Raw genomic sequence first — 56,683 nt, 5'->3', positions numbered from 1 at the left:
GCCCTTCGGGTTGTGGCTAAAAATTCACCACTCCACGTTGCTCGTCGTTCATTTGGAGTGACCAAACCTCTCTCCTCACGCCTTGATTGGTAAATTTTTAGTCACAACAGGCTGCATATAATTAGTGTGAACAGGCCCTAGCGATTCTCGCGAGATAAGCCTCTTCAAAGCGCCAGAGGGTTCGTATAACTCCAAGCTTTGGCGCTCTTGATCATCTCTGACGAACACACCTAAAAGTGGCGCCCACACCAAAAAACCTGAGCCCCCCTGACGAGCTCATCCCACTTTACGATTTCCCCAGCAAACGGCCCTCAGGCGCCACTAATACGGCGCTCGGCGCTTTTTAACGTCACTGAAAGTGGCATGCGTCACAGTTTTGCCGCGCAAACAGACACTCATGCCACCTTGAGCCGCCCGACAAAATGGGACGACAGCGCCCTTTGCCCAGCGGAGAATCGGCGCACTGCTCAATCCGTGTACAGTTCTTAAGCCCGTGCGCAGTGCGAGCACTCATAACCATAACAAACCCGCTTTTCGGCCAGAGCGTCAGGCGCCGGAGAGCCTCTCGACAATAATAACGAGGTCATAATGAAAAAGAATGCCTGTTTACCCTTTGTGCTGAGCGCCCTCACGCTCACACTGGCGGCCTGTGGGGGCTCGGGGGGCGGTGATACCAACAGCAGCTCATCCGTAGCCAGCAGCAGTAGCAGCGCCGTTGGCGATGGCAGCTCCTCCAGTGTTGACGTCTCCTCGGAGTCTTCTTCCAGCGTATCGAGCTCATCCGTGTCTTCCAGCTCCATCAGCTCGAGCTCAGTGAGCTCCAGCTCGTCAATTGAGAGCAGCTCTAGCCTGTCGAGCTCCAGCAGCTCGGTCGCGTCGAGCAGCTCTGTTGTAAGCAGCTCGGAATCGAGCTCATCCTCCAGTTCTTCATCGAGCAGTTCCTCGAGTAGCTCATCCGTGCGCTCATCCAGCAGCAGCTCTTCCAGTTCGAGCGAAGCGCCCTCCTGGGAGCTGGTGTGGAATGATGAGTTTGACGGTGCCAGTATTGACGGCACAAAGTGGGAACACGAGGTCAACTGCTGGGGCGGCGGCAACAACGAGCTGCAGTGCTATACCGACCGCAGCGACAACAGCTATCTGGAAGACGGCAAGCTGTTTATCGTCGCCCGCCAGGAATCGTTCAGCGGTCCCGCCGTTAACCAGGAAGATCCCACCTACAACCCGGCCGACACGTCCAAGACCTTACCTTACACCTCAGCGCGCCTGCGCACCCGCGGCAAGGCCGACTGGACCTACGGGCGTATGGAAATCCGCGCCAAACTGCCCGAGGGTCAGGGACTCTGGCCCGCCATCTGGATGCTGCCAACCGACGCCAAGTACGGCGGCTGGCCCCTGAGCGGCGAAATTGACATCATGGAGGCCGTCAACCCGAACGGCACAGGCGAAAACGAAGTACACGGCACCTTGCACTACGGCCGCGTCTGGCCCGGCAACCTCAATAGCGGTGCGAAATACACCCCCACAAAGAACGTGTGGGAAGATTTCCACACCTACGCCATTGAGTGGGAAAAAGGCGAGATTCGCTGGTTTGTCGATGACGTGCACTTTGCCACACAAACCCAGGAAGGTTGGTTCACCTACTACTGGGACGACGAGGAAGGCTCCACCAAGCCACTGCTAAAAGCCGGCACGGCGACAGCGGCGGAAAAAGGCTTTCAACTCGGCAGTGCAGACGCCCCTTTTGATCAGCCCTTCCACATGCTTCTGAACGTTGCGGTAGGTGGCAACTGGCCGGGTGCGCCCAACAGTGCCACCAGCTTCCCACAAGCCATGGAAGTCGATTATGTGCGCGTCTACCAGTGCTCTGAGGATGACGGTACTGGCGCCGGTTGCGGCACCTCCCAACCGGGGGCGATTCAGGTCTCAGGCTACGACTCACCAACAACCGAGTCCTTCGACCTGTACAACGATGGCCCAGCCAGCTTCATTTTTGATACGCCTGATGGCGAGGTCACCAACACACTGGTGCCGGGCTTTTACGACGGCGGCAGTGGCAATGTGATCAGCGATCCCGCAGCTACCGACGGTGAAAATACAGTCTGGGACATTACGTTTAACGGGCCGGGTAATGCGTTCCTGTCGACGGCCAACATGTCTGCTTACCCCGAAGTGAATGATGGGCTCAAGTTCACCAATATGGCTGACTACGGGCAAATTCGCTTCAAACTGCGTATCGAGTCTATTGATCCGGCGACTGAGCTGGCCATCAAACTCGACAGTGGCTGGCCCAACGTCAGCTATGCGGTCATCGATAATCCGCCGGTTGGCGAGTGGACCGAAATGGCCGTTGCCATCAACCAGCTGCTGCCCAACAACATCGAAACCGGGCAGGCAAATCTGGGGCAGTTGATCAACGCCTTTGTGATTGAGTCATCCGGCATGGCACAGGTGCAGTTGGCCGACATTGCCGTCGACTGTATGGCTCCGTGTGACATAGATCCGGTACTGGCCGCAGTAAAAGATACTTTGACAGATAGCTTTGTGGTCTTTGACGAAGGCGAGCCCGGCCCCAACTGGGATTTCGGTGTAGGCACCTGGGGCAGCGCCGGTGACCACGTGACCGCGAATGTTGTCGAGGATATCGACCGCGGTGAGGTGCTCAACATCACCTTTAGCGACAGCGAGGCCAACGGCCTGGCGTTTGTGCAATCCACCACCAGCAAGAACGCACGCGCCTTTGCCGAAAACGGCCAGCTGACCTTTGATATTAAGGTGCTCGATTACGGCAGCAATGAAACGGGTCTGGTAGTGAAAGCCGAAAGTGGCCCGGGCACAGGTACCGGCGACTACGTGATTAACCCAGCTGAAGGCGCGTGGACAAGCGTCACGGTGAACATTGCCGACATGATCAGTGCGCCGAACAATACCGGCTTTAACATCGACGCCATGAACACGCCCTTTGTAATTTTGCCCGTCTGGGGCGACCAGGCTGGCGTGCATATTCAGGTGGACAATGTGCACTGGGTCGGCGGTTCTGGCTCAACTGAGCCGACCATAACCGCACTCACCGAGACCTTTGATGTGCTGGTGGACGGCGTCGCCGGCCCCGAGTGGGACTTTGGCGTCGGCTCCTGGGACAATGGTACCGGCCACATCACCATCAGTACCTTCAACGATACTGAGCGCGGCGATGTTATGCAGCTGGATTTCAGTACCAGCGCCAACAACGGCTTGGTGTTTATCCAGTCCACCGAGGGCAAGGACTTGAGCGCCTTTGCCAGCGAGGGCCAACTGCAGTTTGACATTAAAGTGTTGAGCTTCGGCGACAACGAAAACGGCCTGGTAGTGAAAATGGAAAGTGGTCCGGCCACCGGCACGGGCGACTATGTCATTGCCGATCCAATAGAGGGCGTCTGGACAACCTACACCATCGACATTGCCGATATGATTGCCCACAGCGGCACCAACGGTGCTTTTAACATTGCCAACATGAACACGCCGTTTGTCTTCCTGCCCGCATGGGGCGATCAGGCGGGCGTCAGCGTGCAGTTGGATAACATCCGCTGGCTGCTCGACAGTGGCTCGTCCAGCAGCGCCAGCAGCAGCTCATCGAGCTCTTCCAGCTCGTCAAGCTCCTCGAGCTCTGACTCAAGCACCAGCAGCTCCTCCAGTTCAAGCGGCGGTTCAGGCGTTGTGTCTCACGAACCGAGCAGCATTCTCGGCATTGATGAAAGCGGCTCTGCGCCAACGACTCTGGATAATGGTTGGGAGCTGGTCTGGAACGATGAGTTCAACGGCACCAGCATCAACCCCGACCGCTGGGAGCATGAGGTCAACTGCTGGGGCGGCGGTAACAACGAAGCCCAGTGCTACACCGACAGCGCCGACAACAGCTACGTTGAAGACAGCTTGCTGCATATCACCTCCATTTATGAAGGTGCTGGCCAGGTGTGCGGCCCCTCGTTGAATCAAGAAGACCCAGGCTACCCAGGAGCGGATGCCTGTAAAGCCTATTCCTCAGCCCGCTTGCGCACCCGCGATAGAGCTGACTGGAAATATGGCCGCATGGAAATCCGTGCCCGCGTTCCGCAAGGTGTGGGCGTCTGGCCGGCCATCTGGATGCTGCCGACCGACACCGCCTATGGCGGCTGGCCCCACAGTGGCGAACTGGATATCTTTGAGGCTTTCCAGCCCGGTGTAGCAGGCCCGCAACCGACAGGCGCCGCCAATGAAATGCACGGCACCCTGCACTACGGCTACTCCTGGCCCTGGAACCAATACAGTGGCGCGCCCTACGAACCTCCGACGAACATCTGGGACGACTTCTATACCTACACCGTCGAATGGGAAGAAGGTGAAATCCGCTGGTATGTGGATGACGTGCTCTTCGCCCGCAACAGCGGCAACTGGTTTATCTACTACTGGGGTGGTCAGGAAGTCGGTTATCAGGTAGGCACGGGCGCTCAGCCGTTTGATCAACCCTTCCATATGATTCTGAACGTTGCTCTGGGTAACGGCACTTATATTGATCTGCCAACCTTCACCGACAGCAGAACCATGGAAGTAGACTACGTCCGCGTGTACGAGTGCTCCAACGACCCGGCGACCGGCAAAGGCTGTGAAACGCCAACGGCCGATGCGGGTACCACGCCCACGGAAATCGTTGGCCACGTACCCCCACCGGATACCCGTGATGAAGTATGGCTGTACCGTGGTTCAGAAGGTGGCGTGCAAACCTTAAGCTTCGATGTCAACAGCACCGAGGTGAACAACACCCTGCAGCATCAAATGTACAACCCCGATGGCTCCCTGATCTCGGATCCGGGTGCGGCGCCAATCGACAATGGTTCGGGCGGTACGGTTGTCTGGGACCTGCAGTTTAATAACACCAACCCAGGTGTTGCCTGGCTGCGCTCCGGCGATATGAGCAGCTATCCAGAGGTGCAAGATGGCTTTAACTTCGGTAGCGACCCCTTGCACAACCGCCCACGCAACCTTGGCGAGTTCAAGTTTGATATCTGGGTTGAAGAGGCCGAGGCGGGCTCAAAACTGCAAGTGAAACTTAACTCGACCTACCCGGACCTGAGCGTCGGTGAGGTTGAGCTAACACCGGAGATGGTCGGGAAATGGACACCTGTGTCTGTGCGCTTCTACAGCCTGCGTCCCAACCCGAATGAAGCCTGGGGCCCAACAGTCGACTACTCATCGGTCATGCACCCCTTCGAGGTGGAACTCACCGGTGGCGCCTCACACGTGCAGCTGGACAACGTCCGTATCGCGTGCCTGGAGAACTGCGACATCAAGCCCAAGCTGGCACCCGTGACCATCACCGAGGACATGGATATTTTTGTCAACGGTTTGTCGCCTGACTGGGGCAACCCCGGATTTGGCGTCTGGCAGGACGGTGGTCAAGTCATCACCATTGACGCCACCGTCGAAGATGCTGAAAAAGGCACCGTGGTCCAGGTGGAATTCACCAATACCGGTATGGGGACTTTCTATATTCAGGACGCGCCCAAGGATCTCAGCGCGTTTGCAGCCGGCAGTCTGGTGTTTGACCTGAAGGTAGTGAGCAACAATGGCAATACCAGCGGCTTCCTGGTGAAGGCGGACTGTGTCTACCCGTGCGTGGGAGCCGAAGTGCCGGTCCCTCTGCCGGCCGACAACGACTGGCACACCGTGACTGTGCCGATTGCCGACATCAACCAGGGCGGCTTTGATATCGAAAAAGTGAACACGCCCTTCTCACTCTGGCCGGTATTCGGCCAGCAGGATGTGACCTTCCAGGTAGGCAATATCCGCTGGGTTCTGCCTGACTAAACATCCAGCATCTGCATATAACAGGGACGTTGATTCACAAAAGGCCTGGAGGATCAGCGTTCAGGCCTTTTCCAGTCGGCTCCGGTAAGCCCCTCACAGTAATGTGGAGGTGCTCGGAGTAGAGACCTTTCAATAGCTGACGGGTATAACCCACCCTCTTGGGCCTGCTCACGCAAGTGAGCAGGCCCTTTTTTATGACGAGCCGCATTTTCGGTCACTTAAGCCAGCTGGCTGACGACACCCACGCGGTTAAAGCCCGACTCACGACCAGCGCTGCAGAGCGTTCCCTGCGCCTGTGCCAGGTGGGCGCCATCGCGCAGACTGCTGACGCTACAGGAAAATATCGCCAAGCCGTCTTCCCGTGAGAGGATCTGCGCGTCTAAGCGCACGGGGCCACCCTGCCAGGGCTCGCCGTAGCCGACTTCCAGCTCGGTAATACCACTGTCGCCCAGGGGGTCATGACTGGCCAACTGCACCACACAGTCGATAAGACACCCAAGGGCACCGCGAAAGCCCGGCGCGCCAATGGACAGCTTCTGTTCCAGCTCCGCCTCCACCAGCGCACAGTCGTTCTCAACGCGGTATTTGCAAAAGCGGAAGAGCATTCCGGCAGGATGATTTTTTATCAGTCTGCTCGCAGACTGAACAGGCAGTGGGGCATCAATGCCTATGCTTGCCCCAGTCGTTATTGTTATGGCCATGCTGTGCCTCTGTTTTCCAGTTGAACGGGGTAGGAGCCCAAAGCCTAGGTAAAACAGCGCTTTAGCAGTAATGAAATTGGAAAAAACTGTACAAGGCGGACAAAAGTTGAAGGTTTTTTGCGGAAAATGAAAGTGCCAAAATCAAAAACCTATCTTTTCATTTGCTCTGATAGATATTCTTAAACACCTTGGGCGTGCACCCGTACTCGTCCTTAAACAGCTTGTTAAAGTAGGACACGTTGCGGTAGCCCACAGAATAGGCAATTTCAGCAATGCTCGACTCGCCACCGGAAGACAATAATCGGGCCGCTTCCGTCAAACGCACCTTGTTCAGATAACTGGTAAAGGTAAACCCCAGCTCGGCTTTGAGTATGTCGTTGATTTTGGTTCGACTGACACCGATGTCCTTGACCATGGTGTCCAGATTCAGCTCGCTATTGGCGTACTCTGTGGCCAGGTAGCGCAACAGGGCATCCTTTTCCCGATCTCGGGTGGGCTCGATAGACAACTGCTGGTAGGCCACCAGAGGCCTGTCTTTTTGCAGTTTGATTTTCAAAGCGCGCGTCAGTGCCAGGGTATGCTCGCGCCACAACCAGACAATTGCGCCCAACCAACCCGCCAGCAAGAGCGCCGCCAACAGATACAGATAGCGCCAGTCGCGCCCCTGCAGAGTGAGATTGTTAATCTGCACCCGGGAAGCGACGCCCATCGGGCTTTGATAGCTAGAGCCGAATACCAGTTTAACCACCTCATCCAACTGGTATTCCGTCATGGACAATTTTAAACCCTGGGCTTCCAGCCACCACTGAGGCGTCTCCAGGCGGGTCAGGTCAATGGTTACCGACGACCACTGGTCGTCGCAGGCAAAATAGCTGGCGGGAGAGCGATAGGTCAGGGGCTCGCCCACTTTACTGATACCCGCCTCAAGGGTTGACGCCGAAAAGCCCAACACATTGGCCGGGCTACACTTCACACTGAAAGACACTTTATTGTAAGGAGTCAAATCCACAGTACTTGTCTGACTGTCCGGATCGACAAAGTTCAGGGCAAGACCGGCATAGGGGTAAGGGGCCACATCAGACAACTGCAGTGCAAACTCCAGGCTGTAGTGGTCATCAACAATACGCACCGTCGACTCGCCGGCCTGAGACGCATCGTCCTCCAATACCGCCTGCCACAGATAGCCGCTTTGCGGCGCTGGCAGAAGCGCCTCAAAGGAAAAAGTTCGCTGGACAGTCCAGTAGGCGATCAGCCCACTCAACAGCAAAAGGACACAAAGAACCGCAAAGGCTTTCTTATAAAAATTCAGCATGTTACCGACACGGTCATTACCAGGCCCTATCCTAGCGGTATCCGGTGGGCGGGTACAGCTTAACGTTTTTCCAGAGCCTCCCCTTTAAATGCCACGCCGGCCCAACCGTGAGCGATAAAGTTGCGGATATTGCCGTGATCTGAACCCTCCGGATGCTGCAATACATCCTCGCGGTAATAGCGGCCAAAGCAGGCCAACGTCTGGGCTTCAGTCAGCCCATTTAACTGACCAAACGCCAGAATTTTGCACGAACCCTGGTTGTCCTTCTCGCCGTTATGCAGCTCACCATTGGTAAACGCGGTGGGGGTATGCCGGTAGTAGGCCTCAATAATGGCCATGGTTTCGTCAAACTCGACGTTCAGTGGCTCGGTGGTGAGTTTGGTCAGGAACATTTCCAGTGTCATAGCAAGTCTCGTATCTGTCAGTATGGGCGGCGGCCAAGGCCGCTCTAAAACACGGTCTGCCGTCCTGACGCAACAACAGGCTCGCTTACCGCACAGGCAATTGTAAGCGCCCTAGCGCATTCGACCAAACCCCAAGGGGACTGGCTGGCGCCATTTTCTACCAAAGAAAAATAGCACATGAAAAATTTGACAGACTTGTATACCAGTTATAGTATTTGTGACTAAATGCCTTGTATACAAGAGGCCCGGCACCCGACAATAAGGTTCGGTAATCGCACACAATAACTAGGCCGGAAGAATCCGTAGCTCCAGACACCGCCTTGATACCCTCTTCGGTTCCAGGCAGACATGAAAAAGACCGACACAAAAGAAATCAGGCTCAACGCCGCGCGGTGAACACCGAAGCGGGCGATCCACAGTGACAGAACGAGTGGGTTGAGGTTAATACAATATTGGCCCGCCTTTGTCCGTGCACCAAGACTTCGGTTTAAACGGTTGGCCGACAAGCCAGAGGCCCCCGAGAAATTTCGATGTACTCTCCTCGTACGTTAGAATCTTAACCCCGCCACTGCGGGGTTTTTTTTGTCTTAGGCGTCACAGACAAACCTCTAGAGGAAGTACTCGGGGTGCTCTTTGGGAATCACCTTGAGAACGTTGTACACATCTTTCATGTGTACACTCATGGCCTCCACGGCTTTCGCGGGAGAGCCAGACTTTAAGGCCTTGATAATGGCGCTGTGCTGCGACAAAACGCGCTTGTATTGGCCGCGCATGTGCAGGCTAAGATTACGCACCCGGTCCATATGGGCTTTTTCCGCTTCAATCAACAGTGCCACCCGGGGATAGCAGGTAAAGTCGGCCAGAGTTTGGTGGAAGCAATCGTCCAACTTCTGAAACGCCAGGGCGTCATCGTCGGCCGCGGCGAGTTTCTGCTCGGCAATAATGCGCTCACCCGCCTCGACGATTTCATCGGTAATATTCTCTGCGAGATAACTGACCACCGACAATTCCAACGCCTCGCGAATAAAGCGCGCCTCGAGAATTTTTTCCATACTGAAGCGTGACACGAAGGTGCCGCGCTGGGGCAAGACATCGACAAAACCGATGGCGGACAACTGGATCAGCGCCTCGCGCACAGGTGTGCGGCTGACGCCGAACTTGGCAGCCAGGGCGGTTTCGGAAATCATCTGCCCCGGCAGTAATTCCATACTCACAATGGCATCGCGGACAAAACCGTAAATCTGGCTGGCGGATGGGCGGTGATAGGAAATACCTTTGCCCCCATCGGCGGCGGCTTTATCAAAAAATCGAACGGGTGGCTTGGCCAAGAGTGTGTTTCCTCGCTCTGCTCGCGCGGCAGATTAGTCATCTTTCGCTACGATAGTAATCTTTCGCGCCTCGGCTTACCAGTTTGATAGTAAAAATACACTCACCCTGGCCCCGAGGTGCGCGTATTGCTGCGCCGACGCATCAGGCGTAAAATTCACGCCATCCTCGGGGTGGCTGGCGGCTGTTGCGGCCCAGGCCTGAGACGCATCGCATGCGGACCCGTTGAACCTGATCCGGTTAATGCCGGCGTAGGGATAGGACATTACGCGCACAGCGCCTCTCATATCCACGCTTATCCGCAGACCGGGTCTCCAATTGTTGTAACCGGAGACTCTATGAAACCCAGCAACTTTCGCCTCTGCGCACTGGCTCTGGCCATTAGCGCACCCGTATACGCTCAACAGACGATTGAAGAAATCCGCGTGACCGCGGACTTTCGTGCGGCCAACCTGAACGAGCTGGCCACCAGTGCCACAGTGATCGATGAGCGCACCATAAAGTCGCGCGGCGCCGAGCACCTGGCGCAAATTCTTAACATCGCGCCCAACGTTAATTTCTCGGCCGGCGCCTCGCGCGGACGCTTTTTCCAAATTCGCGGTATCGGTGAGCGCAGCCAGTTTGTCGAGCCGGTCAACCCATCGGTGGGTCTTTTGGTAGACGGCATCGACCTCACCGGCCTCGGCGGCGCCGCTACCACGCTGGACATCGCTCAGGTAGAAATATTGCGCGGCCCTCAGGGTACGCTCTTTGGGGCGAACGCCCTGGCCGGCCTGATCAACATGGTTTCTGGCACACCCACCGAAACCTTCAGCGGCGAAGTGGCCGCCACCCTGGGTGACTACAATACCCGCACCACCAGCGGCGTGCTGAGCGGCCCGCTGAGCGACACGGTCAGTGCGCGCCTGGCACTGGAGCAACACCGCTCGGACGGCTATCAAGACAACGCCTACCTGGACACCGACGACAACGCCCGTATTGACGAGCAAACCGCCCGCGCCAAACTGCGCTGGCAACCGGCCAGCGATATGACCCTCGATATCACCGGCCTCTACGTCAATGCCGACAACGGCTACGACGGTTTCTCGCTGGACAACACCCGCTCCACCCTGTCCGATCAGCCTGGGCACGACCGCATTGAAACCCTGGCAGGCTCCACGCGCCTGGAACTGGGACTCAACGATCGCCTCAAGATGGTGGGCCTTATCAGTCACGCCACCTCCGATACCGAATACGGCTATGACGAGGACTGGGCCTATCCCGGCCTGTGCGAGGATTTCAGCTGCGTTGTCAAAGACGAGCAAGGTCAGGAGGTGCAATACTACGGCTACAACTCCATCGATAATTACCAGCGCGATATCGACAACACCACTGTCGACTTACGCCTGGTCTCCAGCACTCAAGCAGGTTCCCTCGGCTGGGTAGCGGGGGTTTACTACCGCGATCAAGCCGAAGCGTTATACCGCCAGCAAACCTATCTGGCCGAAGACTTCACCAGCGAGTTCAGCGCTGAAAACACCGCCGTCTATGGCCAGCTGGATATTCCCCTGGCCGCAAAACTGACTCTGGTCACCGGCCTGCGCTATGAAGAGCGCTCGGCCAGTTACCGCGATAGCGACGGCGCCAATTTTGCGCCCGGTGACGACATGCTCGGCGGCAAAGTGTCCCTTGAGTATCAAGCCAGCGACAACTCCTTACTCTACGGCTTGATCTCACGCGGCTACAAAGCCGGCGGTTTTAACAGCGACAGCGCCATACCGTTTGACGACCGGGAGTACCAGCCGGAATTTCTCATGAACATCGAGTTGGGCACCAAGTTTGCCGCGCTGGACAACACCCTGACGGCCAGTCTTGCGCTGTTTTATCAAGACCGTGACGACATCCAGACCAAGCAGTCCTTTGTCACCACCATTGAGGGCGAGAACTGCCCTTGCGACTTTTCCGACTACACCACCAACGCCACCTCGGGCAGCGCCTACGGGCTCGAGACGGAACTGAACTGGCAAATCAGCGACGCCCTCGCCGTATTTTCCAGCCTTGGTCTGCTGCGTTCGGAGTTTGATGACTTTATCAGCTACGCCCATGCCCAAGCGGATCAAGACACCGGCGAGCCCTACGATTTGTCCGGCCACGATCTGCCCCATGCGCCCAGCTATCAGTTCACCTTGGGCGGGGAATACTATTTCACCGATCAATGGTTCGCCCGTATCGAACTTGAGGGCAAAGACAGCTTCTATTTTTCCAGCCGCCACGAGGCGCAATCGGACGCTTACGAGCTGATCAACGCCCGTATCGGCTACAACGCCGAGCACTGGCAGCTTGCCCTGTGGGCTCGCAACCTCACGGATGAAGACACTCAGGTGCGCGGCTTTGGCAGCTTTGGCAATGATCCGCGCAAGGGCTACGCGACCGAGCCCTACTACCAGTTTGGCGAGCCGCGCGTGGTCGGGCTCAGCGGCGAGTACCGCTTTTAATCATCCGGGAATTGACTGATATGAAACTCACAGCTGAAATCAGCATGTACCCCTTTAACGGCGACTATATTCCGCCCATTAAAGGCTTTATCGAGTGGCTCAACCAGCAAGAGGGTTTGTTGATCGCCACTAAGCCCACCTGCACCCTTGTCACCGGCGACTACGACCGGGTGATGGCCGTGCTGACGCATGGCATGCGCTACAGCGTTCAGACCTGGGGCAAAGCGGTGTTTGTCACCAAGTTTTTGCCCGGCTTTGAGGCCCTGCCCGAGGCAGGCGCGTGAGCGAAATAGGCGCGCAGATCACCGCCGCCTGGCTCGCCATGTCCCCCTGGGAGCTGGTGGCGGTGACGCTCGCCATCGCCTACCTGCTATTGGCGGTGCGCCAGAACAGCCTCTGCTGGTACTGCGCTTTTGCCAGCACCGCCATTTACACCGCGCTTTTTTGGAATGTGCAGCTGGTGATGGAGTCGGCTCTCAATGTCTACTATATGGCCATGGCCGGCTATGGCTGGTGGCAGTGGCGTCACGGTGGCAAAGACGACAGCGAATTACCCGTCAGGCGCTGGCGCTTTAAGCAGCATGCCCTTACACTGGCGGGCATTGCCGCTGTCACCGCTATTTCGGGCTCACTGCTGAGCCGTTACACGGAAGCGGCCTGGCCCTTTGTGGATTCGTTTACCACCTGGGCGAGCGTCATCACCACCTATATGGTGGCCCGTAAAATCCTGGAAAACTGGCTTTACTGGATGGTGATCAACAGCACGTCGATTTTTTTGTTTATCGATCGCGGCCTGTACCTGACAGCGCTGCTGCTGGTGTCTTATCTCATCATCTCGGTGTTCGGCCTGATCAACTGGCAAAAGGACTACCGCCAGCAATCGCCCAGCCGTGCCTGAGGCCAGTGTTCTGCAGGCCATACTCGCCGGCTGGCGCGACTGGCCGCTGCCCATCAGCGCGCCGCCCAAGTTGCTCGGCCCCATACCCGGCGGGCGCACCAACCGCAATTTCAAACTGCTCGCACCAGGCGTAAAGCAGCCGCTGATTCTACGCATCAACAACCCTAGGGCGCGCTATCTGGGGATAGATCGCAACGACGAAGCGCAAATCGTGCACACCGCCGCCCGCGCCGGCCTCACCCCCGAGCCCGTTTACCGCGACCCGGCCCACCGCTTTGCCCTGCTGCCGTTTATCGAGGCGCGCACCTGGCACAGCGCCGACTTTGCCAACCCGCTGCAGCGCAACCGGCTGTTGACCTTGCTTGAGCAAGTGCGCTGTCTCAACCCCGCCACCCACAGGCGCAGTTACCAGCGCTATCTGGAGCAATACTGGACGCTACTGAGCGCCGTCGGCGAACTTGAGGGTGAACTGACCGAGCGCTGGCAGGCCTTTTTACCGGAGCTTATCGCCTTTGATCGCGACAACTGGCCTGCCGAGCTAACGCATCACGACCTGATCCCCGAAAATGTGCTCGACACCGGCGGGCGCCTCTACCTCATCGACTGGGAATACGCCGCTCTGGGTCACGCCGACATCGACCTTTGGAGCATTCGCCCATCGCTGGCGCGCAACCCTTTTGTTCACGAGCTGGCCCGCTGGACCAACGAGCTCTGGGAGCGAGTGGTCCGCTCCCTCAAAGACCGGCAACTGCCACCGGCGTAAAAACGCTACACTCTGACACAGCGTCAATTTTTGTGAATCTTGGCCATAACCGCCACCACTTGTATACAAGTAATGATAAGATGGTCATTATGACCATAACAACCGGCAGGACAGGACAATGTTTCGTTACCTCGCACTCATCATCGCCTTGCTTTTCTCGACCATCACCAGCGCCGAAGACGGCTACCGCATGTGGCTGCGCTACGATCAGGTGGCCGACTCAGAGCGCCTCGCCCAGTACCGCAAGCACTTCACTCAGCTGGTGGTCGCCGGCGACTCCGCTACCCTTGAACTTGCCGCTGCTGAGCTGACCCGCGGTATTGAAGGGCTCACCGGTCGCCCCGTCGCACGCGCTGACAAGGCAAGCCGCGCCGGCGCACTGATCGTCGGCACACCCAACACCTCATCCACCATAGCCGCGCTCAAAATGTCCAAGCTCACCAGTCTGGGGCAAGAGGGCTACCTGATCAGCAGCCGCCGAGTGAACGGCAAGCCCGCCACCGTCATTGCCGCCAACACGGAGGTGGGCGCGCTCTACGGCGCCTTTGCTCTGCTCCGGCAGCTGCAAACCCACGCCGACATCAGCAACCTTGAACTGCACTCAGCGCCCAGCGTTAAACACCGGGTGGTCAATCACTGGGATAACCTCAACCGCCTGGTGGAGCGCGGTTACGCCGGTCTGTCCCTTTGGGACTGGGGCACTCTGCCCGCCTACAAAGACAACCCGCGCTATCACGACTATGCCCGCATCAACGCCTCGCTGGGCATCAACGGCACGGTGATCAATAATGTGAATGCCGACGCACGCATTCTTACCGATCAATTTCTGGAAAAAGCCGCCGCCTTGGCCGATGTGTTTCGCCCCTACGGCATCAAGCTGTACCTCTCGGTGAAATTCAACTCCCCCATGCTGTTAGACGGTTTCGAGACCGCCGACCCGCTGGACCCCGACGTGCAAAAATGGTGGCAAGAGCGGACGAAAAAAGTCTACGACTATATTCCCGATTTTGGCGGCTTTTTGGTCAAAGCCAACTCCGAGGGCCAGCCCGGCCCGCAGGACTTCGGCCGAAACCACGCCGAGGGCGCTAACATGCTGGCCGAGGCCCTGGAGCCTTTCGGCGGAGTAGTCTTCTGGCGCGCCTTCGTCTACGCCCCCGAGCAGGGCGACCGCTTCCGCGAGGCCTATGATGAATTTATGCCGCTCGATGGCCAGTTTAAAGACAACGTCATTGTCCAAATCAAAAACGGCCCCATCGACTTTCAACCGCGTGAGCCTTTTTCACCGTTGTTTGGCAGCCTGAAAAAAACCAATATTGCGCTCGAGCTGCAGGTGACTCAGGAGTACTTCGGTTTTTCCTACCACCTCGCTTATCAAGGGCCGCTGTTTGCCGAGGCGCTCAATGCCGATACCTACGCCAAGGGTGAGGGCAGCACCATCGGCAAGATTCTCGCTGGCGACATCTTTGAGTATCAGCAAACCGGCATGGCGGCAGTCATTAATCCAGGCACTGACCGCAACTGGACCGGCCACCCCTTTGTGCAATCGAGCTGGTACGCTTTTGGCCGCATGGCCTGGGACTATCGCCTGGGCTCAGAGACTATCGCCGATGAATGGCTGCGCATGACCTTCTCCAACGATCCGGCGCTGCTGCAACCGCTGCATGAGATCATGAGCATCTCCCGCGAAGCCGGGGTGAACTACCGCAGCCCGCTGGGCCTGACACACCTCTACGCCCAGGGACATCACTATGGCCCCGCCCCCTGGCACGACAAATCCGGCCGCCCGGACTGGACCGCTTACTACTACCATCAGGCGACAAAAGACGGCATCGGTTTTGATCGCACCCAAAGTGGTTCCAACGCCATAGAGCAGTATCACGAGCCGCTGACCCAGCGCTTTGCCAACCCGGACACTACGCCCGAAGATCTGCTGTTGTGGTTCCACCACCTGAGCTGGCGCTATGAAATGGACTCTGGCCGCAGTCTATGGCACGAGCTGGTGCACAAATACGACACCGGTGTCGCCCAGGTGCAACAGATGCAAAACCTGTGGGACAGCGCCAAAGACTACGTGGACACCGAACGCTTCGAACACGTAAAAGCACTGTTAAAGATCCAAGAGCGCGACGCCATTCACTGGCGCGACGCCTGCATCAGTTACTTTCAAAGTGTGAATGGCTTGTCGCTGCCCAAGGGATCGCCCAAACCAGCGCACGAGCTTGAGTACTACAAGCGCATGGAAAAAGAACTCTATATCCCCGATCCCTGGTACCCGGTGCCGGGCGGGCACTGATACCACTCAGCCAGATCGGGGACAGCCCCGGTTTGGCATCTCCAGCTCAGCTATCACAAGGGCGCCTCACTCTACCCCTGCACCTAAATAAAGATTGTATTGGCCGGCGGCATGCCCCACACTGGCTGACCTTTCTCCTATCAGAGTTTTTCATGAAAGCCATTTTATACGTCAGCCGGGCCACTGAGGCGTTTGGCGATGGCGCACTCGGCGATTTGTTGCAGCAGGCAGAGGCGCGCAACCTTGAGCTTGGGGTTACCGGCTATCTGTTCTATAAAGCGCCTTATTTTTTTCAATACATTGAAAGCGAGGGCGATGAAGTCACCGAGCTGATGCAGAGCATTACCCGCGACTCACGCCATGAGGTCATCAATCAGGTAGAGGATGAATTTACCGGGGCCCGACGTTTTCCGCGCTGGAGCATGCAGTTTGTTAACGACAAAGTGCTCAACCGAATCAGCCTGGAGCAGATCGTGATTGACGACTTGCTGTCCATGACCGATGTCTACCGCGATGAAGGGCGCTGGCGACAAACGCTCTTTCAACTGGTCGGCACCATCTCCCGTAACCAGCAGACGCTGGCCAGTCAGCCTCGCGGCTAAACGCTTCCAACAAGGCTCGGTTCAGGCTGAGCCTTGGCAACGCTTTGGTATACTGACCAACCATACAGCGGCCCCAACATCACATGGCTGACATGCGCCTTCTTTTGCAGCGCCTCGCCCGGCTAGCCGCCCGCTACCCCGGCCTGCTAGCGCTGGTGGGTTTTGTCAGCGGTGTAGCCAGCTTTTTTCTGGTCGAACGCGAACAGGATAGATTTGCTCAGGCAGTCGCCTTGCTCATGCTCGCGGCCTGGGTACTGCTGATGCTGGAGAATTTGCTCAAGCGCGGTATCAGCCGCTGGTTTGGCGCTGAGCTACCCGATCCGGTCGTGCGTTTTGTCACGCAACTGGTGCATCAGGAAAGCCTGTTTTTTGTTGTGCCCTTTTTTGTTGTCACCACCGCCTGGAACAGCGGACAAATGGTTTTTACCGGCGCCCTGATTCTGGCCGCGGTGATTTCCGTCATCGACCCTCTTTACTATCAGTGGCTCGCACCCAAACGCTGGCTGTATTTTTTCTACCACGGCTTCACCTTGTTTGCCGTTTGCCTGACCGCCCTGCCCATTTTGCTGCACATACCCACCGCCGAGGCCTACCAATGGGCCCTGGCCATAGCGGTGGTGTTGTCGTTTTTAAACATGGTGCGCGATCTGTCCTTCGGCTGGTGGCACCGCAGTGCGCTGGCGTTTTTGCTCCTAGGCGGTGCGGGCATTGTCGGCTGGCTGGCAAAACCCTGGGTGCCACCGGCCAGTCTGTGGTTGACCCAGGTTGCCGTGACACCACGCATCGACGATGACAAAAAAGCGCCCACGGCGCGAATCAAAGTGGTCAGTGTCGAGGAGCTCCGTCAGGGGCTCTACGCTTACACAGCCATTCACGCACCGCGGGGCCTAAACGAACGTATCTATCATGTGTGGCGGCACAACCTCACGCTAGTGGATAAAATACCCTTGGACATTAACGGCGGGCGCGAGGGCGGCTACCGGGCCTGGAGTCACAAAGTGAATTTTCCACCCTACCCCAAGGGCAAATGGCGTATTGCCGTGGTCACCGAGGCCAATCAGGTGATTGGCGTTTTGCGTTTTCAGGTGGTCGATCAGCGCTCGCCCGGGCAAACGGATCCGGATACGACATCGCCGGCGGAGATTATCACCTCGCCGCACCAAGCCATCAGCGCTCCTGTGGTAGATGTCATTAAAGAAGAGAGCCAGCTGCTGCTGGAAAAAGTCACTGAGGGCACATCGGCGCCAGTGCCCGAAGACACAGGCGCCCATTGACCCGGCGATCTTGACGACCGGTCAATGCCTATTGCATCAACTGCTCGATTTCTTTGTCCATAGCATCAGCCCACAAACGATAGCCGACCTCATTAGGGTGAAGATAATCGGGCATGATGTCACTGGACAAGCGGCCTTCGTCGTCGAGAAACACCCGGTTAATATTGCGGTACACCACCTGCTCGCCGTCGGCAAATTGCTCTATCAGACGGTTGATGTCGGCATTGAGCTGGCGCAAAGGGTCATCTGCCTCGGCGCCTCGCGGGAAGATGCCCAACAGCAGTATCCGGGTGTCGGGTAAGCGGGCTTTGAGCTCGTCGAGTATGGCTTTTACCCCCGCTGCAGTGACTTCGGCAGCGTCCTGACGGTGGCCGGTATTGTTAGTGCCGATCATCAACACCAGCGCTTTGGGTGCCATCTTATCTACCGCGCCCTGCTGAAGTCGCCAGAGCACATTCTCTGTGCGGTCGCCGCCAAAACCCAGGTTGAGGGCGCCTCGCGGCGCATAGCGCTCTTGCCAGACAGCGCGCCCCTCTTTCTCCCAGCCCTGGGTGATGGAGTCGCCGAGGAACACCAGTTGGATCTCCTCTTGTGCGGCTATAGCCTTTTTCTCTTCGTGACGCGGCAGCCACCAAGGGCGTGCCCAGTGCGGGTTGAGCGTCGCGGGTGTCACAGCCAGTTTGTCGTAGTCGGTGCACTGGATGTTTGCCTCGCCCGCCGGCAGCATGCGGGCGCTGCGAAGACTCAGCTCACCCGAACCACCCATGGCCAGCGCCAGTGGCTGCGCCACTGAATCAAACTCATCGCCTTCTCGCGCAAAGCACGAAAACGGGATGCGCACTGGCTGCCAGCCTTGCCCTTCAAGATCGACAAATTCGCTGTGCAGCTCACGCCGGCGCAAACAACCCTCGCCACAGCCAAGCTGTACTTCCATGCTGAGCTCGGAGGACGCTTCGACGTTCACCTCCAACGCGACGACCCCCTGCTCCCGGTAGGGCGACAGGTCGACGGCCTCGGGCAGAGTGAACTGGATACCCGCCCAGGGATTGTCCTTAAGGCTCATGTGCAGATGCTCGCCTTTTTGTGTGAGGGTAAAACGCTCATCCAGCGTGCTGCGCGGCACCGAGAAAACCCCATTACCCTTGTCGTTGTAAAACGCCAGCTGGGTATTGTTTTGCTGCGGCCAGAGGGTTAACCCCTCTTCGAGGTTGGGCGCTTTTTCTTGACACGCAGTGAGCATGAGAAAGCTGAGTAGTGGCAGTAATGGATGCTTGGGCATAGGCACTCCTGTTATCGAGTTGTTGTGTTTTATTGAATAATTTTAAGGGTAAAGCGGTAGCGATAATCGGCCAGCGGTAAATGGTAGGCGGGTAAGGGGCGTGCGCCCCAGGCGTTGTCGCCCCCGAGACCAAGCTGGGCATAATCAATGTTCAGGGTGTGCTCTTCGGCTCGTCTGGCAGCCGTTCTCAACTCAGCGCCGTGGCGATTTTTCAGCGGGTGGTAGGCCAGTTCACTGTTGGCAAACGGCAAGACCGAAGCGTTGACCAGTGGCGCCCCCTCCACCTGCAAACCCAACCCCTCACGATTGGTCAGACTGAGCCAGCGTACCTCTTGCCGGTTACCCGTTTCCTGTGGGCGCACGTAGGCGTGATAGAGCTCATCTACCCTCGCCGAGTAGCGCCCGACAGCCGCACTCAGATAGCGGTCAGCGTAGGACTCATGAGGTCCGCGCCCGTACCAGGTCACTTGTTCCAATGTATCCGCCACCGCCATGGTCATACCCAAGCGGTAAAAATCCGGTAACTTGTCGGTGAGTGGTTGCCAGCTGACCTCGACCGAAAGCCCCTCGGCCGACAGCCGATAGTGCAGATGCTCTTGCAAAAGCTCGCCATACACGGCGCGCGTGTTGATGTGAAATTCGTTCTCTTGCTGCAGCCAAGTAAACGTCTGCAACTGACGCAGTCGGGGTAAATCTTTCCAGATGCCAAAGTACACGTGCAGGTTCGCGCCCAGATCATTGTCTGTGGGCGCGCGCCAGAAATTGCCGGTCATTGCACTGTTAAGCAGCGGTGTCTGCCCTGCAAAAATTTGCTCGAGCAAGCCGCTCGCGCGTGAGAACCGGAACCGTTGACCCGGTAGCACCACGTCGAGAAACGCGTCGCTCTCCTGCGTGCGCAGCTCAATATCCGGCGGTTCGGTTTGCGCAGCGGATACCTTGGCGACGGGGAATTGATCCCACGCAATAACGTGACCTGCGGGCACCAATGGATGATAATTTTCGGCGGCCAGCGCGTGAAAACTCAGGTGGTATTCACCCGGCTTGTCCTGAGCGAAGTATTCAGGGTTGAGCTGGATATGAGTAAAGGCACCCGCGGCCAGCTCACTGGTTTGCAAATCACCGCGGTCAATGCGTTCGCCGTCGCGAGTCAGTGTCCAAGTTAAGGCGACGTCGGACAGATCGCGAAAGTTGTGACGATTGCGAATACCAAATACACCCGCTTGAATATCGACGGGCCAAAAGGCCACCGGCTGCATGATTTTTTTGGCTTCCTGCGCATGCGGATGTGGCTGGCGATCCGATTGAAACAAACCATTGGCGAGAAAGTTTCCGGCATTTTCGCCCTCCTCAAAATCGCCACCGTAGAGATAGTAGGTTTCACCATCGCGCTCTTGGATAAGCGTTTGATCCACCCAATCCCAGATGAAACCACCCTGGGCTTGTGGCTCTTGCCAAATCAGCGTCCAGTAAGCATCAAAGCCCCCCAGGCTGTTTCCCATGGCGTGGGCGTACTCAATCAGAACGATCGGCTTTTTCGGCTCGTTATCGATATACTCACGCACCTGCTCGGCCCGCAGGTACATGGGCGCGTAGAGATCGGAGTAGGATAAAGGCAGGGCCTGCCAATTGTGTCCCGTGCCCTCATAGACCACCGGGCGCGTCGGATCGTAATGGCGGCTCCAGTCGGCCATCGCTTGCAGGGTGGTGCCGAGACCGCACTCATTGCCAATGGACCAGAGAATAATGGAGGGGTGATTGATATCGCGTTTGACCATGCGCTCCATGCGCGCCATCATCGGTGCGCGCCAGTGAGGTTTGTTGCCCAGCCAGTGCTCTTCGCCTTGCAACACACCGATCACCTGATACTCATGCGATTCGTTGTTGGCCTCATCCATCACATAGAGGCCGTATTGATCTGCCAGCTCGTACCACTCGCGCCGGTTGGGGTAGTGGGCCGCACGCACGGCGTTGATGTTGTGCTGCTTCATCAAAGCGATGTCGCGCTCCATGCTCTCGCGACTGATCACCCGGCCGGTCCGAGGGTCGTGTTCGTGGCGATTCACGCCGCGCAGAATCACCGCTTGGCCATTGACCAGCAGTTGTCCCCCGCGCATCTCCACACGCCGGAATCCCACGCTCTGTCGCACTACCTCTTGCAGGCGATGGCGATCATCAAACACCGCCAGCTCCAGAGTGTAGAGGTACGGTGACTCCGCCGACCAAGGCCCTACCTCATCGAGCGATTGCTCCAGTTTCAGGCGCCGCTCGTCGGTGGTCAGCTTGCGTTGCAGCACCGTTTTGCCGGTGGCATCGCGCAGGCGGTATTCCACAGAAGTGGTTTGCTGCCTGGGCGCGTGGAGATCAATGTTCAGACGTAAGATCCCGGTGCGGTAGTCATCCGCCAAATTTGCATCCAGGTTGATATCGCGAAAATGTGTGGACGGCCTGGCGTAGAGATAGACGCTGCGCTCAATACCGCTCAGGTTCCAAAAGTCTTGGTTCTCAAGATAACTGCCGTCGCTAAACCTGTACACTTGCACCGCCAGCAGATTTTTTCCCGGCTGGACAAACGCACTGATATCAAATTCGGCCGGCAGCTTCGAGTCCTCGGAGTAACCGACTTTTTTGCCATTAACCCACAGATAAAACGCCGAGCTGACACCGCCAAAGTGAATCACCACTTGCCGGTCGCGCCAGGCATCGGGAACCGTAAACGAGCGGCGGTAAAAACCCGTTGCATTGTCCCGGTAGGGGACGCGGGGCTCGTTGGCGGGAAACACATAACCGGCATTGGTGTAGCGGGGTTTGCCAAACCCGTTCAGTTCCCAATTGCCGGGCACCGGAATGCTCGACCACTGGCTGTCGTCAAACTCGCGACGATAAAACCCCTCGGGGGCGTTCAACGCATTGGGGGAAAAATGAAAACGCCAAACGCCGTCGAGGCGCTGGTAAAAAGGCGTGCCGTCGATTTGCCCGCGCCGGGCATCGCGGCGCGACGAAAAAGGCAGAAAGTCCGCGCGCATCGGCAGACGATTGACCGCAAAAACGGCGGGGTCCTGCCACTCGGGCACTGTCTCGGGTTCACCCGAGGCGCTCACCGGTGCGGCCAGACTCAGCAGCAGCATCCAGTAGCGCACTCTCAACAGGGTTATCATCAATGGCACTCCGGTTTTCAATCACCCACTATAAACCGGCGCCCATGAACGGATGGTTAAACCGATGACAGAACGCTCTGCTCCTGTTCGCCCAAACCCTTGATGCCCAGGCGGATTTTATCACCCACTTTGAGATACACCGGCGGCTTCTGCCCAAGGCCTACCCCGGGCGGCGTACCGGTGGAAATAATGTCGCCCGGTTGCAGGCTCATAAACTGACTCAGGTAAGACACCAGTTTGGCAGGACCAAACACCATATTGCGGGTGTTGGAGTTTTGGTACAGCTTTCCGTTAACGCTGAGCCAGATATCCAGGTTGAGCGGGTCACTCAGCGCATCTGCCGTCACCAGATAGGGGCCAATGGGGCCAAAGCTATCGCAGCCCTTGCCTTTATCCCACTGGCCGCCGCGCTCGAGCTGAAAGCTGCGCTCTGACACATCGTGAACCACGCAGTAACCGGCAATGTAATCGAGGGCATCGGCCTCATCCACGTAGCGCGTCTCGCGGCCAATAACAATACCCATTTCCACTTCCCAGTCGAGTTTTTCCGATCCGCGCGGCATGATCACGCCATCGTTGGGGCCGGTGATGGCGCTGGTGGCTTTCATAAACACCACCGGCTCGGCCGGCACCTCGGCGCCCGTCTCTTCGCAGTGGTCCACATAGTTCAAGCCGATGCAGATAAACTTGCCCACACCGCTGACGCAGGGGCCAATCCGGTGGGTGTTGCTCACCACTGGCAGCGTGTTGATGTCGCAAGCCTGAATCTTTGCCAGCCCCTCCGGGGTCAGGGTTTGGCCGCTGATATCGCCCACGATTGACGACAGATCCCGTATCTGCTGCTGTGAATCGATAATGCCCGGCCGCTCGCGGCCCGGCTCGCCAAAACGCAGTAGTTTCATGATGACACCTTTTGTCTGCGGGCGGTCAGTTGCTCCAACCGCCGTCGATAATGTTGATAGTACCTGTGGTAAAGGCGCTGTCGTCGCTGGCCAGGTAGAGCGCCAGCTTGGCCATTTCCTCGGCCGTGCCCATGCGCCCCATGGGCTGACGGGCCACAAAGGCTTTATAGGCGGCAGCGTAATCGCCGGTATCGGCCAACCTCTGCTCGAGCGAGGGCGTCTGTACCGTGCCCGGACAAATGGCATTGCAGCGCACGCCCTGAGTAATAAAGTCGGCGGCAACCGCCTTGGTCAACCCAATCACCGCCGCCTTGGTCATGCCATAGGCACAGCGGTTGGGCGCGCCTTTAATAGAGCTGGCAACCGACGACATATTGATGATAGAGCCACCACCGGCCTCCAGCATAGCCGGTAAAAACGCGCGAATGGTGCGGTACATGGAGTTGATGTTGATGTCTATGGAGCGCTGCCAGCTTTGCTCGTCGCACTCCAGTATCGTGCCCGAGTGCACATAGCCGGCACAGTTAAACAAAATATCCACCGCGCCGACACGAGCCGCCAGTGAAGACACGGCCTCGCCATCGGTGACATCTAGCCGGTGGACCTCACACTCAAGCTCACCCAGGGCCTCGGCGTTAATGTCCGTTGCGATGACGCGTGCGCCCTCTGCCAGAAACTGCCGGGCCGTTGCCAGTCCGATGCCCTGACCGGCGGCGGTGATAAACGCGGTTTTGCCTTGCAGTCTCATACGCGGGCCCGTTGTACTCCCAATATTCAGTTCACTTGGCGCAGCGGCAGACAGGCCGGACCTATGGGTTCAAAGCTCTTGTAGGTGAGGATAAATTCCTGATGCCCGAGCGCTTCGGACAGGCTGCGCTCGCCGCCAGCCACAGCGAACACCCGGCGGTAGATTTCTTCACCCAGCTCATCCAGGCTCGCCTGACCGGTCAGGATTTTTCCAGCATTGATGTCCATATCCTCACTCAGGCGCTCGTAGGTTTCCGGATTGGCGCAGATTTTTATCACCGGCGAAATGGCCGACCCCACCACCGAGCCGCGACCGGTGGTAAAGAGCGTAAGGTGACAGCCGCAGGCAATCATTTCGACAATCTCAGCGTTATCGGCAATATTGGGAAAACCAAAGCGCGGTTCGCCATCGGGCACCACGTCCAACAAATACAAGCCGCCCGCCGGTGGTATATCCCCGGGCTTTATCAAGCCACTGATGGCCGAGGAGCCGGACTTGGAGTAGGCGCCCATGGATTTTTCTTCCTGGGTCGTCAGCCCGCCATCGGCGTTGCCCGGCGCAAAGCTGCCAAAACCCATGGTGCGGTAGTAGCGCTCAGCCTTGGCGACAGAGGCCTGGATGAGCTCCCCCAGCTCGGGTGTGGCGGCGCGCTCGGCCATAATGTTTTCGCAGCCAATCAGCTCGCCGGTCTCTTCAAACACACAGGCGGCGCCGTCTGCCACCAGCGCATCAAAGCAGCGGCCCACCGCCGGGTTGGCGGTAATGCCGCTGGTGCCATCGCTGCCGCCGCAGATGGTGCCCACCACCAGTTCATCCACCCCCATGGGGACGGTGGCGGCACCGGCAAGGGTGTCGCGCAGCTGGCGCACCCGGCGCACACCTTCGGCGATGGTGCTGGCCGTGCCACCGTTTTCCTGAATCACCAATAACTCCGCCGGCCGGCCTGAATCGACGATGGCCTGTTGCAGCGCGTCGCGATCCATGCTTTCGCAGCCCAGCGATACCAGCAGCACCGCCCCCACATTCGGATGAGTACACACAGCGCGCATCATGCGGCTCGCGTAGTCGTTGGGAAAGCAGCCGGGAAAGCCAATCAGGTGCACATCCAGGTCATCCACCTGGCTGACAATGCGGCGGCTCACATGGTGTGCGCACTCCACCAGATAGGCGACCACCACCACATTGCGAATGCCCTTGCGCCCGTCCGCACGGGGGTAGGCGCGCCATTCGGGCGGATTGCTCTTGGCACTGCTGCTCACGGTTACTGCTCCTCGGCCCGTCCCTTGCGGGTATGACTGGCCAAATAATCACTTTTCAAATTGTGCATGTGCACCCAGTCACCGGCTTTTACGGCGGCAAACAGGGAGCCAATGGGTGCGCCGTAGCGCAGAATACGGGTGCCCGCAGGCAGGTCCCAGCGGGCGATTTTATGTCCCAGCGGCACCGCCTCCTGCAGTTGATGGCGCCGCCCCTCAATACTCACTTCGGTGCCGGGCGCAAGGCTGGCCACAGCGATCAACACATTGTCATCCGGGTGCAGCAAAACCACCCCTGGCTTCGGCTCGCCATCTTTTATTGCCGCTGAAGTCATGTCGTTTAAAACCTGTCGGATCACTTTAGGTCGGGCAGGGAGCACCCGGGTGCAAGAGCCCGTGCTCTTTGAGCTCATCCCACAGCGAGGGCGGAATCGGCGTATCGATCCAGCGGCGCGCGCTGCGCACCTCTTCGGCGCGGGAAAAGCCCGCCAACACCGACACCACCTGCGGATGTGCGGCGGGAAATTGCAGCGCCGCAGCCGCCACAGGCACGCGATATCGCTCGCACACCGACTGTATCCGTCGCACTTTTTGCACAATGGCCTCGGGTGCGGGCTCGTAGTTGTAGTACGCGGGCCCCGCGCCTTCCGCGCCCGCCAAAATGCCAGAGTTAAAGGGGCTGGCGGCGATCAGGCTCACGCCGCGCTGGGCGCATTGCGGCAGCAGCGAATCCAGCGGCGCCTGCTCCAGTAAGGTGTAGCGTCCGGCGAGTAAAAACACATCCAGATCCAGCGCGCTCAGGGCCCGCTCGCACACTGCCACTTCATTCACCCCCAGGCCAATGGCGCCCACACGGCCCGCCGCTTTGAGCTCGGCTAGGGCGCGCATACCGCCCTCGCAAAATTCCCGCCAGTAGCTTTCGTTTTGTTCGGCGTGGGTCATTTCACCCAGATCGTGGGCAAAGACAATGGCGACTCGCTCAATACCCAGGCGCTCGCAAGAGGCCTCGAACGAGCGCATGAGGCCATCGTAACTGTAATCGAACACCGGCTTCAGATCCGGCGCATTGGCAAAGCCGAAGCGCACCGGCGCTCGCTCGTCGGCGTCAATGGGGACCAGCAATCGCCCCACTTTGGTGGACACACTGATCTCGGGGTGGGCGGGCAAGGCCCGCCCCAGACGTGACTCGCTCAGACCAAAACCATAGTGCGGAGCGGTATCGATGTGCGTAAAACCCGCCTGCACCGCTTGGTCAATCACAGCGATGGCCTGCTGCTCTTCCATGGGCCGGTAGAGATTACCCAAAGGCGCAGCGCCCAGACTGTAGGGCGGCAGGGTTACCCCGCGCGCCGCGATACGGCGGTGCTCACGCTCATCCCCAGAAATCACAGACCAACCTTTTTATAATTAAAAAATCAATCACAAGTAAAAATTAACAGGCGTTAAATGTCAACCGGTTTCGCTCGCCGGCATATCGAACTCAGGACTTTAAAAAACGGTGAAGCCGCATCTGTACGCGGCGCTGTGGCGGCCTTGAGGCGCGCCACACACGGGAGTCAGTGACTGTGCTCGGTCAGCTGAGACGAGATTTTACGCGCGGCTTGCTGCAGGCTCTCGAGGGCGTTTTCCACGCTGCAGCGCTCGGGGTGATAAACCACATGGGGGACGGTGATGGCCGCCAGGGCGCCCCGATAGCCCATCACTGGTGCCGACAAATCCGTGACCCCGTCAATAAAGTCGCTGGGCGTGCGCACATAACCGCGCGCGCGCGCCTGCTCGGCGCTAGAGATAAAAGCATCCACTTCTTCCGGGTTTGCATCGCCGAGCGCTTTGAGCATCACATCGCGCACATCGGGCGCCTGGAAGGCAAAGATCACGCGTCCCGAGGCGGCGCGAATCAGCGGCCGGCGATAGCCGATGCGCACCGAAAATCCCAGATCGCCCGGGTTTTCAATACGGCCGATCACCACTATCTGATCGCCCGAGGCCACCGCCAAATGGCAGGATTGCCCAATATCTCTGGTGAGCGCCGACATGACCGGCAGAGCCACCTCCAGCAGGGTTTTGGTAGGCGCTCGGGCGATGCCCAGGGTGAACAGCTTGTTGGAGAGGATGTAGCCGTCGCGCCCGTCGTCCGCCGCGGCAATATAGCCCCGGTACTCCAGAGCCAGCACCATGCGAAACAATTCGCTCACCGAGCGTCCGAGACGGCTGGCCATCTGCGAGGTGGTCATAGGCTCGCTGGTGGAGGCCAGCAGCTCCAGAATATCCAGCCCCTTTTCCAATGCCGGTGCCTTGTACTTGCGGCTATCGTCTTCCGTGGTTTTCAGTGTGGTCTTCTGATTCATTCTTGTTCTGCTCGTGTTGTAGGTATGTCTCTGTCCAGACCATAGAATCGCCTGGCATTGTCGCAGAAAATGGCCGACTCTGCCTCAGGTACCAGCTTGCGTACCGTTTTGCGACACAATTGCAGCCAATCGCCGTAGTTAGAGGCCAGATTCACGACCGGCCAATCGCTACCCCAAATGACCCTGTCCGGCCCAAAAAGCCGCAGCACCGCCTCCATATAGGGCAGGGTTCGGTCCAGCTCAGCACCTGGGGAGGCCTCTGTGACCAGCCCCGAGAGCTTGCAGCAAACGTTGTTTGCCGCTGCCAGCTGCGCCAGCGGCCCGTGCCAGTCGGCCCACTGGCCTGAGCGTATCGCCGGCTTGGCGGCGTGATCCAGCACAATCGGTAAAGCCGGGTAGCGCTCGGCCAACCGCCGTATGGCCGGCAAGTGGCGCGGGTAAACCAGAGCATCAAAACTCAGGCCATGCTCGCACAGCGCTTGCAGGGCCGGGGCCAGTTCGGGCCGCATTATCCAGTCGTCCTCCGGCAGATTCTGGAGCATGGGCCGGATACCGCAAAAGGCGGGCTCGCGGGCTCGCCGGGCAATTTCCTCGGGCGCATTGTCCGCCTCCAACGCCACCCAGCCGACAACACCGAGCACGTGCTGATGGCGTTTTGCCAATGCCAGGAGGTAATCCGTATCGGTCGTTTCAGGCTGAGATTGCACCAGCACCGAACCCGCAATGCCCCAACTGCGGCTGGCGGCCGCGAAATCCTCGGGCGTGCAATCGCGATAAATAGGCTCCAGCTCGGGGGTAGGCCACTGCACCGCGTCAATCTGCCAACAGTGCTGATGCGCATCAATCACCGCCAGCTCAGCCATGAGCGGCTGCCCTATCGCCTGCACGAGCAAAGAGCCCCACCACCACGAAGCAAACCAGCGGCACGACAACGGCCGTGTGAATACTGGACAAATCCGATACCCATCCCATCAGTGCGGTGAGCAGTGCGCCGCCGATAATCGCCATAATCAGCAGCGACGAGCCCGCCTTCGCCAGTGGCCCCAACCCCTTGATGCTCATGGCGAAAATGGTCGGAAACATCAGAGACATAAAAAAGCTGGTGGCCGCCAGTGCCAGCAATCCGGCATGGCTGCCGCTGAACATGGCAAAGACGCAGAGCAGCACATTGATCAGCGCATACAGTGCCATGAGCTTGCCGGGGCGCACATACCCCATAAGCCAAGTGGCAAAAAAGCGCCCCACCATAAAAGCCACCAGTGAAAACGTCAGGTAGGTGGCCAGCATTTTCTCACCCGTCTCGGGCATGGCCTCCTGCCCATAGCGAATCATAAAGCTCCAGATACACACCTGGGCGCCCACATAGAAAAACTGCGCCAGTACGCCAAAAAGATAAAACCGCCGGCTGAACAATGCGCGAAAATCTGCCAGGCGCAAATCCTGATCGGCCCCGGCCTGCGCATTGGCGAGCACGGGAAATTTCACCAAGGCCACGCACAGGGCCCAAAACACCACCACAGCGGCTATAGCCAGATAGGGCCCGGCCACGGCCTGAACCTCGGCGGTGTAAAAGGCGGTTTGCTGAGCCTCGCTCATAGCGGCGAGCTCCTCCGGTGTGTGCTCGACCCCCGAGAGAATAAACTCGCGGCCGATCAACACCCCGGAGATAGTGCCCAGGGAGTTGAACGACTGGGCAAAATTCAGGCGCCGCTCCGCTGTGGCCGGATCCCCCAGTGCGACAATCAAGGGGTTGGCCGAGGTTTCGAGAAACGACAGGCCGCTGGCAATCACAAACAGGGCGGCGAGAAAATACGCGTATTCGTGCGCCTGGGCCGCCGGGTAGAAAAGAACAGCCCCCAGCGCATAGAGCACCAAGCCGACAATCACTGCAGACTTATAGCCAAAGCGCTTCATGGCCAGGGCGGCGGGAATGGCAAAGACAAAGTACCCGAAGTAAAAGGCCGACTGCACCAGCCCCGACTGCAAATCCGACAGAACAAACGCTTTTTTAAACTGGGTGATCAGTATGTCATTGAGATTGTTCGCCACACCCCACATAAAAAACAGGCTGACGATCAGAAACAGGGGTAACCACAAGCGGGCTCCCGCCCACACCGGACGCTTGGCGTTATCAGTCTGCACCGTTCCTCCTGGCCATTGTTGTTATATCAGGGAACCTGTAAAGCCTGTATACCACGAGCAAATTTATAAGTAAAATGTGGTTTATATTTAAAATATAAACCATATAACCCCGCGACACAGGCCCCGCCATGATACCAGCCAGCATCAGCGATTATCGGGCTCTCGCCCGACGCCGCCTTCCCACCTTCCTGTTTGAGTACATCGACGGTGGCGCTTTCAGCGAAACCACCCTAGCGCGCAACCAGAGCGACTTTCACGAGTTTACCTTGCGCCAACGCGTGCTGCGCAATGTGGATCAACTGAGCACCCGCACCGAGCTGCTGGGCCAAAGCGTCAGCCTGCCCCTGGTGCTGGCCCCGGTGGGCATCGCCGGGCTCAACGCCCGCAGAGGAGAGGTACAGGCCGCCAGAGCCGCACAGAGCGCCGGCATCCCTTTTTGCCTGTCGACCGTCTCGGCCTGCTCCGTCGAGGAAGTGGCCGCTGGAGCTGAACCCGGCTTCTGGTTTCAGCTGTATATGATCCGCGACCGGGGCTTTCTCAAAGCCATGCTCGATCGCGCCTGGCAGGCAGGTTGCCGGACCTTAATCTTCACTGTCGACATGCCGGTGCCCGCCACCCGCTACCGGGATATTCGCTCCGGCCTGTCCGGCGGCAGCCCCTTGCGCCGCAAGTTACGGCGCACCGCCCAGGCGCTGGTCAAACCGGCCTGGGCCTGGGACGTGGGTCTGCTGGGCCGCCCCCACAGTCTCGGCAACATCGCCCCGGTACTCGGTAAAGGCGCCGGCATCGATGAGTTCTGGCGCTGGATGGCCGATAACTTCGACCCCCGCGTCCGCTGGGAGGATATGGCTGAAATTCGCCGGCACTGGCAGGGCAAGTTGATCATTAAGGGCATCCTGGACGCCGAAGACGCCCGCGCCGCCGCGGGCACCGGGGCCGACGCCATAGTGGTCAGCAACCACGGCGGCCGCCAGCTCGACGGCGCCAGCTCCAGCATCAAGGCCCTGCCCGCGATCGCCAGGGCGCTCGGCGACGACATGGACATTCTGCTGGACTCCGGCGTACGCAGCGGTGTGGACATAGTGCGCGCCCTCGCCTTAGGCGCTAAAGGCGTTATGATTGGCCGCCCCTGGGTCTACGCCCTGGCGGCAGCCGGCGAGCACGGTGTCGCAGAGATCATTGAGCTACTGGCCAAAGAAATGCGCGTCGCCATGGCACTGACCGGCGTCACCCGTGTGGCAGACATCGACGCTTCGGTGCTCTACACCCGCGCTTAATACCGCCAAAGATTCACCACATACACAACAAACCAAGCCTCGCCAGAGCTTTGAATATCCGCGGCTCTCTGCACTTTAACGGACCACTTGCTCGCGTAAGCGGAAGCGAGTTGAGTTGAGTTGATGATCCAAGCCATTTTCAGTCGGTTCAGTAGGCGGGCCACGAGAGTGGCCCGCCACATTTCCTAGGGCACGGCCTGCAGCTGCTCAACCGCGACGGGCGCCAGTGGCGTCAGCATTTGCTGCTCTGAGGTTTGCAGCTTCGCGAACAGCCGCTCGGCCTCGGCCGCAATTTGCTCGCCGGTCAAGGACAAACCCTCGGGAAAGTCCCGCTCGGGCACCACGGTCGGAAAAGCGCCGTTGAACACGAGAAGGTTGTGAGTCTCCAGCGGATCGACGCGGCGATGGTAGAGCTCCCACTCATCGGCGTGCTGGCCCAAGGGATCAAAATAGCGCACCAGTTTCCAATCGCGGGTGCACAGGCAGCGCAAGTGATTCGGTTGTGTGACCGCACCCGGTTTGAGCCTCGGTACCTGCTGGCGGACTTCTTCGACGCGCTGACAAAAAACACCGAAGGCCTGATTGCCCGCCGCATTGTGCCGGTCGGAAGCGTAGGTCAAGGGCTCGGTGATACGGTCATCGGTAATAAACAGCACGCTGTCGCGGTCCTTGCCATCGGCATCTTTCGGCAGCGGCCAGGAGGCTGGCGCCTTGCCCTCCCCCGCCGCGCTCATTAGCGGTGCCAGGTTACTGCCCGCAAAAGGCGCCGGAGTCTGATGCGTCTCCATCCGACTCGCCAACTCGGGCCAATGGCTTTCATCCACGCCGGCCAGCCCCAGCAGCGTGGGCGCCACATCAATGTGACTGGTGAGGGTATCGAGCGAGCGCAATTGATTGTCCCCGGGTTCACTAACCCAAGGCGCGTTGATCACCAGGGGCACTTTCAGAATTTCATCGTAGGCGCCGTGCCACTTTTCAATCATGTAGTTGTGCGCTGTACCGTACTCGCCGTGATCGGAACTGAACACCACAATGGTGCTATCGCGCAGCCCGGCCTCCTCCAGCGCACGCATTACCGTGGCGATGTGCTGATCCACCACATGCATGAGGTAGGCGTAATAACGCACAAAGGCCTCGGCCCATTCATTGGGCTTGGCGTTCAACTGAAAAGGCATAGGTGCCAGACGCGCAAATTCCAAAGAACCGCCACCGCAAGCCAATCCGAGCCCGCACTTGTAGGCATAGTCAAACTGGCAAGAGGGTTTGTTGAGCAGCTCATCGGTCAGTGACGACAGCGGCGGAACATTCGCCCCCTCGCCGGTAAAGCCACGCGGGTTGAGCGATAGCGACATACTGCCACCCTCTGGCGCGGGAGAGTGAGCGCCTTGCACTGGCACCTCTACCGGCGCATCGGGCTTTTGACCGCTAGGGTTGAGCGAACGCGTTAGGGTGGGATAGGCCGCAATATCGTGAGGATTGGTAAACGACACCACGCCAAAAAAGGGCTTTTGCCCGGTGGGCGTTTCATTCATCAGCGGACGCGCCTGCTCGGCGCTGGCGCTGCGCCTGTCCCAGCCCCAGCCGAGCCCGCGCCGACGCAAAAAAGTCGCCGCCAGATCGGCGAAACCATAGTCGCGATAACTGCCCAGGTTGTTCAGCGCCTTGCCGTGGGGCTCGGGGTAAGACAAGTCCCAATCGGAAAATCCCCAACGATCGAGGCTGTGATCGGCGGGGTTGGACACATGCCACTTGCCAAAGTAGTGCGTGCTGTAACCCGCCGCGCGAAACCAGTCACCCACCGTGGGAATACCGTCGCTGTCGAGCCAGGGAAAATTGTGGGCATCGCCGCTTTTAAACAGGCCATTGGTTTGCGTCACCCCGGTTCGGGTACCGTACTGCCCGGTCATGATGGTGGCCCGGCTGGGCACGCAGGCGGTAGCCGCCACATGGTGATTGCGCATCACCAGGGCCTGTTGGCGCAGAGCCATAAACCCCGGAAACATGTCCGCGTAGGGGCTTTCTGGCGTCACACCGTCAGCAAAGCCGACAATGTTCTTGATGGGATCGAGCAGTCCATGATCACTGCCGTAGGGGAAACGCGGGTAGCGAAGTTGGTCGGTTAAGATCAATAAAACGTTGTAGCGCTTGTGCTCTGACATACTGCTTCTCCTTGCATTCCTTGTACTGTACGGACGACTCGTCCAGAGCGGAGCATAGCAGAGGCCGGGGGTAACTTAACCCCGCGTCAGATTTTTCAGCCAGATACCGCGACCCACACGCCAGCGGATGGGCAGCCACTTGAGTGCGTCTTCCACGTACATCAGCGCATAGAGAACCGCAAAGGAGTAACCGGAGAAAAACACCGCCGCCAGGTATATCGGCACGCCAAATACCCACATCACAATCACATCCACCACCAGGCAGTAGCGGGTGTCGCCACCGGCGCGCAGCACACCGAGAATGCGCAGCATATTGATGACCTTGACCCAAACCCCGATACAGAAAACCGCGATCGTCTGCTCCAGCAGCCGCGTGGTTGCCTCATCCACATGAGAAAATATCCCCAGTACCCAGGGTTTGAGCAGCCACAGCGCGGCGGCAAAGGTGAACACCAGCACCAGGGTGAGGCGATTAAAAAAACGATAGAGTCGCCAGGCGCCCTCGGAATCATCGCCGCCCAGAGAACGCCCCACCAGTACCGAAGAGGCATTGGCAAGCCCGACAAAGAGCGCAAAAAAGGTGCTCTCAATCGGCACCATCACGCCCATCACCGCCAGCGCATCCGTGCCGGCAAAACCCGATGCCACATGATAAGCCGCATTGCCCAGTGCCCAAATGGCGTGGTTTACCAGCAGCGGCAGGGAAAACCACCAGAATCGCTGCAGCTCAACTCTCTCCAGTGCCCGGAAAAAATCCCCAAGGCGCAAGGCAAACTCGTGACGCACCGCGTAGAGCCAGGCAAGGGTGAGCAGCAGCTGAATAATCCGTGCGAGCAGCGTGCCCCAGGCAGCGCCTGCCACGCCCAATTCGGGAAAACCAAAGTGACCAAAGATCAAAAGATAGTTAAAGCCAATGTTGAGAAGAGCCGCCACCGCCCCCATCACCAGCGGTACCGTGGTATTCCCCAGTGCCCGCAGCGCGGCTTCATACACGGTGATCAATTGCGTGATGAGCAACACCGGCGCCGTAATCAGCAGGAAGTTGGCGGTTAATGCACTGACCGTAGCATCCGGGTTGATCCAACCCAGCCAGAAGTGACCCAGGCAAAACACCAAGGTAAAGGGCAGCATAAACACAGCGCCGAACACCAGAGCCATAGCCAGAGTCCGCTGTGAGCCCCAGGCATCGCGAGCGCCGCTGTACTGGGCCACCATAATGGCGCAGGCCGTCGCCACCCCCATCATGGTGACCAACATCAAAAAATGCAGCTTGGCCGCCAGACCCACCGCCGCTACGGCCTGAGCGCCGAGTCCGCCCACCATAATGACGTCCGCCATCCCCAAAAACGATTGCAGCAGCATCTGCAGAGCAACCGGCAGCGCCAGTGTCAGGACACTGCGCCAGAGGCTTGTGGGTACCTGATGAGAAAGTGCCATAACAACGCTATTCAAAGACAGAACGGGCTATTTTACTACACGAACTTGCGTCGGTAGACTTAAGATCTTTCGTCCAGTGACTGAGCCCGGCGTCATTTGTGCTTGCCGGCGCGTCATGCCACGGATGTCCAAATCGGCTATAGTGGCAGCAAAAGCCTCTAACCACCTACCACCGGAAAAGAGAACATGAAGACAGCCTTCAATGACATCCTAAAGATGTTAGGTCATAGCTTATGGTGCACGAGTGTCCTTTTACTGGTGAGCTGTGGTGGAAGTGACAACGGCACCTCCTCTGCCCCGCCATCCGACCCAGGTGCACTCAAGCAGGAACAAGCACCGCTGTACTTCCAGAGCCCCGAGGTAGCAATAACCTATGGCGATCCGGCGCCGAACAACCCTTTGCTGGGCGGATCGGGAGAAGGGGCCGTCATCTACACCTCCAGCGACAACACTGTCGCCAAGGTCAATGCGGTGACCGGACGTTTGGATATTATTAAAGCGGGCGATGCAATGATTACCGCCGAGAAGTCTGCCGATGCAAACAATTTCAGCGCTACAGCTTCTTATGCCTTACTCATTGCCAAGTCATCGCAGACACCCCTGAGTTTTGCTCAGGCGCAGATCGAGCAGTACATCGATGAAACACCTACTCAGAATCCGGTAACCGGTGGTTCTGGAGCGGGGATCACGACGTTTTCCTCCAGCAATGCCGCTATCGCAAAAGTCGACGCTGCGACCGGCGAACTGACTTTCATTGACGATGGCACAGTCACTATCTCCGCATTTCGGCCAGCCGATGAGCAGTATGCCTCTGCATCCGCTGACTACACCTTGACGGTGTTAAAGTACCCTCAAGCAGCGTTTACATTTTCAGACTCTCTGGTAGAAGCGGCCTTAGGTTTCAACCCCGATATCAACACACCAATGGGAGGTTCAGGCACTGGCGGCATTGAATTTATCTCTAGCGACAGTGCGGTTGCCAGCGTAGACGCAATCACCGGACAGGTAGATCTACACTCGGCGGGTACCGCGGTCATTACCGCCGTCAAGGCAGAGGACTCGATTTATCTGGCAGCACAAGCACAGTACGAACTGACAGCCTACGATATTATTGGTGGGCTCAATATTCATGTAGGCCAAGAGGATACACTCGTCAACTGGAGCGATCAGTGGGGCGTCATAGAGGCTATTAGAACAAGTACGTCTCTGTGTGACCTTGACGTATTCTTTAACTGTCCCAACTACGCAAAATTTAATATTACTTCATCCGAGCAGTTGCCGATTATTGATTATTTTTCACAGTTAAGTACCAAGCCTTTCCTTTTTTTCCAAAACAGTGAGTATAGGGCCCGACCCATTTATATTGACCCGGCAATGACGCCTTTCAGTGAAAGAACAGGCGCCACCTTGATAGGCAATCAAGATAAACTCCTGCTTGTCGGTGGAAAAGCGGTCCATCAAAACTCCACGGTTACCTGGTACGATGACCTCTGGACGTCACGGTACGGCGCCCATTGGGAGCTTGCAGACAGCAGCCTGGAAATAGGCTCGGGCAGCATTCACAGCGCTGCAACTTTCAACAACGCCCTCTATCTGACCCGAGGCCAGGTGCCGACCGGCAATGGTGCAGGCTCGGCATACGACCATACTGTTTGGCGCACCGAGGACACCGGCCAATGGAGCGCCGTATTTACGCCAGAAATCTCCCCTCAAAGCAGCAGTCAGCTCATTGTTTTCAAAGACCGGCTCTGGATCATTAGCAGTGAAGGGGTTTGGCATTCCGGCGACGGGTCTCAATGGAGCGAGTCGCTTGGCATTCCGACCTTTTCTTACAGGAATGACTTCTCGGCCTATGTTGTTGACGAGCAGCTATTTATCTCAGGAGGCTTCAGTGATCCCGCACAGCCACTTGGCGACATATGGCATACCAGCGATGGTATCGAGTGGTTTATGGCAAACGAAAATACCGCTCATGGCCCGAGAATAAACCATCAAGTGGTCACTCTGAACGGCGTACTCTACTTGCTTGGAGGCTCCTCTGAAAACGCCGGTGTCTACACATCCACCAATGGCATTGATTGGCACCTGGCCGGCGAACCCGACACCGTTTTACCAGAAAACCTAAGCGCCACTGTCCTCGATAACCGCTTATGGATTACCGGAGAGGGACTGCAAAGTCTGTTAAGCTCGGATAACGGCGTGACCTGGTACGCGCCAGTTGATTCCACCCTGGAATGGAGTGAAAGATACTGAGGGCGGAGTGCGATTAATCCGACAAAGCGTATTGTCGGGTTAATCGTAACGTGTCCGCAGGAGACTCGCTGTTTCGTCAGTCAAAAGGAGTCGCAAGATGTCAACCAGAATCAATAGAAACTGGATACGGATCGCGGCTTACGCTGCACTTACCCTCGCTGTGCTTGTCTATCTGTGCTACATCGCGGCGGCCTATTTTTATGTACCGGACAAGCTTAAAACCCTGGTCCAAGAGCAAGGCTCAGAGACCATTGGGCGAGCAGTCACTGTCGAGTCCTTTCAGTACAATCCCTTCACCTTTGAGCTGACCAGCAACGAGCTCGCCATTGCAGATCAGCCTGGCGCCCCGTTGCTGCAATGGCAACAGGTGCGAATCAATCTGGGCTTTTGGGCCTCGTTATTTAACCTGCATTTGGTGCTTGAGGAGATTCATGTACTCGAGCCGAAAGCCAGCATCGTACAGTCCGCCGATGGATTTAACTTTGACGATATTCTCCAGCGTCTTAGCGCATCTTCCACCGACACTGAGCCTGCGCCGCAGAGTGAGTCAACACCCTTTGCGTTTGCGGTGGAGCTGATCACCCTACAACAAGGACAATTTCAATATCAAGACCGCTCCGGCCCGGTGCCCGCCAGCGCCACCCTGCGCGATTTCAGTTTGAGCTTCAACGATTTGTACATCGCCACTGGCGATGAGCAAAGTAACCCCTTCAGTGTTTCGGCCCAACTCGCCGACGGTGGCGCCTTGAACCTGGATGGGCACTATCGCTTACAGCCACTGTTGTTTGATACCAATCTCGCCGTTAGCGAAATCCACTTACCCGGCTTTGCCGACTTTGTTCGCAACCTGGTCAACGCCAGCATCAGTGAGGGCACGCTGGACGCCAGTGGACACCTGCAAATACAAAGTGGTGGTGACAATGACGCGGCTATCACCCTCAGTAACGGCGAGCTGACGATCAGCGATCTGGCCCTGGACGATGAAATCAGCGACCCCGCGATGCTCAGAATAAAGCGCATCGCTGCCCGGGGCGCCTCTGTCGATGTCCGGCAAAAGCGCTTTCTACTCGAGTCTCTGGAGTATGATGGTGTGACTCTGCATCAATCCCAAAATGCCGATGGCAGCTTTCGCTATGAATCGCTGATTGTTCGCGCTGCCGACAACCCGCAAGCAACACCCAAGGCCGGTGAAGCAAACGACACCAGTGCATCCGGTTCGCCCTGGTCTGCCACAATCAATCGCTTTGCCCTCACCAACGCTAACCTCGGCTTTACCGATCACAATGTCACACCGGCCGCCGAGTGGTCTTTGAGCCCAGTATCGCTAAGCGTGTCGCCGCTGCACCTCACCGGCAATGAGCCGGGTGACATTAAGGCGCAAGCGACCATCAACGACAGCGCGAGCTTGTCTGTCGAGGGCGCTCTGACCGTCACCCCACTATCACTGCAACTTACGGCGAAGCTTTCAGAATTTCCGGCCACTTTGATCAACCCCTATCTCGCCACTGGCACACACGCGGCCTTAACCGAGGGTCAGCTGTCAGCCACCACAGAGCTGTCGATGATGACGCAGCCGGAGCTTGAACTGACCCTCAAAATCGACACCTCTTTGAATAATCTGCAACTGCACAATCAGGTGACCGATGAGCAGGTCCTAAAATGGCAAACACTGGAGCTGGCTGATGCTACGTTAACCTACCCACAACCGGCACTGGCCATTGGTCAAATCACACTGAATGAACCACGGGTTATGCTGATCCGGGGCACACCGTCTACCTGGGATAGTCTGTTAAAAACCACAGAGAGCACAACCCCAACCGCTGGCGCCGGCGACAGTGAAGCCGGCGGCCGTGAGCAGGGCTTTGAGCTCCGCATTCTAAACACGCAAGTCAAGGGCGGGCGCCTGCATTACAAAGACGCGCTGGTCAAACCGGAGTTTGTCGCCACCGTGGATGACCTTACTCTAAACCTGGAGAATTTCAGCACCGGCGGGGGCGAAGAAGCGCGCGCAAGTCTGCAGGCGCTCATCAACAAACACGCTCCGTTGAACGCCAAGGCGCAAATCGCCGCTGAGAACATTGCCGTCAAAGGCTCAATGAAAAATATGCAACTGCCGTCTCTGTCGCCCTACAGCGGCGCCTACATTGGCTATAACATTGCCCAGGGCGCACTGAACTACGATTTTGACTACCAATTGCAAGGAGAGAATCTCCGCGGTAAAAACGCCATTCTCGCCAGCGACTTTGATCTTGGCAGCAGCGTACCGAGTGAGCAGGCGGTCAAAGCGCCGGTAAAACTGGGGCTCACCTTGCTCAAGGATCTGGACAACAACATTGATCTTGACCTGAACATCAAAGGCGACAGGTCCGACCCGAGCTTCAGCGTGCCCGGCTTGATCGCCAAAGCCTTTGTCAACATTTTGGTCAAAGCCGCTGCCTCGCCCTTTACGCTGTTGGGCTCGCTTGTCAGTAGCGACGCCGATCTGGGCCAGGTGAGTTTTACCCCCGGCCAGCACACACTCAGCGAGTCGCAAACAGAAAATTTACAGCAACTGGCTCAGGCACTGAATCAAAAGCCGCAGCTGTCTCTCGTTGTGCGCGGCAATGCCGACAAAACGGCCGACCGGATTCGCCTGCAGCAAACCCGGCTCGCCTATGAACTGCAAGGCCGGGACACAGCACCCTTGCCCCAACCCATACTCCAAGAGGCCGAAATCACCGAATTGTTATCACAAGCGGCTTTTGCCCGCCAGGTACAAGAGCGCTACCAATCGCAAACTGGCCAGCCATTTACCAAGCTTAAGGCGGACTCGGCGCAAGACGGCGAGCAGGACTCCGCCGCTGCTGAGCGTGCCGCCTTGCAAGCGGCCTTTGCCACACTCAGTGATTCTATTGTCATCACAGACCTTACGCTTGAGCAACTTGCCGACTTGCGGGCCGACCACGTGATTCAACAACTGGTGGATGACGGCCTTGACAAAAGCCGCCTGGAAAAAGAATCGGCCTATAGCGCTGTGCTCACAGGCACCACGCTCAACTTTGAAATCGCAACCCAGTAGTACACTGCGCAGTGGCTGACGCTAGGTTCCAGCCACTGCCGATTAGGCAATGTTTTTATAGTGAATCTCAAGCCAGTAGTGCTCGGCATACTCTTTATCGACAAACGCAAAGTTCTCGGACTCGCACAACAGCTCACTCAGCAAATCTGTATTCATCTGGTGACCGCTTTTGTAACCGCGAAAGTGACCGACAATAGGTGCGCCGGCTAAAGACAAATCACCGTACAGATCCAGAATTTTGTGCCGCACAAATTCGTCCGGATAAAAAAGCCCCTCCGGATTCACAATGCTATCGCCCTTCACCACTATCGCATTGCGCAAAGAGGCGCCTCGCCCGTAACCACTTTGCAGCATCGACTCAATGTCTTCCGCCATACCGAAGGTGCGCGCATCCCGGATACTGCTGGTGAAGGTCGCCTCATCCAGCCGTACATTGGGCAACCGCTGGGTACCTATGGCGGCCGCCTTAAAGGAAATGGTGAGGTCCGCCGAAAGCACAGGTGAGGGCGTCAGAGCCGCGCGCTTGTCACCGTCACTGATCGCCACCGGATGGCGCACCACAATCACCTTGCGGCGCGCGCGCTGGGCTCTGACGCCAGAGGCGAGAATTAAATCCGAAAACGTCCGCGCACTGCCCTCGAGAATGGGCACTTCGGGTCCGTCCAGCACCACCCGCGCATTGTCCACCCCATGGGCAAAGAGTGCTGCCATAATATGTTCAATGGTGTTGATGGTGACACCAAAACGGTTGGCAATAGTGGTGTTCAAACGGTTGTTACGCACATTAAACCAGATGGCTCGCACTTCGTTTTCACCGCTTTTGCAGTCGCGCCGGACAAAGGTCACGCCGGTGTGCTCGGGCGCCGGTAGTACTTTCATCACCACAGCCACGCCGGTGTGCAAACCCCGGCCAAAACAGGTAAACGGTGCTGCCAGTGTGTGTTGATGGTATTGAGTCTGTGTCATGATCTGTCTCCTTTTGAGTACAGACTCAGCGTACCGCCAGCTAAGCTGCGGTTTTTTCCTCTCGCGGCCAATCGTTTAGCATTTGGCGCCAAGCCCGCGCGGCGACACTGTCACCCGAGCAAATTGCTGGTTAGAATGAGTTAAGCACGCAAGGGAACCCGCTGCATGAACACCACGCTGACCAGCTGGGCTCAGTTGATCTGGGAGACATTGCGCGACAACGGCATTGACTCCAGGGCCTGCTTTACCCAGGCCGGATTAGACCCCGCGCTTCTGTCCAACCCCAACGCCCGCTACCCGGTCAGCGGCATGATCACCCTCTGGCAAACCGGACAGAGCCTTTACCAACACCAGGACTTCGGCCTGGCCGTTGGCCAAAGATGGCACCCCACTACCTTTAACGCCCTCGGCTACGCCTGGCTTGCCAGCGACACTTTGCAGCAGGCGCTCTTGCGACTGGAACGCTACGCCCGTCTCATTAGCAATGGGCTCGAGGTGAAGCTTACCCCCAAAGGCGCCGTCTACGAGCTGGACATTCTCATTCACGGCAATGCGCACCCGGCCGCCAGCCTCGCGGGTATAGCGGCCCTGGTGAGCATGTGCCGCCTGTTGCTCGGGCCGTCCTTTAGCCCCGTCAGTGTTTCGCTGGCCGATGTCGACCTTTCTGCCGAAGCCCGTGCCTATCTGGGCTGTCACCTTGAGCGCCGGGGCCGCTGCACAGTAGCGCTTGATCGCCAGCAGGCGCATGTACACCTACCCGGGGCCAACGCCGAGCTGGCGCTATTAAATGAAAAGCTGGCACTGGAGCACCTCGGCAAACTGGATAACGTCAGTATCACGGACCGAGCCCGCCGGGTGATGGTCAACCAACTACCCGGCGGCCAGGTCTGTGAGGCCTCAGTGGCCTTAGCCCTCGCCATGAGCCCGCGCAGCCTGCAGCGACACCTGCAGCGCGAACAAGGCAGCTTCAAGCAACTGCTGGGATCGGTGAGGCGTGAACTGGCGCAACTGCATCTCGCCACGTGCGATAAATCCCTGGGTGAAATCAGCTACCTCTTGGGCTACGCCGATCAGCCCAGCTTTAACCGCGCCTTCAAGCGCTGGTTTGGTGTCTCCCCCGGCCAGTTTCAGCAGCGCAGCGCCCAGGCGCAGTCCGGCGCCACTGTCATAAAAACGGCGTGAAACTGCCATCATTCCGTTAAACCCTTGTCACTTTTGTCTGTTCCCATGAGCTACCGGCTCGCAGCGTCCGCTCTTTGACGCTGACAGCGTTTTTCCCAATAACAGACATCAGGTGCCAACATGAAAAAAGGAATTCTGGCCGCGGCCCTCGCCCTGGCTAGCGCATCGGTTCATGCCGATCTGCTGATCACCGCCGTCTATGACGGCCCACTGCCCGGCGGCTTACCCAAAGGGGTAGAGCTCTACGCCACCAGCGACATATCCGATCTCAGCGACTACGGCCTCGGCGGAGCCAACAACGGTGGCGGCAGTGATGGCGAAGAGTTTGTCTTTCCCGCCGTGGCGGTCAGTGCGGGCTCGTTTATCACCGTCGCCAGCGAAGACATTGGCTTTGCCGATTATTTTGGCTTTGCACCCGATTACACCGCCAGCACGGCCCTCAGCATCAACGGCGACGACGCCGTAGAGCTGTTTTACCTGGGGTCTCTGCAAGATGTGTTTGGCCAGCAGGATGTGGACGGCACCGACCAGAGCTGGGAATACCTCGACGGCTGGGCCTACCGCACCGATGGCACTGGCCCCTCGGTCGTATTCAGTGACACCGACTGGTTCTACAGCGGCCCGAACGCGCTCGATAACGAATCCACCAACGCCAGCGCCGCCGCGCCCATTCCTCTGGGCAGCTACAGCGGCTCCGGTAGCAGCAACCCCGCCAGCATTATCATCAACGAGCTGGATGCGGACACCGATGGCACCGATGTGCTCGAGTTTATCGAGCTCTACGACGGCGGCACCGGCAATACCGACCTCGACGGCCTGACACTGGTGCTCTACAACGGCAGCAGCGATACCAGCTACAGCGCTTTTGATCTCACAGGCTACAGCACCAACGCCAGCGGCTACTTTGTGCTGGGGAATCCGGGTGTGGCCAATGTGGATTTGATCATCGGCAGCAGCAACGCCGTGCAAAATGGCGCCGATGCCGCCGTACTGGTGCAGGGCGCCGCGGCAGATTACCCGGCAGGCTCCGCGCTCCCCGAGGGCTCCATTGCGGATGCCATTGTCTACGGCACCAACGATAGCGACGATGCCGGCCTGCTCGCACTGCTCAACCCGGGCCAACCGCAAGTCAACGAATCGGCCAATGGCAACAGCGCAGCGGACTCTAACCAGCGCTGCGCCAACGGCGAAGGCGGTGCCCGCAATACGCAAAGCTATGTGCAGGCGGCCCCCACCCCGGGCGCCGAAAACGCCTGTGCTCCCGAGCCAACAGAGATAACACTGATCTCCAGCATTCAAGGTCACCCGGATACCTACGGCAGCAACAGCTACGGTGAAACTGACGTGAGCCCGTTAATCGGCCAGCAGATCACTGTTGAGGCCGTCGTCGTCGGCGATTTTCAAAACGGCGATGGCGACGACGCACGTAACCTGAACGGATTTTATCTGCACGAAGAAACTGCCGATGAAGACGGCAACCCGCTCTCCTCAGAAGGCGTTTTTGTCTACGGCTCGGATGTGGATGTCAACCTGGGAGACCGGGTGCGCCTGAACGCGACCGTCGACCAGTACTTTGGTGAAACCCAGCTCACAAACGTCAGTGATTTGCAGATTCTCGAGTCGGACCGGCTCGCCGATGTCACACCCGCCAGCGTGTCTCTGCTCGCGAACGCCGAAGTCAGCCAGGCTCAAAATGGTGCCTGGCAACCGGACCTGGAAGCCTACGAGGGTATGCTGATTCGCATCAACGACACGCTGCAAATTACCGAGCAGTATCAACTGGATCGCTTCAACGAAATACGCCTGGTCGCGGGCGAGCGCCCCTACCAGTTTACCCAACAAAACACGCCCAACGCCGCCGGACTCTCGGATCATCTGCGAGCACTCGGTGCCCGCAGCATCACCTACGACGACGGCCTGAACGAGCAAAACGCCAGTATTGATTTACTGGATGGCTTTGCCCCCTACAACGAAGCCACCGCCCCGCGCATGGGCGATACCATCGCTCAACTGGCCGGCGTGCTGGATTACAAGTGGGCGGGTAATGCCGCCTCGGGCGCCACTTGGCGGGTGCGCTCGCACACCGACGGCAGCAACCTTTTCACCAGCGCCGGTGCACGGCCCACAGCGCCCTCGCTGCCGGGCAACCTCAAACTCGCCTCGCTCAACGTGCTGAACTATTTCACCACGCTGGACAACGGCGGCAACACCGCCATCGGCATGGAACCGCGCGGTGCTAACAGTGCCGCTGAGTTGGCGCGCCAGCAGGCCAAGCTGGTCAATGCCATCACCGCCATGGACGCCGACTTACTTGCACTGGTGGAAATAGAAAACGAGTTTGACAGCAACAACGATGGCTCCACCGCCGTCGAAACCCTGGTCAATGCCATCAATACAGCACTGGGCAGCGAGGTCTACAATTACGTCTACCCCGGCCAGACCTTTGTCGGCAGCGATGCTATTGCCGTCGCCATCATCCATAAAGCGCAAAGCCTCAGCTTGGCCGAGGGCAGTGTCCCGGCGCTGCTGGACGACAGCGCCGCCGCAACCCTGGATGTGTTTGCCAGCCGCGACTTTACCGCCGACCCGATCTTTAACGGCCCATCCACCAACCGCGTCGCGCTCGCCGCCAGCTTTACCCACACAGCCACAGGCGAGAGTTTTACCTTTGTCGCCAACCACTTTAAATCCAAAGGCAGCTCTGGGCTCAGTGACAATGCCAGCCTCAATTTTGATCAAGGCGACGGTGCGGGTTTCTGGAATCAGCGCCGCCTCGACGCCGCAATCGCACTGGTCCACTGGCTGGAAACCTCACCCACAGGCCTCACGGATGACGACATTGCCATTGCCGGCGACCTCAACGCCTACGCCGCCGAGCAGCCTGTGCAGTACCTGCTGGATCAGGGCTACCACAATGTCGAGCCCGCCGACGGATACTCCTATGTGTTTGATGGCCAAATCGGCACCTTGGATTATCTGTTGCTGAGCGCCAGCCTGACGGACAAGCTCTCTGGCGCGGCCGTCTGGCACATCAATGCCGATGAAGCCGATGCGCTCGACTACAACCTCGATTACGGCCGCGACAGCGGCTACTTCAATGCCACGACGGCCTACCGCACGTCGGATCACGATCCACTATTGGCGGGGTTAACCTTTGAGGCGGCAGCGCTGAGTTTTGAGCAGCTGGTGCAAAGCTACCGCCGGGCTGCACTCGCCGGCGAGCTACGCGGCAGTGGCCGCTGGTATCTGGTGCAAACCCTTCATTCGCTGCTCTACTACACCACGCTGGAAAAAGCGGCCTGGTTTGAACAGCGCGGCAAACGGCTTCAGGCCTGCCACTTTTTGGAAAAGGCTATTGAACGCGCCGATGGCGATCGCCGTCCGGTGGATTGGATTGAGGGCGAAGGTCTGGCCCACTGGCAAAATGAATTGGCAACAGCACAAGCCGCCAACTGCCAGTAACACAAGCGCTTACAACGGCGAGCAAAGCTCGCCGTTTTTTTGCAGCTGCCGATCGTGCCAGCGAGCGAGAAAGACCAAACAACTCACAGCGCCCAGTAGCGTCAGCGCCATATCCGATTGGGTATCCCACTCGTAGCCCTGTGTTCCCAAAAATGCCTCAGCGCCTTCGCCCGTAGCGGCAGCCACCCACCACTCAATCAGCTCGTAAAAAGCGCTGAACGCCAGGCATACCGACACCACAAAGAGGTTGAGCCACATCCGGCCGTTCACCACCTGCTTGCGCAGCAGTATTTCCCTCGCCAAGAGGGCCGGCACAAAGCCCTGGAAAAAGTGCCCAACTTTATCGTAATTGTTGCGCTCGGCGCCGAACAACCCGTCAAACAGCGGCACCTCCGCGTAGGTGTAGTGCCCACCCACCATCAGCACGATGCAGTGAATCAATATCAGCGTATAGAGTAACGGGGTCAGGCGAAAACGCGAATAAGTGGCAATCAGCAATAACGCCCCGATCACTGCCGGTAACACCTCCAAAAACCAGGTAAAAGTATCTTTCGGGTGAATACCCGACCAAATCAGTACCGCGAGAAAACACATAGCCCAGAGGTATCGCATCGCCTTTGCCTTATTGTTATTGGTTGGTAAAGTCGTACTCGTCGTGCCGGCGGTTCCACTCGTAAGGGGGTGTCTGCGGCCAGTGCTCGGGCGAGTCCTCCCAAGTTTCCTGGCGCCCGTAGGGTGTTAGGTCCAGATAACTCCACAGCGAGCCAAGATACTCCACACCGCGCGCGCCGATAAAAAAGGTACGGTAGATCTCATCGCCGTCACGCAAGAACACACTGACACCGTGACGCTCAAAGTCCTCGCCGGACATGCCCAAATCCGTATTAAATTCACTGTTAAGGGACGACACCCAGGGAATTGGATAATGCCAGCCCATGCGCTCGCGATAGGCCTCAAGCTTTGCCAGCGGCGCCCGGGAAACCAAGACCAACGAGGTATCCCGGGCATGCAAATGCGCCGGATGGGTCATGGCGTCCACCACCCAGGAGCAACCATCACAGCCGGCGCTCCAGTTGGGGCCAAACATAAAATGGTAGACTATCAGTTGGCGCCGACCTGCAAACAACTCCAGCAAAGACACATCGCCCTGCGCTGAGGCAAAGTGATAATCTTTGGCGACTTTTACCATGGGCAGCCGGCGGCGCTCAGCCACCAGGGCATCACGCGCCCTGGTGTGCGCTTTCTCTTTTTCCAGGTGTTTGGCCATCTCGGCTTCCCACTGTTCAGAAGAGACAATGTCCGGTAGTGTTTTTTGTTGACTCACTGTAAAACCCTCCCATCATTGGGCTCGGCATGCAAAGCTTCCGAGCCGTTAACCAATTGGCAATCCTCCTGATTTTCAAACCAATAGGCAATGTTGGACGCAATAACAACGCTGCCCGCCACAATCGCGCTACCGGCGCTGACAATACTGGCAGCGACTACATCGCTCACGCACTTTTCATTGGAGCAGCCTTTTAACCTACGGACTTGCTGAACACTCAGCTGCTCCTTGCGAACATTGATATTGCAGGCCTCATCGTAGACATACACCGTCTTTGACGAAAACACGCAGCCCGTGGTGAAAAGCAATGGCAATAAGAGCAAAGGGGTTAGGGGGCGGGCGATCATATCGGCGTCCTTTCAGTGGGCGTTGTGCTGGGCAGCGGCTACCGCCAGAGGTAAGTAGTGATTAAGATGCTTTTCGGTAATATCACTCAAGTGTTTAAGCTTGATGTGTCGGCGGGCTTTGCCGCTGCCCTCAAGAGAACCAAAGCGGTCTTCAATGCGGGCGCCCTGGCTGAACTCGACGGTTACATGGTGCTGATAGACAAACACCCCACCAAAATGAACCCCCGAGGCGGAGAACACAATGCCGCCGTACTTAATCTGCTCCGCGACCGATGAAACGAGGCGCCTAACCAGCGAGCGCACTTCGTTCACCATCTGATATTGAGCCTCGTCCAGCAAGCGCACGTCATCCAGCCACTGTTGTAGAGTTGTCTCCGCCATGAGTGCTACCCCTTAAAGTGAGACGTTTAAAGATGCAAATACCGCAAGCAAGGCTACTGCAAGAAACACTATCCAGGAGAGGTGTTTACCCCGCGAGCCGATCAGCGCAACCAAAAAGTGAAGGGTAAAGGTCACGCCCACAATGAGACCAATAACGTCGGGGGACGCTTCACCGCGGGCAAGAAGAAGCAAAATAGCGGCAAAGCCCCACCAGCAAAGGGTGGTGATATGCCAGGCAAAGCGCAAGGTACGCTTGGTGAAATCGTCGCCGCCAAACAACCGGGGCAGGTCTTCACGCCGGAACAGGCGGATGAGAATGTACCGCTCACCCAGATAGGAGTGGGCGAAGCCTATAAGCACCAACAACCCTGAAGACAGATACAACATGCCAAGATCCCTTTATACGACAGCAACGCCTTGCCGGTGGCCGCTCAATTTCTGAGAATTTTTTCCAGCGGCCAGCCTTTGGCCAACTCATCCACCAGTTTATCCAGATAGCGGATCTTTTGCATCAATGGGTCCTCGACCTCCTCAACACGCACGCCACAGACGGTTCCGGTAATCAGCGTACACTTTGGGTTGAGTCGCGGCGCCTGAGCAAAAAACGCCTCAAAATCGACTTGCTGCTCAAGCTGCTGTTGAAGGCTCGTTTGGTCATAACCGGTTAACCAAGCAATCACCGCATCCACGTCTTCTTGGGTCCGCCCTTTGCGCTCCGCCTTTTGTACATACAGCGGGTACACCTTGGCAAAGGCCATGGTAAAGATTTTATGCTTGGTCATTCGATGTCCTCTGCTGTCGCCTGGGTATCGTGGGAAGTCCATAGGTGGGAATTAGGTGTCTACTTTTTTTGGGGAACTTGGACTCATAACGCCTCAATAACCGGCGCGCTTTAGCGCGTCCGGCGCCGTAGGCGCGAAGTTAATTGACTTGTTACATGCGCCTAGCACGGAACAACCGAAAACGCTGAGCCAACCGCGTTTGCTATGCCATTAATGATTTCAGTTGTGAACCTAGCCTTATTAAAGGCTATGTCGATCAGAAACCCGAATATTGTTGCTATATAGAACAGATAGCCAAAGCCCATATAGTCATTGTACAGGATGGTATAAAACCAATCTTGACCAAAAATATATATGCTTGAAGATACTATTGTTGCTACGACTAACAACAGCCCAGGAAGGAATAAATGCTGCACTGCTCTAGGCTTTAAAAATGATATTGCGATGAGAATAAAGAACATTGCCAAATTTGAGCCGAGAAATATTCTGAGATCAAGCTTCAGGTTGCTCACGATTTCAAGGTATTTCCCCTTTACGACATCGCTTAACGTGCTTTCTGCAACTTGAATATTCTTGATCCGTTCCATGTAACCCGTGGCTATAGATTGAGCCAAGGCTTTCTTCTTCTCGCAATCATACCCACACATAGCTGCGACTATGCTAGCTATTTTTTCAGGTAAATCATTATCTAAGTCAGCCTGAATCTTCCCTTTCTCCAGACCCAGTCTACCGGCAATATTCAAGGCAGCCTCTGTTACTGATGATTCGCTTATAGCTTGTTGCTTTGCGCGTACTTCCTTCTCAATCTGGCTTTTCACGAATCCCTTGGCGGAATCTTCAACTTTCTCAGGCGAAACGAAAGTCACAGAGAATAGGACACCAAATAGAAATACTCCGAATATGCCAATTAACTTTAATGTGGTGCTCATATCTTCCTTAGCATGTAACGCCTCAATAACCGGCGCAGCTTAGCTGTGTCCGGCGCCTGCAAGGCGCGTAGTTGATTGACTTGTTACAAGGCATTTACTGCGGCCTCAATTTGCTGCTTGCGCAAGCTCTCAAATTTAGACAAAACTTCATTGAACTGAGCCTTCTTTACGAACGGAAACTGGAGATAGTAGGTTTGAGAAAAGCCTTGTATATGAGTTTTATCTTTGCCAAAAATGGCTTGTTCCTCACTCCATTCGTTGTTTTTGCCTCTGATCGTTGTCTTGTAGATACTTATAGATTGTTCTTTTATATCGAGAATGTACGTGCCAAAACTACCTTTTACTAAAAGATAGCGCTTACACTCAGATTGAGATATGCACTTTGAATGGTCGGCATGTCCGATTAAAACAGGGATGTCTTTAAAAATGTCAAAGCAGCCAAAATTGGTCTTTATAACCACACCATAGGCATCACACCCCATGCGTATCTCGCCGAGAGGATTTAATTCAATTTCTTCTACTACAGCTTCTCGTCTCATGATGAATTATCTGATGCCTTGTAACGCCGCATTCACCGGCTCGTCCGGTGCAATGCTTTGTTAAATTTATCTCGCCCACGGGGCCATTTTTAAGGTAAAGGACGCGTTTTTTATGCCGATCTTATGCTCTAGCCTAGAAACAATATCAGCTACAAACCTAATAGCTATAAGATAATATTCGAAAGCATCAATAGGAGTTTTGATCATTTCCGAATACCTAAGTTTTATAGCATCTTTGTCAGAAGGCAAACCTGCCAAACCAGATGAATCAATGCCACTCTCAAACTTACTCAAATGTTCAATTAAATCATCCAAGTTGTGACCATGCTTACCGCTTCCAGATTTTGAATGAATCAATACTTTAATTGATTTTTCAATCGCTAAATGGAACTCCCAGCAAGCAACGGAAGCCCGCTCATTTTTAAAGCTCAGTATGTCACTTATGCCTTTTTCGAAGTGGCTCCATATTCCCAGCGCCATATCAGAAGCTGACTGGTTGGAATGGCTTGCCATGTTCAAATCTAGATTGATTGACCGAGTTAGAGCAACTACCTGTTCGATTTTAGAACGAAGCTCACAAATAGAAATCTCGTCCATCTTGCTAAGATCAAACTTTGTTTCGATAAAATCTTCAAGGTCTTCCGACTCTTGCAAATGATCAGGAAATGTCAGTTTCGACAATTTCCCTTCCTCTATGACCTCGTTTGTAGCGGCAGATATGTTCAGCTTTATGGGTTGTCCGTAAGCTAATACAACACCAGAATACACATCACTTCCTAGCCCTTTAGCAAGATCACCATATTTTTCAAAGTACCAGTCATTAAATAGAGGGAGAATAGATTCACGATAAACGTCGCTCTCAAGTAATTCCTCATTAGATTGAAAATTGGATTTCTGAATTGCAGTCTCAACAAACAACTTTCCTGCAATAAAGAATCTCTTATGGATTGGAATATTCTGCTCCGCCAAGATTTTATCGATGTGTGGCATATGTTCGTCGATATGATCTTTTAATTCATTTGACATAGTGACGCCTGCCTCGTGAAATTTAACGCCCGGCACAGCGGGCCATTTGTAGCGACGCGGGAGCGAAAAATGGCTCCGACTGATGCCGCTTGTTAATTTTATACCTCATGCTCTTCTATGTACTCACATTTAGGGTTTGGCCCAAAAATAACAGTTTTCAACCATGAAATCGAAAAGCCAGCGAAGGCTAGAACCGCCATTCCCAAACCGATCGTACCTGCAAACCCCGCCACTAGGAAAAAAGTCTCGTCGAAGGGACTATTGAAATAGACCCTAGCGAGAGCCAAAAAAGCGAAATATGCAACAAACTGTATTGCCCAATTTAGAGCATACATCACTCTCCTGGCCTTGAAGCTAGATAGCAACTCTCCCTCCTCGGGAAATGGGCCAAACCAACTAAATGCCAAAGAGCTTAGTAGATTTGGACGCATGCGTTTCAATGCCACCAACAGAGCGAATACAAGAAGGTAGAAAATGGCGATCTTTTCAATCATCAGAAATTAACGCCGCAAGCAGCCGCGCGGCTTTGTCGCGTCGGCCTGCCTTGCTTTGTTATCTTTGCTCAATTTTTTCATATTTTTGAAAGTTTACTTGCATATCATTGTCCTTCCGATCAGCGCCGTTTTCTGTCACGTCGACTTTCATTATAAATCTAGGTAAGCCAAACTTGTCTAGAAAGCCCTTAGAAATTGCTTTAGCCGTAGGGTCGAACTCCAAATCTAGGCCTTGAAAATACCGATTTGAAAGCATCCAGGAGAATGGCGTCCCATGTCGATATAAAAGCGTATCTTTAAAACCGGTCGCATCTGCGACGTTCAAAGGTACGCATACAGAGTTGGTTCTCTCTGTTACCAACCCAGACCAATAGCCACCATACCTTCGAATTTCACTACCAAACGAAACAGCGTTTGAGAAGCCCGTTATATCTTCATAGTCATAAAGTAAATAATGGGCTCGTGGAGCATGCTTAAGAATTCGCCTTAGCTGATTCTTATTCATTGCGCTAAAGGTTGTTTTCCTCCAATCTCTTCTTTTTGCTTCTAGAAATGCTGAACCTTCCAAGCTTGTCCCATCTCGATAGCTGATAGTGACAACTATCGCAACATCTCCAAAATGTGTTTCGTATTGACCTCGAAGCTTATACGATTCCCATTCAATTTTTCGGCGAAAATCTTCTCCCTCAAGGGTCACCTGTGAAAGGGTGCTATTGAGTTCGTCTAGCAGCTTTAAAGTTATGTGATCCTCATTCCAAGAATGCCCAGAAATAGATTTAATGGAACCACTAATCCTCTTCTCCAATAGACCGGTGAACTCAACTAGCTCATATGCCACTTAATTTCTCCTATGAGATAACGCCGCATTCAGCGGCTTGTCCGCTGCAATGCTTTTTTAACAGTTGTTTCCAAACCGTACTTTTCGAAGTATTGCTCCATCAGCTCATCCCCGTGAAACTCTCTCGCCAACAGACGTAAACGCTGATAATTTTTATCTCCTCCATCATACGGTATATCTGTGTACCCTCTAGGAAGACCGACAGCTTCCTCAATATCCTCAATCACCCAACCCAGTAATCCCAAGCCCTCTTCAGTAAAAATTGCCCGAGGATCGGCATACATCCAGAAATCTCGGTAGCAAGCCTCAACAACTTCTAAAACTGCTACGAAATACTCTTCAGCCAGTTTGGTCACTTCACCTGCAGGAGCATCTTTAAGATCATCAATATCTACGAAGTAGGATAAGTGCTTGACCTGCCCATTTCTCATTGTGCCGGTATGCCCCACCGGTATCTCGCCAACCTTCTGCATATAGTTTCGAAGATTCACAAAATATTTCGCTAGACCATTGGCTTTCAGGCTCGCTTGGTGAACTACATACCAGTCGTCAAAACCTGGATATTTAGTCATCACAGCTTGTAGTGCGAAAGTGATACTACGTGCAGAAGATGCGAAGGCGCTTAAGACGTATGAAAACTCATCATAGTGCCCCTGTACTTCCTTTAGCATGCCGAGAAAATAGTCAGCTTCCCCAACCTTTGTGGCCACTATATGGAAACCTCTTGAAGGAAACTCGAATTTCTCGACAGCCATCAGCAATCCCCAGACTGTTAACGCCGTTGTAAATTGCGGTTTTGGAGGAGCCCGTTTGTGCTATTAAGCACAAAAAGGGGCGACGGAAAAACTGTCAATTTGACAACCTTGTTATGTAAGTAGTGTGGCATGAATAGGGCTGTTAAAAAAATACACCTTTTCAAAATTCGACTTTAACGGGAGTTTAGCATCAACTCCAGCGAAACTAGTTGCGATGGATGCAAGAAGTACGTTTGGCCGACTATCATGCTCCACGAAGAGAGGCGGCACTGACCCCGAAACTATTACAAGCCACTGCTCATCACACTTCTGGTACCCAATAAGAGACCGGTGCTTCTTCTCTAATATTGACGATATGTCAGCTTCCGTAAATGAATCAAGAAAACCTCCCCTAGCTCCAGTCACAACTGATTCTTCATGGCCGTCGTTAAACAATTGAATATGCTGTAGGAAGTTAGGGAGGCCAGGAAAAACGTGCTTTCTATGTTTGCTACGGCACATATCCCCTTCAGATCTCACAATAAGCTCCACAGAGTGGGGAGTCATATTTGCGGAGATCTCATTTATTCTGTTAGCAAGAGCATCTCTAACTCCATTAGTTTGGTTTATATCAACCTCTTTACCATCCTCAAAAACTAAACCAACATCCAGTGGGATTTTTGAATTGATAGACTGAAGCAAACTGTCAGAAAATTTCGTCTGCTCGGCTTCGATCTGTTGAGAGGAATATTTACTCGATGAGCAATTACGTTCAGCAAGTGTAATTTCAATACCTATTCTTCTCTGGTCCGAATCTATTATAAAATCCGGCCTCTCAGTGAGTTCTAAACTTTCATACTCGAGACATATAGCTTTCGTGAACCAGTGGAAGGCAGATAGCTCATCATGTTTTTGAGGTTCTTCTAAGTAAAGTTTACGTAGATCAAACATATTCACCTTAAAATCAAATACAGCTTCGCCCACCGGAATTTTCGGATGCTTACATAACGCCCACAGCACAGGCAAATTTGAAGCGAAGCGAATAATTTGTCCATGTGCCTGTTTTTGTTACATGTCATATGCCGTTCACCATTTTGAATAAGAGTTTCTCGCAGGCCTTGTAAAGAATAGGCTCTAAGTTTTTTGGTCCAAAGATTGGCTTGTATCTAAAAAATCCTCTTAAACTAAATACGCCCGAAAAATATTCGCCCCAGCGCATTATTTCTTTTGCCTTGTAAGTGGAGTGTGTTTTACCAGAGTCTAAATAATAGAGCCTAGCAGCCAGTTCAATTTTGGGGCGCCAGAAAATGGGGGCAAATCCAAGCAACCCAAAATCTACTCCCTCAAACTCGCCGCCTCTAACTTTTAAGACTACTAGTTCCAGAGCCAAATCAGATTTTTTGCTATCCTGTCGCGTGGATATAGGCGGCAAGCAAAAAATACCGTCCAGCTTTTCACGAACTCCATCCTCCAAATCTTCACTTTTAAAAATCCCCCACTCATCAGTTTTTTCAAACTCGTCTCGAGAAGCTACAAGCATTTTATCTAGATAGACTCGAGGCTTATCCTTTTTGAATATCTTTGAAATCACTCCGGCATCTCTTTAAACATGTAACGCCGCAATCACGCGCTTGTCGCGTGGATTGCTTGGTTAGGCACGTTGGCTTCGATTTGATCGAGCATGGACAGTATGTCTTCAGCGAGAAGATCTAAAACAAGGTTCATCGTCCACGCTTTCCGATTATGCTCTGCTCCCCTAATCTGCGTTGCAATTTTGTCAGCTCTGTCTGCGAACTCCTTTGGATAAATTGACTTTGAAAACGTATCGGCGTGGACAATTTTGTCGCAAACCTGCTTTAAGGTAGCAGGCCTCTCAATCAGTTCTTCGTCGTAGTAAAACCATGCGCTATTCTCTAAGCGGATGTCAGAACCTTTGATGCGTTTTTGATAGAGGTTTGTCCGAATTGCAATCGCCAAATGCAGAAGCGTACTCGACACAAGGTTCTGAAGCGCGCTGTTCGTGGCCTCAGATAGCACCCAGGTCGACAAGTCAGATGAAAGAGCGCTAGTCGATAAGTCAAGACCATGACATACCAAGCAAAGTCGTCTAATTTCGCTGAAGTCCTGTCGGTATTTTCCGAATATTTCATCCATAGGTCAGCCATTCCTATCGCCTAACGCCCGGCACAGCGGGCCATTTGTAGCGAAGCAGGAGCGAAAAATGGCTCCGACTGATGCCGCTTGTTATATCTCAACTCCTTTTGATCAAAGGCATCAAGCAACCCTGAAACTCTTCTCTCGACGCCACGGTGTTCCAGCATTCGATAAGGCTACGTTTTTCGATTTCCGCCAAGGGGGCTGTTTCATGCCCTTTCTTTTGAAGTTCGCAACTTAGATACCAGTAGTCTTCAAAGATGTTTACTTCGACTTCGGGGTTGGTGGAGTAGTCGTTCTCCGCAACTAGGCGCGCCATTCTCTGTGCACTTTTTTTTGAAATGTTCTTCTCCTCAAGTGCTGACTCGGCGCCTCCCCAGATGTAAACCCATTTTTCGGCCTCGAAGCTTTTCGGGTCATTCTTAATACGGTCATTTACAGCCCACTTTGTAGCAACGAGACTGAAAAATGCCTCGGACTCAGCATCGCAGTCTTGTGCAAATGCCGGGAACGATACCAATGCTACTAAAAAAACGAGTGCTCTCATTTTCACCTCTTTGTAGATATAACGCCGCGCTCTGCGGCAAATTTGGAGCGCAGCGGAAAATTTGTCCGGCAGCAGCGCCTTGTTAGCCGTGATCTGGTTCATACTGCAATATTCCTTTATCTGGAAAGTAGTTACCATAATACTCAGCAACGCGTTCTTCTGGATTCGCAGTAAAATCAATATATGGCTCTTTACAATGCGGGCATTTGAAAGAATTTCTATATTTAAATCTGGTGCCATCTGGTGCTAAAGGTAACTTTGACTCTAGTTCTTTGAGCTCACTTTCATCTGGAGTGGAAAGCGCAGCGGGGCTGCCCGGCAAACGATCACTCACGGTTAGGGTATAAGCTCCAGAATCTGAATAGAAGTAGCCCAAATTGCTAAAGCCAGAATGAAATGAATTAATGATGAAAGAATTTCGGCAATGTTCGCATTCACAAGATAAAGATATGGCTCCATTCGTTACGTTGCCATTGAAGTGTAGGCCGCGCTTAAACAAACCTTTACCGATAAAAATATCATTGCTTGTTTCTGCACCCGTGATAAAGAACGGCTGAAACCTTATGCCTTTAGCTTTGCCTTGAGAGAAAGCATTCTGGTCATATTCTTCGTCTCCAGTGATTGCACAATCGGCTTGGCAAGCTCTGTTCGGATGAACGCGAACAGAAAAATGAAACCACCCAGAAAAACCCCCTAAGTCGTGCTTATGAGAATCACCAGATTGATCAATAAATTCTATGGTGCTACCAGCTTCAAGCCTTCTTGAGGGCAGCTTTTCGCACGGTATGTCACCTTCTGATATCTTGCACACTTCATCGCCATTAACTAAAACACGAAGAAGTGGGATTTCCTTTTTCTTGAATAATCCGAACATACTTTCCTTCACGGCTAACGCCGCATTCACCAGCCGCCTGGAACAGAGCGAAGCGGCGTGTAAGGCGGTCTGAGTGCAATGCCTTGTATGGTTGAATATTCATAGAAACGCTGTTCCTTGCGACTGTTGGCGGGTAAATTGAAGCCCGTAGCTAGCGGCAACTAGTTACCGGAGAAGTAGTCCGATGCATGCCAGGTACTCGATACCGTTAACAAGCCTGGAT

48 protein-coding genes and 1 riboswitch are annotated in these 56,683 nt (G+C 55.7%); of the genes, 13 read left to right on the top strand and 35 right to left on the bottom strand.

Features of this window, described 5'->3' with window-relative positions; genetic code table 11:
- Positions 1–485 precede the first annotated feature (485 nt).
- Positions 486–1,055 carry a hypothetical protein gene (locus QWI16_RS03615; RefSeq protein WP_302711375.1) on the bottom strand — a complete coding sequence of 190 codons (570 nt, stop codon included), beginning with the start codon at positions 1,053–1,055 and terminating at the stop codon, positions 486–488.
- Between QWI16_RS03615 and QWI16_RS03610 the strand changes: the two genes are divergently transcribed.
- Positions 1,015–5,820, top strand: coding sequence for a glycoside hydrolase family 16 protein (locus QWI16_RS03610; protein ID WP_302711374.1), 4,806 nt, complete (start codon positions 1,015–1,017; stop codon positions 5,818–5,820). The two genes, QWI16_RS03615 and QWI16_RS03610, sit on opposite strands and share 41 nt — an antisense overlap.
- A gap of 218 nt (positions 5,821–6,038) precedes the next feature.
- On the opposite strand, the gene QWI16_RS03605 is transcribed toward QWI16_RS03610, so the two are convergent.
- From QWI16_RS03605 to QWI16_RS03590, 4 genes are all read right to left on the bottom strand, one after another.
- Positions 6,039–6,521 (bottom strand): hypothetical protein, encoded by a 483-nt coding sequence (locus tag QWI16_RS03605; protein ID WP_302711373.1) that lies wholly within the window; start codon positions 6,519–6,521, stop codon positions 6,039–6,041.
- Between the two features lie 157 nt (positions 6,522–6,678).
- On the bottom strand, positions 6,679–7,833 hold the full coding sequence (locus QWI16_RS03600; protein WP_302711372.1) for a helix-turn-helix domain-containing protein: 1,155 nt from the start codon (positions 7,831–7,833) through the stop codon (positions 6,679–6,681).
- A gap of 59 nt (positions 7,834–7,892) precedes the next feature.
- Entirely contained in the window at positions 7,893–8,237 is a 345-nt protein-coding gene (locus QWI16_RS03595) for a HopJ type III effector protein (RefSeq protein WP_302711371.1), read from the bottom strand.
- Between the two features lie 608 nt (positions 8,238–8,845).
- A complete protein-coding gene (locus QWI16_RS03590; RefSeq protein ID WP_302711370.1) occupies positions 8,846–9,565 on the bottom strand; it encodes a GntR family transcriptional regulator in 720 nt (239 codons plus the stop codon).
- A gap of 157 nt (positions 9,566–9,722) precedes the next feature.
- Positions 9,723–9,839, top strand: a riboswitch (TPP riboswitch).
- 62 nt (positions 9,840–9,901) lie between these two features.
- Here QWI16_RS03590 and QWI16_RS03585 point away from each other — a divergent pair.
- The 7 genes from QWI16_RS03585 to QWI16_RS03555 all read left to right on the top strand — a co-directional run bounded on the left by QWI16_RS03585 (position 9,902) and on the right by QWI16_RS03555 (position 17,867).
- The gene (locus QWI16_RS03585; protein WP_302711369.1) at positions 9,902–12,037 is read left to right on the top strand and encodes a TonB-dependent receptor; all 2,136 of its coding nucleotides are present in this window, start codon (positions 9,902–9,904) and stop codon (positions 12,035–12,037) included.
- 20 nt (positions 12,038–12,057) lie between these two features.
- Entirely contained in the window at positions 12,058–12,321 is a 264-nt protein-coding gene (locus QWI16_RS03580; protein WP_302711368.1) for a hypothetical protein, read from the top strand.
- Positions 12,318–12,935 carry a nicotinamide riboside transporter PnuC gene (gene pnuC, locus QWI16_RS03575; protein ID WP_370659910.1) on the top strand — a complete coding sequence of 206 codons (618 nt, stop codon included), beginning with the start codon at positions 12,318–12,320 and terminating at the stop codon, positions 12,933–12,935. The genes QWI16_RS03580 and pnuC overlap by 4 nt, the downstream gene beginning before the upstream one ends.
- Positions 12,928–13,698, top strand: a complete 771-nt coding sequence (locus QWI16_RS03570) for a choline/ethanolamine kinase family protein (protein ID WP_302711367.1) — start codon at positions 12,928–12,930, stop codon at positions 13,696–13,698. Before pnuC ends, QWI16_RS03570 begins: the two co-directional genes overlap by 8 nt.
- Positions 13,699–13,816: 118 nt before the next feature.
- The gene (locus tag QWI16_RS03565; protein WP_302711366.1) at positions 13,817–15,991 is read left to right on the top strand and encodes an alpha-glucuronidase family glycosyl hydrolase; all 2,175 of its coding nucleotides are present in this window, start codon (positions 13,817–13,819) and stop codon (positions 15,989–15,991) included.
- 152 nt (positions 15,992–16,143) lie between these two features.
- Positions 16,144–16,593 (top strand): BLUF domain-containing protein, encoded by a 450-nt coding sequence (locus tag QWI16_RS03560; RefSeq protein WP_302711365.1) that lies wholly within the window; start codon positions 16,144–16,146, stop codon positions 16,591–16,593.
- Positions 16,594–16,676: 83 nt separating this feature from the next.
- Entirely contained in the window at positions 16,677–17,867 is a 1,191-nt protein-coding gene (locus QWI16_RS03555) for a DUF5924 family protein (protein WP_302711364.1), read from the top strand.
- Positions 17,868–17,895: 28 nt separating this feature from the next.
- On the opposite strand, the gene QWI16_RS03550 is transcribed toward QWI16_RS03555, so the two are convergent.
- From QWI16_RS03550 to fucP, 10 genes are all read right to left on the bottom strand, one after another.
- Entirely contained in the window at positions 17,896–19,146 is a 1,251-nt protein-coding gene (locus QWI16_RS03550) for a GDSL-type esterase/lipase family protein (RefSeq protein WP_302711363.1), read from the bottom strand.
- A 29-nt stretch (positions 19,147–19,175) separates the two neighbouring features.
- Positions 19,176–22,301, bottom strand: coding sequence for a beta-galactosidase, LacZ type (gene lacZ, locus QWI16_RS03545; RefSeq protein ID WP_302711362.1), 3,126 nt, complete (start codon positions 22,299–22,301; stop codon positions 19,176–19,178).
- Positions 22,302–22,357: 56 nt separating this feature from the next.
- On the bottom strand, positions 22,358–23,203 hold the full coding sequence (locus QWI16_RS03540; protein WP_302711361.1) for a fumarylacetoacetate hydrolase family protein: 846 nt from the start codon (positions 23,201–23,203) through the stop codon (positions 22,358–22,360).
- A 25-nt stretch (positions 23,204–23,228) separates the two neighbouring features.
- A complete protein-coding gene (locus QWI16_RS03535) occupies positions 23,229–23,951 on the bottom strand; it encodes an SDR family oxidoreductase (protein ID WP_302711360.1) in 723 nt (240 codons plus the stop codon).
- Positions 23,952–23,977: 26 nt separating this feature from the next.
- A complete protein-coding gene (locus tag QWI16_RS03530) occupies positions 23,978–25,210 on the bottom strand; it encodes a UxaA family hydrolase (RefSeq protein WP_302711359.1) in 1,233 nt (410 codons plus the stop codon).
- Between the two features lie 2 nt (positions 25,211–25,212).
- A complete protein-coding gene (locus QWI16_RS03525) occupies positions 25,213–25,542 on the bottom strand; it encodes a UxaA family hydrolase (protein ID WP_302711358.1) in 330 nt (109 codons plus the stop codon).
- 25 nt (positions 25,543–25,567) lie between these two features.
- Positions 25,568–26,596, bottom strand: coding sequence for an aldo/keto reductase (locus tag QWI16_RS03520; RefSeq protein ID WP_302711357.1), 1,029 nt, complete (start codon positions 26,594–26,596; stop codon positions 25,568–25,570).
- 167 nt (positions 26,597–26,763) lie between these two features.
- On the bottom strand, positions 26,764–27,555 hold the full coding sequence (locus tag QWI16_RS03515; protein WP_302711356.1) for an IclR family transcriptional regulator: 792 nt from the start codon (positions 27,553–27,555) through the stop codon (positions 26,764–26,766).
- A complete protein-coding gene (locus tag QWI16_RS03510) occupies positions 27,552–28,418 on the bottom strand; it encodes an amidohydrolase family protein (RefSeq protein WP_302711355.1) in 867 nt (288 codons plus the stop codon). The genes QWI16_RS03515 and QWI16_RS03510 overlap by 4 nt, the downstream gene beginning before the upstream one ends.
- Positions 28,411–29,697 (bottom strand): L-fucose:H+ symporter permease, encoded by a 1,287-nt coding sequence (gene fucP, locus QWI16_RS03505; protein ID WP_302711354.1) that lies wholly within the window; start codon positions 29,695–29,697, stop codon positions 28,411–28,413. The genes QWI16_RS03510 and fucP overlap by 8 nt, the downstream gene beginning before the upstream one ends.
- Before the next feature lie 128 nt (positions 29,698–29,825).
- On the opposite strand from fucP, the gene QWI16_RS03500 reads away from it, so the two are divergent.
- Positions 29,826–30,974: an L-lactate dehydrogenase gene (locus QWI16_RS03500; protein WP_302711353.1), complete on the top strand. Its 1,149-nt coding sequence runs from the start codon at positions 29,826–29,828 to the stop codon at positions 30,972–30,974.
- Between the two features lie 185 nt (positions 30,975–31,159).
- Here the strand turns inward: QWI16_RS03500 and QWI16_RS03495 are convergent, their stop codons facing one another.
- The gene (locus QWI16_RS03495; RefSeq protein WP_302711352.1) at positions 31,160–33,133 is read right to left on the bottom strand and encodes a sulfatase-like hydrolase/transferase; all 1,974 of its coding nucleotides are present in this window, start codon (positions 33,131–33,133) and stop codon (positions 31,160–31,162) included.
- Positions 33,134–33,208: 75 nt separating this feature from the next.
- A complete protein-coding gene (locus QWI16_RS03490; protein WP_302711351.1) occupies positions 33,209–34,570 on the bottom strand; it encodes an MATE family efflux transporter in 1,362 nt (453 codons plus the stop codon).
- A 186-nt stretch (positions 34,571–34,756) separates the two neighbouring features.
- On the opposite strand from QWI16_RS03490, the gene QWI16_RS03485 reads away from it, so the two are divergent.
- Together QWI16_RS03485 and QWI16_RS03480 are read left to right on the top strand one after the other, a co-directional pair.
- Entirely contained in the window at positions 34,757–36,823 is a 2,067-nt protein-coding gene (locus QWI16_RS03485) for a hypothetical protein (RefSeq protein ID WP_302711350.1), read from the top strand.
- A 97-nt stretch (positions 36,824–36,920) separates the two neighbouring features.
- Positions 36,921–39,881, top strand: a complete 2,961-nt coding sequence (locus tag QWI16_RS03480; protein WP_302711349.1) for a DUF748 domain-containing protein — start codon at positions 36,921–36,923, stop codon at positions 39,879–39,881.
- Between the two features lie 42 nt (positions 39,882–39,923).
- Here QWI16_RS03480 and lpxC read toward each other — a convergent pair whose 3' ends face one another.
- Positions 39,924–40,847 carry a UDP-3-O-acyl-N-acetylglucosamine deacetylase gene (gene lpxC / locus QWI16_RS03475; RefSeq protein WP_302711348.1) on the bottom strand — a complete coding sequence of 308 codons (924 nt, stop codon included), beginning with the start codon at positions 40,845–40,847 and terminating at the stop codon, positions 39,924–39,926.
- A gap of 165 nt (positions 40,848–41,012) precedes the next feature.
- Between lpxC and QWI16_RS03470 the strand changes: the two genes are divergently transcribed.
- Both QWI16_RS03470 and QWI16_RS03465 read left to right on the top strand, forming a co-directional pair.
- Positions 41,013–42,029, top strand: coding sequence for an AraC family transcriptional regulator (locus tag QWI16_RS03470; protein ID WP_302711347.1), 1,017 nt, complete (start codon positions 41,013–41,015; stop codon positions 42,027–42,029).
- A 120-nt stretch (positions 42,030–42,149) separates the two neighbouring features.
- A complete protein-coding gene (locus QWI16_RS03465; protein WP_302711346.1) occupies positions 42,150–45,491 on the top strand; it encodes an ExeM/NucH family extracellular endonuclease in 3,342 nt (1,113 codons plus the stop codon).
- A 9-nt stretch (positions 45,492–45,500) separates the two neighbouring features.
- On the opposite strand, the gene QWI16_RS03460 is transcribed toward QWI16_RS03465, so the two are convergent.
- From QWI16_RS03460 to QWI16_RS03380, 17 genes are all read right to left on the bottom strand, one after another.
- The gene (locus QWI16_RS03460; RefSeq protein WP_302711345.1) at positions 45,501–46,103 is read right to left on the bottom strand and encodes a DUF2238 domain-containing protein; all 603 of its coding nucleotides are present in this window, start codon (positions 46,101–46,103) and stop codon (positions 45,501–45,503) included.
- 16 nt (positions 46,104–46,119) lie between these two features.
- The gene (locus tag QWI16_RS03455) at positions 46,120–46,815 is read right to left on the bottom strand and encodes a DUF899 domain-containing protein (protein ID WP_302711344.1); all 696 of its coding nucleotides are present in this window, start codon (positions 46,813–46,815) and stop codon (positions 46,120–46,122) included.
- Entirely contained in the window at positions 46,812–47,162 is a 351-nt protein-coding gene (locus tag QWI16_RS03450; RefSeq protein ID WP_302711343.1) for a hypothetical protein, read from the bottom strand. The genes QWI16_RS03455 and QWI16_RS03450 overlap by 4 nt, the downstream gene beginning before the upstream one ends.
- 12 nt (positions 47,163–47,174) lie before the next feature.
- The gene (locus tag QWI16_RS03445; RefSeq protein WP_302711342.1) at positions 47,175–47,543 is read right to left on the bottom strand and encodes a DUF1801 domain-containing protein; all 369 of its coding nucleotides are present in this window, start codon (positions 47,541–47,543) and stop codon (positions 47,175–47,177) included.
- A gap of 12 nt (positions 47,544–47,555) precedes the next feature.
- The gene (locus tag QWI16_RS03440) at positions 47,556–47,930 is read right to left on the bottom strand and encodes a hypothetical protein (RefSeq protein WP_302711341.1); all 375 of its coding nucleotides are present in this window, start codon (positions 47,928–47,930) and stop codon (positions 47,556–47,558) included.
- Between the two features lie 44 nt (positions 47,931–47,974).
- Positions 47,975–48,325 carry a DUF2200 domain-containing protein gene (locus QWI16_RS03435; RefSeq protein WP_302711340.1) on the bottom strand — a complete coding sequence of 117 codons (351 nt, stop codon included), beginning with the start codon at positions 48,323–48,325 and terminating at the stop codon, positions 47,975–47,977.
- 161 nt (positions 48,326–48,486) lie between these two features.
- Positions 48,487–49,254: a hypothetical protein gene (locus QWI16_RS03430; protein WP_302711339.1), complete on the bottom strand. Its 768-nt coding sequence runs from the start codon at positions 49,252–49,254 to the stop codon at positions 48,487–48,489.
- An 83-nt stretch (positions 49,255–49,337) separates the two neighbouring features.
- The gene (locus QWI16_RS03425; protein WP_302711338.1) at positions 49,338–49,793 is read right to left on the bottom strand and encodes a hypothetical protein; all 456 of its coding nucleotides are present in this window, start codon (positions 49,791–49,793) and stop codon (positions 49,338–49,340) included.
- Between the two features lie 66 nt (positions 49,794–49,859).
- Entirely contained in the window at positions 49,860–50,819 is a 960-nt protein-coding gene (locus QWI16_RS03420) for a HEPN domain-containing protein (RefSeq protein ID WP_302711337.1), read from the bottom strand.
- Between the two features lie 98 nt (positions 50,820–50,917).
- Positions 50,918–51,313 carry a hypothetical protein gene (locus tag QWI16_RS03415; RefSeq protein WP_302711336.1) on the bottom strand — a complete coding sequence of 132 codons (396 nt, stop codon included), beginning with the start codon at positions 51,311–51,313 and terminating at the stop codon, positions 50,918–50,920.
- Positions 51,314–51,371: 58 nt separating this feature from the next.
- On the bottom strand, positions 51,372–52,151 hold the full coding sequence (locus QWI16_RS03410) for a hypothetical protein (protein ID WP_302711335.1): 780 nt from the start codon (positions 52,149–52,151) through the stop codon (positions 51,372–51,374).
- Between the two features lie 29 nt (positions 52,152–52,180).
- Positions 52,181–52,906: an Ea47 family protein gene (locus QWI16_RS03405; RefSeq protein ID WP_302711334.1), complete on the bottom strand. Its 726-nt coding sequence runs from the start codon at positions 52,904–52,906 to the stop codon at positions 52,181–52,183.
- Between the two features lie 111 nt (positions 52,907–53,017).
- Positions 53,018–53,869 carry a hypothetical protein gene (locus QWI16_RS03400; protein WP_302711333.1) on the bottom strand — a complete coding sequence of 284 codons (852 nt, stop codon included), beginning with the start codon at positions 53,867–53,869 and terminating at the stop codon, positions 53,018–53,020.
- Positions 53,870–53,960: 91 nt separating this feature from the next.
- Entirely contained in the window at positions 53,961–54,476 is a 516-nt protein-coding gene (locus QWI16_RS03395; RefSeq protein WP_302711332.1) for a hypothetical protein, read from the bottom strand.
- A 32-nt stretch (positions 54,477–54,508) separates the two neighbouring features.
- Positions 54,509–55,039: a hypothetical protein gene (locus QWI16_RS03390; protein WP_302711331.1), complete on the bottom strand. Its 531-nt coding sequence runs from the start codon at positions 55,037–55,039 to the stop codon at positions 54,509–54,511.
- Between the two features lie 97 nt (positions 55,040–55,136).
- Entirely contained in the window at positions 55,137–55,688 is a 552-nt protein-coding gene (locus QWI16_RS03385; RefSeq protein WP_302711330.1) for a hypothetical protein, read from the bottom strand.
- Complete coding sequence (locus QWI16_RS03380; protein ID WP_302711329.1) at positions 55,669–56,472, bottom strand: hypothetical protein; 804 nt, start codon at positions 56,470–56,472, stop codon at positions 55,669–55,671. The genes QWI16_RS03385 and QWI16_RS03380 overlap by 20 nt, the downstream gene beginning before the upstream one ends.
- Positions 56,473–56,683: the final 211 nt, after the last annotated feature.

Source organism: Gilvimarinus algae, from assembly GCF_030518215.1.
GTDB classification, from domain to species: domain Bacteria; phylum Pseudomonadota; class Gammaproteobacteria; order Pseudomonadales; family Cellvibrionaceae; genus Gilvimarinus; species Gilvimarinus algae.
This window is presented reverse-complemented; position numbering and strand designations above follow the sequence as displayed.

Excerpts from the sequence above, each read along its gene's own strand:
- QWI16_RS03605 (WP_302711373.1), bottom strand. The coding sequence starts at position 6,521 with ATGGCCATAACAATAACGACTGGGGCAAGCATAGGCATTGATGCCCCA.
- QWI16_RS03600 (WP_302711372.1), bottom strand. The coding sequence starts at position 7,833 with ATGCTGAATTTTTATAAGAAAGCCTTTGCGGTTCTTTGTGTCCTTTTG.
- QWI16_RS03595 (WP_302711371.1), bottom strand. The coding sequence starts at position 8,237 with ATGACACTGGAAATGTTCCTGACCAAACTCACCACCGAGCCACTGAAC.
- QWI16_RS03585 (WP_302711369.1), top strand. The coding sequence starts at position 9,902 with ATGAAACCCAGCAACTTTCGCCTCTGCGCACTGGCTCTGGCCATTAGC.
- QWI16_RS03580 (WP_302711368.1), top strand. The coding sequence starts at position 12,058 with ATGAAACTCACAGCTGAAATCAGCATGTACCCCTTTAACGGCGACTAT.
- QWI16_RS03565 (WP_302711366.1), top strand. The coding sequence starts at position 13,817 with ATGTTTCGTTACCTCGCACTCATCATCGCCTTGCTTTTCTCGACCATC.
- QWI16_RS03560 (WP_302711365.1), top strand. The coding sequence starts at position 16,144 with ATGAAAGCCATTTTATACGTCAGCCGGGCCACTGAGGCGTTTGGCGAT.
- QWI16_RS03555 (WP_302711364.1), top strand. The coding sequence starts at position 16,677 with ATGGCTGACATGCGCCTTCTTTTGCAGCGCCTCGCCCGGCTAGCCGCC.
- QWI16_RS03550 (WP_302711363.1), bottom strand. The coding sequence starts at position 19,146 with ATGCCCAAGCATCCATTACTGCCACTACTCAGCTTTCTCATGCTCACT.
- lacZ (WP_302711362.1), bottom strand. The coding sequence starts at position 22,301 with ATGATAACCCTGTTGAGAGTGCGCTACTGGATGCTGCTGCTGAGTCTG.
- QWI16_RS03540 (WP_302711361.1), bottom strand. The coding sequence starts at position 23,203 with ATGAAACTACTGCGTTTTGGCGAGCCGGGCCGCGAGCGGCCGGGCATT.
- QWI16_RS03535 (WP_302711360.1), bottom strand. The coding sequence starts at position 23,951 with ATGAGACTGCAAGGCAAAACCGCGTTTATCACCGCCGCCGGTCAGGGC.
- QWI16_RS03525 (WP_302711358.1), bottom strand. The coding sequence starts at position 25,542 with ATGACTTCAGCGGCAATAAAAGATGGCGAGCCGAAGCCAGGGGTGGTT.
- QWI16_RS03515 (WP_302711356.1), bottom strand. The coding sequence starts at position 27,555 with ATGAATCAGAAGACCACACTGAAAACCACGGAAGACGATAGCCGCAAG.
- QWI16_RS03510 (WP_302711355.1), bottom strand. The coding sequence starts at position 28,418 with ATGGCTGAGCTGGCGGTGATTGATGCGCATCAGCACTGTTGGCAGATT.
- QWI16_RS03500 (WP_302711353.1), top strand. The coding sequence starts at position 29,826 with ATGATACCAGCCAGCATCAGCGATTATCGGGCTCTCGCCCGACGCCGC.
- QWI16_RS03495 (WP_302711352.1), bottom strand. The coding sequence starts at position 33,133 with ATGTCAGAGCACAAGCGCTACAACGTTTTATTGATCTTAACCGACCAA.
- QWI16_RS03490 (WP_302711351.1), bottom strand. The coding sequence starts at position 34,570 with ATGGCACTTTCTCATCAGGTACCCACAAGCCTCTGGCGCAGTGTCCTG.
- QWI16_RS03485 (WP_302711350.1), top strand. The coding sequence starts at position 34,757 with ATGAAGACAGCCTTCAATGACATCCTAAAGATGTTAGGTCATAGCTTA.
- QWI16_RS03480 (WP_302711349.1), top strand. The coding sequence starts at position 36,921 with ATGTCAACCAGAATCAATAGAAACTGGATACGGATCGCGGCTTACGCT.
- lpxC (WP_302711348.1), bottom strand. The coding sequence starts at position 40,847 with ATGACACAGACTCAATACCATCAACACACACTGGCAGCACCGTTTACC.
- QWI16_RS03470 (WP_302711347.1), top strand. The coding sequence starts at position 41,013 with ATGAACACCACGCTGACCAGCTGGGCTCAGTTGATCTGGGAGACATTG.
- QWI16_RS03465 (WP_302711346.1), top strand. The coding sequence starts at position 42,150 with ATGAAAAAAGGAATTCTGGCCGCGGCCCTCGCCCTGGCTAGCGCATCG.
- QWI16_RS03460 (WP_302711345.1), bottom strand. The coding sequence starts at position 46,103 with ATGCGATACCTCTGGGCTATGTGTTTTCTCGCGGTACTGATTTGGTCG.
- QWI16_RS03450 (WP_302711343.1), bottom strand. The coding sequence starts at position 47,162 with ATGATCGCCCGCCCCCTAACCCCTTTGCTCTTATTGCCATTGCTTTTC.
- QWI16_RS03445 (WP_302711342.1), bottom strand. The coding sequence starts at position 47,543 with ATGGCGGAGACAACTCTACAACAGTGGCTGGATGACGTGCGCTTGCTG.
- QWI16_RS03440 (WP_302711341.1), bottom strand. The coding sequence starts at position 47,930 with ATGTTGTATCTGTCTTCAGGGTTGTTGGTGCTTATAGGCTTCGCCCAC.
- QWI16_RS03435 (WP_302711340.1), bottom strand. The coding sequence starts at position 48,325 with ATGACCAAGCATAAAATCTTTACCATGGCCTTTGCCAAGGTGTACCCG.
- QWI16_RS03430 (WP_302711339.1), bottom strand. The coding sequence starts at position 49,254 with ATGAGCACCACATTAAAGTTAATTGGCATATTCGGAGTATTTCTATTT.
- QWI16_RS03425 (WP_302711338.1), bottom strand. The coding sequence starts at position 49,793 with ATGAGACGAGAAGCTGTAGTAGAAGAAATTGAATTAAATCCTCTCGGC.
- QWI16_RS03420 (WP_302711337.1), bottom strand. The coding sequence starts at position 50,819 with ATGTCAAATGAATTAAAAGATCATATCGACGAACATATGCCACACATC.
- QWI16_RS03415 (WP_302711336.1), bottom strand. The coding sequence starts at position 51,313 with ATGATTGAAAAGATCGCCATTTTCTACCTTCTTGTATTCGCTCTGTTG.
- QWI16_RS03405 (WP_302711334.1), bottom strand. The coding sequence starts at position 52,906 with ATGGCTGTCGAGAAATTCGAGTTTCCTTCAAGAGGTTTCCATATAGTG.
- QWI16_RS03390 (WP_302711331.1), bottom strand. The coding sequence starts at position 55,039 with ATGGATGAAATATTCGGAAAATACCGACAGGACTTCAGCGAAATTAGA.
- QWI16_RS03385 (WP_302711330.1), bottom strand. The coding sequence starts at position 55,688 with ATGAACCAGATCACGGCTAACAAGGCGCTGCTGCCGGACAAATTTTCC.